The following is a 57,671-nucleotide window of genomic DNA, read 5'->3' as shown; positions in this document are numbered from 1 at the left end:
ATCGAGCAGGCGTTGCTCATCGCCTACCAACGGACCGAGGGTGCCCAGCCGCATGCCCGGGTCGAGCTTGACCGCGGCAGCGGCCACGTGACGGTCTGGGCGACCGAACTCGACTCCGAAGGCGGCACCGCCCGCGAATGGGATGACACTCCCACCGGATTCGGGCGAATCGCGGCCACGACAGCCAAGCAGGTGATCCTGCAGCGCCTGCGGGACGCCGAAGAAGACCACATGTTCGGCGAGTTCGCCGGGCGCGAGGGCGACATCGTTTCCGGCGTGATCCAGCAGGGCAAGGATCCCCGGCTGGTCTACGTGAGCCTGGGCAAGGTCGAAGGCATCCTGCCACCGCAGGAGCAGGTGCCCGGCGAGCGTTACAACCACGGCGACCGCATCAAGTGCTATGTCGTGTCTGTCCGCAAGGGTTTCCGCGGCCCACAGATCACGCTGTCGCGCACCCACCCCAATCTCGTCAAGAAGCTCTTCGCGCTCGAGGTTCCCGAGATCGCTGACGGCACCGTCGAGATCAGCGGGATCGCGCGCGAGGCCGGCCACCGCACCAAGGTCGCCGTCCGCTCACACAACCCGTCGGTCAACGCGAAGGGCGCGTGCATCGGCCCCGTCGGCGCGCGGGTCCGCAACGTGATGAACGAGCTGCACGGCGAGAAGATCGACATCGTCGACTGGTCCGAGGACCCGGCGGAGTACGTCAAGCAGGCCCTCTCGCCGGCGCGGGTCAGCCAGGTCGAGGTGGTCGACCTGGCGGCGAAGGCGGCCCGGGTCATCGTGCCCGACTACCAACTCTCCCTCGCGATCGGCCGGGAGGGTCAGAACGCCAGGTTGGCGGCCCGGCTGACCGGGTGGCGGATCGACATTCGGCCCGACACCGAGCAGCGGTCGGACGCCCCGCAGGCGCATCCTTCCGAAACCGGGCAGGGTTCTGGCGCTTCGGGCGCCGGCTCGACCGCGCCCTGAAGGCTGGAAGGGTCGCGGGGGAGCGGCACCTGAGCCGGGAATGACCGCTCCGACCTCGACGTTCCTCCCTATGTACGGTGTGTCAGGTCCGGCGTTCCGGGCAGTCAGTGCGTAAGCCTGGTCTTGCGTAGGAACAGATCCAGCGCCCGCTCAGTACGACTGTCTGGGTACACTCTCCCGAGGTGGGTCGTACAGGTCGGGAGCCAAAAACGCGTACGCACGTGGTGCGGACGTGTGTAGGTTGCCGGCATCGTGCGGCGAAGTCCGAACTACTCCGAGTTGTCCTCGCGCAGGACGGCGCGACGAAGTGGCTCGTTCCCGACGTCGCCGGCCACGCGCCGGGGCGCGGAGCGCATCTGCATCCGACGCTGGAGTGTCTGGGACTCGCCGAGCGGCGACGAGCGTTCTCGCGCGCGCTGCGGGCGGAGGGGCCGATCGACCTCGATAAGCTCCGCCGTCACGTCGAGGAGCGGGACGTGACCTCCACCGGCCAGGTCGCCGGCGCACACCCGGTTCTGGCAGACAACGCGTCATTGGGCACACCAGGTGCCCGAGCACAGGCAGTACCCGAGAAGGAAAGTGGGTCGAGCGGCTCATGAGCACTCGATGAGAACCGAGCAATGAGCACGCCTAGGAACTAGCGGCCTGGACCCACGAGGGGCCCGGGCCGGCAAAGGAGAGCAGTGGCTAAGGTCCGGGTCTACGAACTCGCCAAGGAGTTCGGCATCGAAAGCAAGGCCGTCATGGCCAGGCTTCAGGAGCTGGGCGAGTTCGTTCGCTCCGCGTCGTCGACGGTGGAAGCACCTGTCGTACGCAAGCTCAAGGAGTCTTTCGCGGCCGAGCTTTCTGGCGGCAAGGCCGACGGCAAGGCGTCGGCCAGGAAGGCCGCAAGAAACAAACCAGCTCCGCCGGCAGCACCGGAGGCGGCTCCCGTCGCGCCCGCGACGGTGGAGCCCACTCCACGCCCGGCGGCTCCGGTCGAAGGTGCGAAGCCCGCACCCCCGCGTCCGGCACCTCCGAAGCCCCCGGTCACCCCGCGCGTCGAGCCGACGCCCGAGGTGACTCAACCGCGCTTCGAGGCACCGCGCCCGGCGGCGGCGCGACCGAGCGACACCGGACGCGGTGGCGCACAGCGCCCCGGTCCAGGCCCACGGCCTGGACCGCCGGGTCAGCGACCCCCACGTCCAGGACAAGGCGGTCCCGGTCAGGCTCCCGGCGGTCGCCCGCAGCGGGCAGGTCAGGGAGGCGACGGGGCGCGTCCTCCTCGTCCCTCGGCACCACGCCCCGGCCAGTCTGGTCCGCGTCCGGGCAACAACCCCTTCACGTCGACGACCGGCATGCGTGGGCCCCGTTCCGACCGTCCGGGCCAGTCTGGTCCGCGTCGTGACGACGGTGGCTCCGGTGTGCCCGGAGCGCCGCGTCCCAATCCCGCGATGATGCCGCAGCGTCCAGAGAGCGGCGATCGTCCGGGCGGTCCGCGTCCCAACCCGGGCATGATGCCGTCCCGTCCCTCGCGCGGCGCCGGTCCCGGCGGCCCTGGCGGCCGCAGTGGCGGTCCCGGCGGCGGACGTGGTGGCCCCGGCGCCCGTACGGGCGGGCCCGGCGGTCGGACTGGAGCGCCTGGCGGCGGACGTGGTGGCCCCGGCGGCGGTCGCCCAGGCGGTGGCGGCGGTGGTCGCCCCGGTGGTGGCGGCGCGCCGACTGGCGCACCTCCCCGCGGCGGCTTCGGCGGTGGCGGCGGTGGCCGGCCCGGTGGAGCCCGGGGTCGCGGTGGTACGGCGGGTGCCTTCGGGCGTCCGGGTGGTCCCGCTCGCAGGGGCCGCAAGTCCAAGCGCCAGAAGCGCCAAGAGTTCGACAACATGCAGGCGCCGGCGATCGGTGGCGTGCGGGTCCCGCGCGGCGGGGGTCAGACGATCCAGCTGCGGCGCGGTGCCAGCCTCACCGACTTCGCCGAGAAGATCGGCGCGGACGCGGCGTCGCTGGTCCAGGTGATGTTCCACCTGGGCGAGATGGTGACCGCTACGCAGTCGGTCACCGACGAGACCCTGCAGTTGCTGGGCGCCGAGCTCGACTACGACATTCAGGTGGTCTCGCCTGAAGACGAAGACCGCGAGCTGCTCGAGTCCTTCTCGATCGAGTTCGGGGAAGACGAGGGCGAAGACGCCGAGCTGCTGCCGCGGCCGCCGGTCGTCTCGGTGATGGGCCACGTCGACCACGGAAAGACGAAGCTGCTCGACGCGATCCGCAACGCCGACGTGGTGGCCGGCGAGGCCGGCGGCATCACGCAGCACATCGGCGCGTACCAGGTGGCGACCGAAGTCGACGGTACCGAACGCAAGATCACCTTCATCGACACCCCGGGTCACGAGGCGTTCACCGCCATGCGTGCCCGTGGTGCGCGGTCGACCGACATCGCGGTGCTCGTGGTGGCGGCCGACGACGGTGTGATGCCGCAGACCATCGAGGCGCTCAACCACGCCAAGGCGGCAGGCGTACCCGTCGTGGTCGCGGTCAACAAGATCGACGTCCCCGACGCCGATCCGTCGAAGGTGCGCGGCCAGCTCACCGAGTACGGCCTGGTGCCCGAGGAGTACGGCGGCGACACCATGTTCGTCGACATCTCCGCGAAGGCCAGGATCAACATCGACGGGCTGCTCGAGGCGATCGTCCTCACCGCCGACGCCTCGCTCGACCTGCGGGCCAACCCCCACCAGGACGCGCAGGGGCTCGCGATCGAGGCACACCTCGACAAGGGCCGCGGTCCGGTGGTGACCGTGCTCGTACAGCGCGGCACGCTTCGGGTCGGCGACTCGATCATCGCCGGTCCGGCCTACGGTCGGGTGCGGGCGATGTTCGACGAGAACGGCCAGCAGCTCCACGAGGCACCGCCTGCGCGGCCGGTGCTCGCGCTCGGCCTGTCTGCCGTACCCCGTGCCGGTGACAACTTCATGGTGGTCGCCGACGACCGGATAGCGCGGCAGATCGCCGAGAAGCGGGAAGCGGTCGTGCGCAACGCGTCGTTCGCCCAGCGCACCAAGCGGGTCAGCCTCGACGACCTGTCGAAGCTGCTCGAGGAGCGCCAGGCCCTCAACCTCGTCATCAAGGGTGACGTGTCGGGTTCGGTCGAAGCCCTCGAAGACGCGCTCGCCAAGATCGACGTGGGCGAGGAGGTCGACCTCCGGATCCTGCACCGCGGTGTTGGTGCGGTGACCGAGAACGACGTCAACCTGGCCACCATCGACAACGCGATCATCATCGGGTTCAACGTCCGGCCCCAGGGCCGGTCGGTCGAGCGACTCGCCGAACGCGAAGGCGTGGAGATCCGTTACTACTCGGTCATCTACCAGGCCATCGAAGAGGTCGAGGCGGCCCTCAAGGGCATGCTCAAGCCCGAGTACGAAGAGGTCCAGCTCGGTACCGCCGAGGTGCGCGACGTCTTCCGTTCCAGCAAGTTCGGCAACATCGCCGGTTGCTTGGTCATGAGCGGAACGATCCGACGCAACTCCAAGGCCCGTCTGGTCCGCGACGGAACGGTCGTCCTCGACACCACCGACATCGCGTCGCTGCGACGGTTCAAGGACGACGCCACCGAGGTCCGCGAGGGCTTCGAGTGCGGTCTGACCTTGCACAACTTCAACGACGTGAAGGTCGGGGACGTCATCGAGACGTTCGAAATGAGGGAGAAGCCTCGCGCCTGACGGCTTAAGAGGTCGGTGTCGCAGGGATTCTTTCGTGGCGGACTGCTCGCAGGCTCGCTTGACGTCTCGCCACGTAAGAATCCCTGCGACACCTCCCGGCCGTCAGTCGGCGGATCGGGAGGTAAGGCGGGGCTTGGGCGGCTCGCCATATCAAGAATCCGTGCGGCACCTCCCGGCCGTCAGTCGGGAGGTCGGCGGGCACGAACGAGGAGTCAGGTGTTCACAGGAACGTTGCGCATCGACCTCCGGTTGGGTGACGTCCACTCCCTGAAGCAGAAGCGCTCCGTCGTACGTCCGATCGTCGCGGAGGTCCAACGCCGCTTCAGCGTGTCCGTCGCGGAGACGGATCACCACGACCTCTACCGTCGCGCCGAGATCGGTGTTGCGGTAGTAAGTGGGGATGGCCGGCAGTGTCGCGACGTCCTGGACTCGGTCGAGCGGCTGCTGGCGGACCGTCCGGAAGTTGAGGTCCTGGAGGTTCGCCGGCAGCTGTTCTCCGGCGACGACGACTAGGACCAGGCCGGTACGCGACCTGAAGCGGGGGCGGCCCCCGCGCCGGAACGCGGATACAGGCTGGCAGGGTTCACTGAAGGTGGGGGCGACGGCTGCTCGAGGCGGCGCCAGCACTCCAGGAGCTGACCGGGTTCAATCCGGACAAACCGGGAATTCTCTCCAGAGTTTCCGGGGAATCTCCGAGCCCGGGGCCAGTGCTGCGACATAACTCAACAGGAACGACTCGAAGGACGAAGAAGCAGTCCGCCGAGGAGAGGATGGCGATGAACCAGACGCGGGTGAACCAACTTGCCGATCGGATCCGCGTCATAGTCGCGGAGATGTTGGAACGCCGGGTCAAAGACCCGAGGCTGGGCTTTATCACCGTGACGGAGGCCCGCCTCACGGGCGATCTCCGGGACGCGACGGTGTTCTACACCGTCCTCGGTGACGACCAGGACCGCTCGGGCACGGCGGCTGCGTTGGAGAGTGCCAAGGGGCTCGTTCGGTCTGAGGTCGGGCGACTGTTGGGGCTTCGGCACACTCCAAGCCTGACGTTCGTTCCGGATGGTATACCCGAGAACGCCGCCCACATCGAGGATCTGCTGCGCAAGGCGCGCGATTCCGACGCGGACGTAGCACGCCAGGCATCCCAGGCAACCTATGCCGGAGACGTCGACCCGTACCGCACTCCGCAGGAGGAAGAGGACGAGGATTCGGCGTAGTTCGCACGACGCGGCACCAGGCGAAGGCTCAATCTCGGCGCGAGCCGGGCAGGATCGGGGAGACAGGACGGGCGCCTGCGATCCGCGGACGAGGAGTGAATGTGGCGGTCGATGGGATCGTCGTGGTGGACAAGCCCGCTGGCTGGACCTCTCACGACGTGGTGGGAAAGCTTCGGCGGCTTGCCCGAACCCGGCGGGTGGGACATGCGGGGACACTCGATCCGATGGCGACCGGGGTGCTCGTTCTCGGGATCGAGCGGGCCACGCGGTTACTTGGCCACCTGGCACTGACCGAAAAGACGTACGACGCGACGATCCGTCTTGGTGTGTCCACCACCACGGATGATGCCGCCGGTGAGGTGACCGGCAACACTCCCGCCGGCGACCTCGCCCGCGAGCAGATCGAGGCGGGCATCGCCGTGCTCACCGGTGAGATCCAGCAGGTCCCGTCGACGGTTTCGGCGGTGAAGGTCGGCGGCGAGCGGGCGTACCGCAAGGTGCTGAAGGGCCAGGAGGTCGAGTTGACGCCGCGGCGCGTGGTCGTCAACCGGTTCGATCTGCTGGACCTGCGGCGGGTCGCGGACGTCGTGGACCTCGACGTGGTGGTCGACTGCTCGAGCGGAACCTACGTCCGGGCGCTTGCCCGCGATCTCGGCGCCAGCCTAGGTGTTGGTGGGCATCTCACCGCATTGCGCCGGACCCGGGTCGGGCCGTACAGCCTTGACCAGGCGCACACCGTCGAGGAGCTGGAGCGGGCGTTCGCCGTCGTACCCATCGCCGACGTCGCGGCACAGACGTTCCCGAGGTACGACGTCGACGGGCCGACCGCCCGGCTGGTGGCCTACGGCCAGAAGCTACCCGGCGTGCATGTCGGAAGCGGCACGGTCGGGATATTCGCTCCGGACGGGACCTTCCTCGCGTTGTACGAGGACACGGACGAGGGCTCCAAGCCGGTCGCCGTCTTTTCCGGCTAGCCGTCTGGCGCCACCGGGCGAACCGTGGGCTGGCCTGACCCCGCAGTCGACGTTCCGCCCGATCTGGCACCCTTGACCGGAGCGGCCGGGACAGACCCTGTGGGCCGACATCGACCACATAACGGAGACGCGGATGCAACGCTGGCGAGACCTGTCCGAGGTACCGCGAGGTATCGGGCCTACGGTCGTCACGATCGGCGTCTTCGACGGCGTACACCGCGGACACCAGCGGGTCATCGGGCGCACGGTCGAGCTGGCCCGCGAGCGCGGAGCGCGCGCCGTGGTTGTGACCTTCGACCCGCACCCGGCGGCTGTCGTACGCCCGGACGCCGTGCCCCCGCTGCTCGCGACGCTCGACCGGCGGATCGAGCTGTTCGAGGAATATGCCGCGGACGCGGTGGTCGTCATCCCGTTCGACAAGGAGCGGTCCCGCGAGGCCGCCGAGGACTTCGTACGCGAGCTCGCCGACAGCCTCGCGCCGGTCGCGATCGTGGTCGGTGACGACTTCCGGTTCGGGTTCAAGGCTGCCGGGGATGTCGCGCTTCTGCGGCGGCTCGGCGCCGAGCTCGGCTTCCAGGTCGAGGGCCTGGCCCGCCAGGATGGCCCAGCCCGGGAGTCCTCGTCGACGGCGGTCCGGCAGCGCTTGGAGAACGGCGACGTCGCCGAGGCTCGCGCCCTGCTGGGACACACCTTCCGGGTCGACGGCGAGGTCGTCGAGGGGGCCCATCGCGGACGTGAGCTGGGCTTCCCCACCGCGAACGTCCCCGCGGCGGCCGGTATGGCGCTGACCGCCGACGGTGTGTACGCCGGTTGGCTGCGAGTCGTCGGGCCGGGCCGGCGGGAGCCCCGCCTGCCCGCCGCGATCTCGGTCGGGACCAACCCGCAGTTCGGGCAGGAGCCGCGCCGGGTCGAGTCGTACGTCCTGGATCGCGACGACCTGGAGCTTTATGGCCTCAACGTCGCGGTGGAGTTCGTCGACCGGGTACGCGGCCAGGAGCGGTTCGACTCCGTGGATGCGCTGGTCCACCAGATGCATGACGACGTCGAACGCGTGCGCGAGATCCTCGCCGCCGACGAGCAGGCCGGCTGACCCGGATCGCGTGCGGGACCCGACGCTCCGCGTCGCCGTACCAGATTTCGGACTTGACTGCCTCGGCTGGTAGCGTGGCGGTGCCGTACAGCGGCCGCGGATGAAGAGTGCCCAGGTGAACCCGCCCTGGCGCGCCGCGCAACGGATTCCCGGAAGGAGCATCGTGTCGCTCGACGCTGCGACCAAGAAGCAGATCATCACCGAGTACGCGACCAACGAGGGCGACACCGGTTCGCCCGAGGTCCAGGTCGCGCTGCTCTCGCATCGGATCAACCACCTGACCGAGCACCTCAAGACGCACAAGCATGACCACCACAGCCGTCGTGGACTGCTGCTCCTCGTCGGTCAGCGGCGCCGGCTGCTCAACTACGTCATGAAGAGCGACATCGCGCGCTACCGCTCGCTGATCGAGCGGCTCGGCCTGCGGCGATAACTTGACAGACTCCGAGGGCGGCGCCGAGACGGTGACCGCCCTCGGCACCAGAAGGACCGGAGCGGTCAGCGCGACACAGCAGGTCGCCGGTCCTCGGTAGTGGCGCCCGGGTTCCCCCGCAGGGATCGCACCCGAGAGCCTCGATCGAAGACCGGCACTCCGGCTCCGCCGTCGCGGACAAACGCTCCCTGATGTCACAAGGAGGGAGCCCTGTGGAGGGTCCCGGTATTCACGTAGCAGAAGCCATTATCGACAACGGTAGGTTCGGCACCCGCAAGATCAGGTTCGAGACCGGGCGTCTGGCCCGGCAGGCCGCGGGTTCGACCGTCGCCTATCTCGACGACGACACGATGGTGCTCTCGGCGACGAGCGCGAGCAAGCACGCCAAGGACCAGTTCGACTTCTTCCCGCTGACGGTCGACGTCGAGGAGCGCGGTTACGCCGCCGGCAAGATCCCCGGCTCGGTGTTCCGCCGTGAGGGACGCCCGAGCGAGGACGCGATCCTCACCTGCCGGCTGATCGACCGCCCGCTGCGCCCGTCCTTCGTCAAGGGCCTGCGCAACGAGGTCCAGGTCGTTGTCACGGTGCTGGCTCTCAACCCCGACGTTCAGTACGACGTCCTGGCGATCAACGCCGCGTCCGCGTCCACCCAGCTGGCTGGCCTGCCGTTCTCGGGGCCGATCGGCGGGGTGCGGGTCGCGCTGATCGAGGGCGAGTGGGTCGCGTTCCCCCGGGTCAGCGAGGCCGAGAACGCCGTGTTCGACATGGTGGTCGCGGGCCGCGTGCTCGAGGACGGCGACGTCGCGATCATGATGGTCGAGGCCGAGTCGACCGACCGCACCTGGCAGCTCGTCCAGGACGGCGTTCAGGCGCCGACGGAGGAGATCGTCGCGGCGGGTCTGGAGGCCTCGAAAGGCTTCATCAAGACGCTCTGCGAGGCTCAGGCGTCCCTGGCCGCGGTGGCCGCGAAGCCGACTGGGGAGTTCCCCGTCTTCCGCGACTACGAGGACGACGTGCTCGAGGCACTGACCGGTGCCGTGCGCAACGAGCTCGCCGAGGCGCTCACCATCGCGCAGAAGGCCGAGCGTGAGGCCCGCCTGGAGCAGGTCAAGGCGCTCGCTGTTGAGCGGATCGGCGCGGACTTCGAGGGCCGCGAGAAGGAGATCAGCGCGGCGTTCCGTTCCCTGACCAAGACGCTGGTCCGTGAGCGGGTCCTGCGGGACAACGTCCGCATCGACGGGCGCGGCCTCACCGACATCCGGCCGCTGACGGCTGAGATCAATGTCGTACCCCGCGTGCACGGTTCGGCGATCTTCGAACGCGGCGAGACGCAGATCCTCGGGATCACGACGCTCAACATGCTCGCGCTCGAACGCCGGATCGGTCTCACGCTGGCCGAGGACACGACCAAGCGCTACATGCACAACTACAACTTCCCGCCGTACTCCACCGGCGAGACCGGCCGGGTCGGGTCGCCGAAGCGGCGCGAGATCGGGCACGGCGCGCTCGCCGAGCGGGCGATCGCGCCGGTGCTGCCATCGCGCGAGGACTTCCCGTACGCCATCCGCCAGGTGTCGGAGGCGATCAGCTCCAACGGGTCCACCTCGATGGGCTCGGTGTGTGCGTCCTCGCTCGGCCTGATGAGCGCGGGCGTCCCGCTGAAGGCACCCGTCGCCGGTATCGCGATGGGCCTGATCAGCGACACGGTGGAGGGCAAGACGGAGTACGTCACGCTCACCGACATCCTCGGCGCCGAGGATGCGTTCGGCGACATGGACTTCAAGGTCGCCGGCACCAAGGAGTTCGTGACCGCGCTGCAGCTCGACACCAAGCTCGACGGCATCCCCGCGTCGGTGCTCGCGGCGGCGCTCCAGCAGGCACGGGAGGCGCGGTTCACCATCCTCGCAGTCATGGAGAAGGCCATCTCCGCTCCGGGCGAGATGTCGCCGTACGCTCCGCGGATCATCACCATGAAGATCCCGGTCGACAAGATCGGCGAGGTGATCGGGCCCAAGGGCAAGGTCATCAACCAGATCCAGGCCGACACCGGCGCCGAGATCACCATCGAGGACGACGGCACGATCTTCATCGGTGCGGCCGACGGTCCGGCAGCTGAGGCGGCCCGGGCCGTGGTGGCCGGGATCGCGACGCCGACGATGCCCGAGGTCGGGGAGCGTTACCTCGGCACCGTGGTCAAGACCACGAACTTCGGTGCGTTCGTCTCGCTCGTCCCCGGTCGTGACGGCCTGCTGCACATCTCCAAGCTGCGGTCGCTCGCCGGCGGCAAGCGGGTCGAGAACGTCGAGGACGTCGTGAAGGTCGGTGACAAGATCCAGGTGGAGATCGGTGAGATCGACGACCGCGGCAAGCTGTCGCTGGTCCCGGTCGTCGACGAATCCGAGAAGTCCGCGCAGAAGTGAGCCAACGGTCGGTGTCCGCCAGCCAGGCGCCCGGCACGACCCGCACCCTCCTCAAGGAGGGTGACGGCGGCGTCGCCCGCCGGACGGTCCTGCCGGGTGGCCTGCGTATCGTGACCGAGACGATGCCGCAGGTCAGGTCGGTCAGCTTCGGTCTCTGGGCCGGGGTCGGCTCCCGTCACGAAGCTCCGTCACTGGCGGGCACCAGCCACTATCTCGAGCATCTGCTGTTCAAGGGCACCCGCCGCCGGGACGCGCTGCAGATCTCCTCAGCTCTGGACGCGGTCGGCGGCGAGATGAACGCCTTCACGTCCAAGGAGTACACCTGCTACTACGCGCGGGTGCTCGACCAGGACCTCCCGCTCGCGGTCGACGTGGTGTGCGACATGGTCACCTCGTCGGTGCTCGCCGCCGCTGACATCGAGAGCGAGCGCGGGGTCATCCTCGAAGAGATCGCCATGCACGATGACGATCCCTCCGACGCCGTGCACGACCTTTTCGCCGAGCAGTTGTGGGGCGACTCCCCGCTCGGGCGGCCGATCCTCGGCACCGTCGACTCGATCACGTCACTTACTCGGCGGCAGATCCTCGGCTACTACCGCCGCCGCTACCGCCCGAGCAACATCGTCGTGGCGGTCACCGGCAACATCGACCACCGGACCGTCGTACGCCTGGTCAGCAAGGCGTTCCGGCAGGCGGGCCTGCTCGACGACGGCGACCCGAGTCCACCCATGCTGCCGCGGATCGGCGGGACCGGGCCGGTACCCGCCCTGGGCGCCGTCAGGGTGGCCCAGCGCACCACCGAGCAGGCGAACCTCGTCCTCGGCGTACCCGGCATCGCGCGCACAGACGACCGGAGATTCGTCCTCGGCGTCCTCAACGCGGCACTGGGTGGCGGCATGTCGAGCCGGCTCTTCCAGGAGGTGCGGGAGAAGCGCGGCCTGGCGTACGCCGTCTATTCGTTCGCGTCCAACTACGCCGACGCCGGCATGCTCGGGGTTTACGCGGGCTGCCTGCCGGCGAAGGTTCACGACGTGCTCGGCATCTGCCGGGACGAGCTGGCCAAGGTGGTCGACGCCGGCCTCACCGACGAAGAACTCGAACGCGGCAAGGGGCAGGTACGCGGCTCGCTGGTCCTCGGCCTGGAGGACACGGGCTCGCGGATGGGTCGGTTGGCGAAGGCCGAGCTGGTCTACGGCGAGCTGCTGAGCGTCGACGAGATCCTTGCCCGGATCGCGTCGGTGACGCTGGACGACGTGCGGGCGATCGCGAAGGAGCTGCTGGACGCGGTGCCCACGCTGGCCGTGGTAGGGCCGTTCGACGACCCCGACCGGTTCGCGTCCGCCGTCCGCTAGGTCCGCGACACGGGGACCCGCCAACGGGACACGAGAAGGGGTACGCCGGTGACGATCAAGGTGGCCGTGCTGGGTGCGCGGGGTCGGATGGGTGCCGAGGTGGCCCGGACCGTGCGGGCCACGGACGACCTCGACCTGGTGGCGGAGGTCGACCTACCAGACTCGCCTGACGTACTGGCCGAGGCGGGCGCGGAGGTGGTCGTCGACTTCACCCACCCTGACGCCGTGATGGGCAACCTGCGCTTCTGTATCGAGCACGGCATCCACGCGGTCGTGGGCACCACCGGCTTCACCGACGAGCGACTCGCTACCGTGCGCGAATGGCTCGCCGCGGCCCCCGGGGTGGGGGTCCTGATCGCCCCGAACTTCTCGATCGGCGCCGTTTTGATGATGCGGTTCGCTCAGGAGGCGGCGCGGCACTTCGAGTCCGTCGAGATCGTCGAGCTGCACCATCCCCGCAAGGCCGACGCCCCCTCGGGCACGGCCGCCCGGACCGCGGAGTTGATCGCGGCGGCCCGTAAGGACGCCGGCATGGGTGAGGTGCCGGACGCGACGACCCAGGAGGTCGACGGTGCGCGTGGAGCCACGATCGGCGGTGTCCACGTCCACAGCATCCGCCTCGCCGGTCTGGTCGCGCACCAGGAAGTGGTCTTCGGTGGGCACGACGAGACGTTGACGATCAGGCACGACTCGCTGGCGCGGACGTCGTTCATGCCGGGTGTCGTGCTGGGCGTCCGTAGGGTCGCTGCCAACCCCGGCTTGACGGTCGGGCTGGAGCACTTCCTCAGCGACTGAGCGCGTCCCGGGTCAGGTTGGCGCGCACGTCGCTTATCCGTACCAACGCGTACCTTCCTTCCCGCGCGACCAGATGGTCGCGGATCCCAGGACGCAGCCAGTCGGGGATCCGGTCGAGGTGGATCAGCACCAGGTCGTCGGGCCGGCCCTCGCGTACCGTCTGCGGGTTGACCTTCCCCGGGTGAAGGTCCCAGTAGTACGCGAGCCAGCGGACCGCGCCGAAGGAGATGCTCCACGCCCGCTCCTGGCCGGGTGCGGGTCCGTGCTCCGACACCAGCCGGCCGGCGTCGATCGGTCGGTGGGTGTACTCCTGCGCCATCGGTCCCGTGACGATGCCCGCGAACGCCACCGCGAGGGCGAGCCCGGCCACGCCCGCCAGGCCCGCGCCGACCGGGATCACTGGGCGGGGGAGCCGCGACCAGACCGCGTCCAGGAGTACCGCCATGCCGATGACGCCCGGGATGAGGACGGGATAGGGCCAGTAGTCGTGGATGTAGGACCCATTGGGCAGGGCGACGACCCAGCCGATCGCGAACGCCGCGGCGACGAAGGTGTAGAAGCGGGTCCGGCGATCGATCAGGCCAGCCAGCACGCCGACCGGCAGGAACAGGAGATACCACACCGGCAGGAGGTTGCGCAGCCACTGCCACTGCTGGGCGGCGAACTCCCGGGCGGTGAAGGTGCCGCCCTCGGTCCGGAACTCCGCCTGCTGGGACAGCTCACCGGCACCCGCGACACCGAACATGAACGCCAGGCTGCCCAGGACCCCCGCGACCATCGCCGCGCCGACCGCCACGGTGGCGCGGTCGATCCGGCGCCAGGTGGCCAGCAGCCAGAGCCCGAGTACGCCGGCCAGCGCGATCCCGAGCCACGAGGCGAGACAAGCCAGGAAACTCACCACGCAGGCGAGCCAGAGGAGCCAGGTGGGCGGATCGGTACGTCGGCGAAGATGCGCGATGACCGCGGACAGCGCGAGCAGCGGCCCGAGGTCGAACACGATCCGCGCGTAGAACCAGAAGAATCCGGTCGCGACCATGAGACCGAGCGCCAGCAGGATCGGTACCCAGCGAACGTCGAACGCGCGAAGCAGTGCCGCCGCCGCCGGAATGACCAGGAGGCCAAGCAGGTAAGGCGCCAGCCGCATCTGATACTCCCCGTCACCGGGGAGCAGGCCGAAGAGCGCGTCGAGGATCGTCGCCAGTGGCGGATGGTGGGCGTACGACGAACCAGCGTCCCCCGAGCCGGCGGGCAACTGCCCGACATACGGCGCCATGTCCGTGGCGAACTGCGAGCCGAGCAGCCCGTGTTCGTACAGATTGCGGATCTGGAGCGCGAACCGGGAGAACACCCGCCCCTCGTGGTTGTCACCGTAAGGTGCGTTGAGGAAGGGAAACCAGGTCGCTGCCACCGTCGCGGTGAGGGCGAGCACACCAAGCCACCCCCAGCGGTTCGACCGGGGACGTCCTGCGGCTGGGATCTGGGGCACGTCGACGGCGGTGGTCACCGCGTTCGCGGACATCGGCACACGCTAACAATGGCCGGCCGGGAGATTCGGTCCGGAACCCTCGAACTGATCTGGAACGTTGGGTGGCCGACAGATAGCGGGCCGTTGAACGCCTCGACGACGGTAGTGTCGAACGTCTCCGTCAGGCAGGGTGGAGACCCCCGGACTGGACAGAGGCCGCAGACCAGAAAGAGGCCGCCGTGGCGTGGACCGTGAAAGACAAGACCGTGCTGGTGACTGGTGCGACCAGCGGGATCGGTCTGGAGGCCAGCGTCGAGTTGGCCCGGCAGGGCGCGCGCGTCGTCCTCGTGGGGCGTGACCGCGGCCGGGCGGAGGCGGCCGTCGCGGCGGTGCGGGACCGGGCCGGCGCGGACGTGCCCGGCGCGTCGTACCTCCTCTGCGACTTCTCCTCACAGGCGTCCATCCGGGCGCTCGCGCGGGAGTTCGCGGCCGGCCATGACCGGCTCGATGTTCTCGTCAACAACGCCGGCGCCGTCAACAAGGTCCGCCGGCTCACCGAAGACGGCATCGAGATGACGTTCGCGGTCAACCATCTCGGCTACTTCCTGCTGACGAACCTGCTTCTCGACCTCCTGCTGGCGAGCGCGCCCGCGCGGGTGGTGACCGTGGCGTCGATCGGGCACCGCAGCGGCACTCTCGACTTCGACGATCTCGGCTACGAACGCGGCTACCAGATCATGCGGGCGTACGCGCGCTCGAAGCTTGCCAACGTGGTGTTCGCGAACGAACTCGCCCGCCGCCTCGACGGCACCGGCGTCACGTCCAACAGCCTGCATCCGGGTGCCGTCAACACCAACATCTGGTCGGGCGCTCCGACCTGGGCCAAGCCGGTGATCGGGCTGTTTCTCCGGCCGTTCTTCATCAGTCCGGAGAGGGGCGCGGAGCCGATCGTTCAGCTCGCGTCGAGCCCTGACCTTGACAGCGTGAGTGGCGCGTACTTCGAGAAGGGTGTTCCGGTCGCCCCGGCACAGCTTGCCCAGGACCCCGACCTCGCCGCGCGGCTGTGGAAGGTGAGCGCGGAGTTGGTCGGACTCGGATGAGGTGACGGCCGTCCGTCAGCGGCCGGTGGCGGCTCGTCAGTGGCGGGGTTTGTCAGGGGCGGGGGTTTGTCAGGGGCGGGTGCTCAGGCGGCGTTCCTCGTTGGCTTTCATCCGTTGCTGCCGCCGGACCCGCTCCGGAACGACGCCCTCGCGCCCCGCGGTGGGGGTGAACTCGTACCGCTCGACGCCGAGACCCCTCAGGACCGCCTTCTCCACAAGGGAAAAGTCGTCGGGGTTCTCGCGATCGAACCGCATCGGCTCAGCGAGGTGGACCGGCGGGTTCGTGATGAACCGCGGCAGCCGGAGGAGGTTCTGTGCCTTGGCGTGCAGCACGAACGGATGCAGGAGATAGACGTCGCCGACCTGGCCGGTTGCCTCGACGAACCGCTCGCACTGGCCGATCAGGTGGGAAATGTCGAACTCGCGGGGCAGTACGCCGCCGGGCCGATCCGCGAGGTAGCGCGTCACCGGGCCCACCGAGTCGGCCGCCACGAACGTCGCACCGCCTTGATGGCGTACGTCCGACCACAGCACGAGGGTGAGGAGTCCCTGCTCGGGCGAGTCGAGGAAGTGGCGGAAGAAGTCGCCGTCCTTGTGCCAGCCGGGTGCCTCGGGGGAGGCTGGCGTCCACGGCCGTTCGGTGCCCTCCCAGAGGTTGACGATGAACCCGTCGCCCCAGGTGTACGGCTGCTTGACGCGGTCCTCGCCACCAAGGAGGTCGCAGACGGCCCCCCACGCCTTCGGTGCGAAGTCCTTGACGTCAAGGTGCCGGTGGGTCGGCATGTGAATCGACGACTCGGCCCAGGTGGAGGGGTCGTCGGCGTCGTAGTCGAGGCGGGTCCAGAGCGTCTCGGTAAGGTCGGCGGCGGCCTCCCTGGAGAAGCAGTCGTGGATGACGACGAAGCCGTTCTCGAGAAAATCCTCTGCCTGCTGGTCGGTAAGAACCTGATAACCAGAACTCATGGTGTCCGTCTGTCCGTCCCGTGCGGATTGGTCGGCGCGGTGGGGGTGGGCCCAACGGGCGAAGCCCGTGGGGGCTGGATCCCACACTGTGGGGGTGGGCCCTACGGGCGAAGCCCGTGGGGGCTGGATCCCACACAGCTCTTTCAACCCTAGAAGTCGTGTTGCCGGGGTGGCAGGCGTTCGCCGGATGCGGCCTCCGCTTTGCCGGACGGCTGTCCATGGCTGGCCGTCGGGTCAGGCGATCAGGCGTACCACCGCCGCGGTGGCGGCCGCGAGCGCCACGACGACGATGAACGGCGCCCGCAGGATCAGCGCGACGATCGCGACTCCCACGCCGGCCAGCCGGGCGTCGACGACGAGGCGCTCACCGGTGCTCAGGGTCTGGACGGCGACGAGTGCGGCGAGCAGTGCGACGGGCAGGAGGGCGGCCGACCGGCGTACCGCCGGCCGTTCGAGAATCCGCTGCGGCACTGACAGTCCGGCCAGCTTCAGCAGATAGCAGCCGGCTGCGGTGAGGAGTACGGCGGCCCAGATCATCGTGCCTCCTCTGTGGCTGGTTCGGGCGTTCCGTTGGGAGTCTTGGCGGTACGCCGCAGGCCGACCGCGATCGCCACGGCGCCGGCGACGAGGACGGGTATGCCCGCGGGGACCAGCGGCACGAGCGCGACGGCGACCAGGGCCGCGCCGGCGCCGACCGCGCGGCTGCGCGTGTCGGTGAGCCGGGGCCAGAGCAGGGCGATGAAGGCTGCCGGTGCGGCGGCGTCGAGGCCGTAGGTGCCAGGATCACCGAGCGACTCACCGGCGACCGCTCCGATGAGGGTGCCGAGGTTCCACAGCGAGAAGAGCAGGATCGCGGTCGACCAGAACCCCACCCGGGCGAGTTCGGGGGTACGCCGGCCGACCGCCATCGCGGTGGTCTCGTCGATGACGAACTGGGCGCCGGCGAGGCGGCGAAGTCCGCGGAGGTTGAGCAGACTGGCCAGGCGTACGCCGTAGAAGGCGTTCCGCGTGCCGAGCAGGAGGGCGGCGAGTCCCGCCGACACGAGGGCGCCCCCGCCGCCGATGATGCCCACGAAGGCGAACTGCGACGCTCCGGTGAAGGCGAGCAGGGACAGCGCGCAGGTCTGGGCTACCGAGAGTCCGCTGGCGACCCCGATCGCTCCGAACGAGATGCCGTACGCACCGGTGGCGACGGCGATCGCCGCGGCGTCGCGGACAATGGTTTGCCGGGTATCGGGGGGATACTGCTCGCTTTTGGGGGGATACTGCTCGGTCTTGGGGGCAGGCATTCCTCGGACATTAGCTGACGGCTTTCGTACGGCCGGATGGCGCGGTTTGCGAGGGTCTTGAGCCGCGCGCAGCGCGCTCTCCGCGGCGCGCGGCAGTCCGGGGCTTGATGGACGCCCACTCGTGGGCGCCCCGTGTTTGCGTCAGCGACGAGGTGGGTTGTGCGGGCGAACGCCGCGCTCAAAGACGACGGCGCGACCTGCGTGGGCTGGTGCCAGTTCGGTCCGACCGACGAATTGCCGCGTATCAAGCACCGGCGGGCCCATCTCGACGGTCTCGGCGCCCTTCCGGATTGGCGGATCACGTGCTTCTTCGTCGGCCGGGGGTACTGCCGCCGAGGGATCGCCTCCGCTGCGCTCGAGGGTGCTCTGCACGAAATCGCGCGGCTCGGGGAGGGACCATGGACAGCTATCCGGAAGGTGTGGAAGGCCGGTCGACGTCTGCTTCGTTCCTTCATAACGGCACGGTGCGGATGTTCGAGGTAAGGGGTTCGAGCGCACCTGTCGCCTCGGTAAACATCACTGGGTGGTCACCAAAGTCGTGTCCTGAGAAGCACCGCTCAACCTTCGCGTGCTCAGGGACCTGCGCCAGCGGATTCCGGACGGCGGCGCGGTGCTGGACCTGACGCTCTCATCATTTCCGCTGGCGAGCAGCCGACGCTGCTGCGAAGGATCGCTGGCTGGCTGCGACCGGGAGGCTGGTTCGTGGCCACCACCGGGCACGGTGCGTGGACCGGCGTCGAGGAGGACTGGCTCGGTGGCGGCGCCCCGATGTGGTGGAGTCACGCGGATGCTGTGGGCGCGACGCCCGTAAGGGCCAGCGTGACCGCGCTCGAGCGCGTGGAATTAGCGCCCTGCGATGGGACACGCTGGAATGTGCGTATGGTGACGCAGGTGTCGACCGTCGGCTTAGGTGCGGATCGGTCGTTGATTGATATCGATCCACGGCGGCGGGATATATTCGGGTCTGCCGTTTGGTCCCATGCGGACTTGCCAGTCGCTGTTGTGGATGAGGTTGTGGTGCGCTCCACACAACAGCACGCCGTTGTTGAGGTCGGTTCGGCCTCCGTCGACCCAATGGGTNATGTGGTGGGCATCGCACCATTTGGCGGGGCGGTCACATGAGGGGAAGTTGCATTCCATCCCGTCGCGGATGCCTAGGGCGTGGCGTTGGGCGGCGGTGAAGAAGCGGGTCGTACGGCCGAGGTCGAGTACTTGGCCTTTGCCGTCGAGTACGGCGGGGATGACATCAGCGTCGCAGGCCAGGAGTCTCGCTGCCTCAGCGGAGATTTGCTCCCCGCTGTCCAATGTCGCGTAGCCGATCCCGGTGACGAGTTGGGCCAGCGTCATGGTGATGATGATCTGCGGCTTCGTCCCACCACGCGTGGGTGCCTCTCCCGCGGCAAGAGCCAGATCAAGCATCTCCACGAACGCGTCGCCCAGCCGCCTCGATGCGGTGCGGGTGTCGGGTCCGTTCGCGTCCGTCTTCCGTGGTCTGGCCAGCGGGTCGAGGAGTGCTTTGAGGCGTGCCATCTCATCAACGGGCAGTTGAATGCGGGCACTGTGAAGTCCGGGCCCTGCTTGGGAGAACGTGATCGACCGCTTCTGCTCGGCCCGCTTACGTTCCCGTTCCAACTGCTCACCCAGCCGCCGCTCAGCATCCTCCGGATCGATCGTCTCGTACAGGTGGATCCCTAACTGCCGAAGCTCTTTCGGATCGTGCTGGGTCGCCAACTCCAGCAGACGCGCTTCGCCTTCACGTTTCTGGTCGTCGCTGATGTCCTTGGGGAGCAGGTTGATCGACTCGCGGATGATCTTGGCGTGCAGCGCCGAGATCCTGCCCGCGGCGAGTGCCTCCCCGGTGGCCTGGAGGTTGGTCTCCAACGCCTCGGCCAGCTTCACATCCGCGCCGACAGCGCCGGGATGAAGGTGCAGCTTGTGCCGCAACCATGCAGCGGTCGAGGTCGCCCCCGCCTGGGAGGCGAGCTCTCGCGTATCAGCATCATGGATGAGCCGCAGCCTCAAAGCCTCAGCCATAGCGACGATCTGGTGCACCTGCTCCAGCCCGTCAGCAGAGTCGGCGTCCGTACACGACCAGAAAGAGGATTCCAACGCCTGAGCAAGCCCGTCCTGGACCATATCCAGCAACCCACGCAACGGCAGCGTGGGCGGGGCGCCGGTCGTGACATCCATAACCGAAACACTATCGGCGACCACCGACACAACCCCGCCCGAAAGAGCCCATTCGCAGGGCCTTAGGAATGTAATTTTGTGTTTCCTTGAATATCTCTAGGTAAGCGAACCATTGGCTCAGCGAATGAACCGAAGAGCAATCGCATCGGAGTGGTCCGAACCATCCCGCCTGTCGTCATCGACGATGAGTTTCTTGAGGCTCAGGTATCGGGACACGCGGATTTCCTTGCCGTCTTCGAATTCGGGTAGCTCGGCCTTCTCGCTGCGGATGTAGGCGGTGCCTGGGTCGGGGATGATGCGTAGCGGTGGTCCGACGTAGTCATCCGCGCTCCCGCCGGCTCACTACTCATAGGTGAACGCGGCCAGAAGCATCTCTTCGAGCAGTACTCCGCTGGCGAGGTTCGTCGTGAATCCTATTTCTCGCTGGCGGAACCCGAAGTCACCCAGCGGGCATTTGATGGCCGCTTTCAATGGCGTCACCACGGGGTCATAGTAACGGCGTCCGGGCTAGTCGTCGGTCAGGGAGCAGTGCAGGCGGATCTCCTTCACCCGGATGGCGCCGTCGCCGTGAAGGTCGAGCTCACGGTGTGCGCCGTCCGGCTCCCATCCGGTCTCGGTGAGGAAGCCGCGGAGTACGTCGTCGGCACTGAACAACCAGGTGACCGCCCGGGTGAATCCATCGGCGGCGAGCGTGTCGACGCAGGCCTGGAGGAGTCGGGAGCCGTGGCCCTTCCGGGTGTGGTCCGGGTCGATGTGGAACGCCGTGATCGCGCCGTCGGACACCGCGTCGGCGTCGGGGTCATCGGCTGGGCCGGTGGAGGCGAACCCGATGACGGTGCCGTGCTCGAGCGCGACGAGTACGCGGTGCCGGGCGTCGGGCGGTCGGGCCAGCGATCGGCGCCACTGCTCGGCGAACGCCGACTCGTCGATGGACTCCAGGACCGGAGCCGGCAGGAGGTCGGCGTACGCCTGACGCCACGCGCGCACCTGCACGCGTGCCACTTCCGGCGCGTCCGCTGCCCACGCTATCCGGACGTTCGCGTCGGCCGTCTGCTCGCTCATGCCCACCATCCTGTCAGGCAGTCCCGCCAGCGTATGCCGGCGGCCGGCCGACGCGACAGTTGCTACTCCTTCGGCCCACCTGTGCGCTGCCGGGCCCGGTATGCGCGGGTCTTCTGCCGGTTGCCGCAGACGCCCATCGAGCACCAGTGGCGGGAGCGGTTCTTCGACGTGTCATAGAACGCCCACCGGCACTCGTCGGCGTGGCAGAGCTTGAGGCGCGCCCAGGAGCCGTCCGCCTGGGCGGCCGTCACCGCGACGAGCAGCCGCGCCAGCGCCGCCTCGACGCCATCACCGAGCGGGGCCAGGGCGGGCCGCGGCCCACCGAAGCTGACCCGCAGGGGAAGGGCCGCGGCCAGCCGGTCGAGGTCGGGGAGGGGAGCGGCGACCCCGTCGTGGTGGTGCGCCATCGCCTGGCGCAGGCCGGCGCGGAGCGCCCGGGCGCGGGTCAGATCGCCCTCGGCGGCCTGGTGGTCGCCGTCGAGGAGGCCGTAGTGGCGCAGCCATTGGGCGAGGTCTGAGGATTCGGGCAGGGCCTCGACGTTCTGTACGACGTCCACGGTGTTGGCGAAGTCGCGCAGAAGTTCAGCGGCGGACCACGCCCGCGCGCCCTCCGGCTCGGTCGCCTGTGGCGTACCTGTCGTTCCTGCCATCCCGGTCATCCGACCCTTCCTCTCGACCCGACACCACCATAGCTCGAACACCGGTTGACACCCGTCCGACACCGTCATAACCTGTTTGCTGGTGTCGAACCCTTCGAAGAGATCAAAGAGGAGATCGAGATGCATCCAGCTCTGATCGAGGCGCTCGCTCGGGAGTGGGTCGACCGGGCGGTGGCGGAGGCGAAGGCCCGGAGCAAACCGTCCGATCCAGGCCGTCGAGGTAGGAACGCGTACTCCGCCGATAAAGCGCGCGCGGCTGTTAGCCTGAGGCATGGTCGCCAGATCTGGGACCGCGCCACCGACCAGAGCCGACTCGGCGTCCGACCAGGAACGCCAGTTCGAGGCTCTGCTGGCCGCTGACGAGCGGATCGAGCCACGCGACCAGTTCCCCGAGGGCTACCGCAGGACGTTGATCCGGCAGATCGCCCAGCACGCGCACTCCGAGATCATCGGCATGCAGCCCGAAGGCAACTGGATCACCAGAGCGCCGAGCCTGCGACGCAAGGCGATCCTCATCGCGAAGGTGCAGGACGAGGCCGGTCACGGCCTGTATCTGTACGCCGCGGCCGAGACGCTCGGCGTGAGCCGCGCCGAACTCCTCGACCAGCTCCACACCGGCGCACAGAAGTACTCCTCGATCTTCAACTATCCGACCCTGACCTGGGCCGACATCGGCGCCATCGGCTGGCTCGTCGACGGTGCCGCGATCACCAACCAGGTCCCGTTGTGCCGGTGTTCGTACGGCCCGTACGCCCGGGCGATGGTGCGGATCTGTAAGGAGGAGTCGTTCCACCAGCGGCAGGGATTCGACCTGCTGCTCACCCTGTCACGAGGCACCCCGGAGCAGCACGCCATGGCGCAAGACGCGGTTGACAGGTGGTGGTATCCAAGCCTGGCGATGTTCGGGCCGCCCGACGCGCGGTCGACCCATGGTGAGGAGTCGGCCGCCTGGGGAATCAAGCGGTTCTCCAACGACGAGCTGCGGCAACGTTTCGTTGACATGACTGTCCCGCAGTCGGAGGTGCTCGGCCTGCGCATTCCCGACCCGCACCTGCGCTGGAATCCTGACCGCGGACACTACGACTTCACCCAACCCGACTACGACGAACTGTTCCGCGTTATCAAGGGCGACGGTCCCTGCAACCAGCAACGCATGGAGCATCGCGTCCGCGCACACGAGGAAGGCGCCTGGGTACGCGAAGCGGCGCTCGCGTACGCCGCCAAGCACAGCAGGGAAGTCTCGACGAATCCCACGACGGAATCCCCGGGGTGAGCCTCGTGAACGCCGTGAACGCCGTACCCCCCGAGCCGGACTGGCCCCTCTGGGAGGTCTTCGTCCGGGCACGACGCGGCCTGTCGCATGTACATGCGGGCAGCCTCCACGCGCCCGACGCGACGATGGCGCTGCGCAACGCTCGCGACCTCTACACTCGCCGGCAGGAGGGCGTGTCGATCTGGGTCGTTGCGGCGACGGCGATCACCGCGTCAAGTCCCGACGAGAAGGACCCGTTCTTCGACCCGGCTGCGGACAAGCCCTATCGCCATCCGACGTTCTACGACGTCCCGAAGGAGGCGCCACATCTGTGAATTCGTCCTTCGGTGCCGTGGTGGAGCCGCCGACCGCGGTGTACGCGGTGCGGTTGGGAGATGACGCGCTCATTCTCGCCCAGCGACTGGGCGAATGGATCAGCCGCGCGCCTCAGCTGGAGGAGGACGTCGCGCTGGCGAACCTCGCACTCGACCTGCTGGGCCAGGCCAGGATGCTGCTGACGTACGCCGGTGAACTCGAAGGCTTCGGCCGCACCGAGGACGACCTGGCCTATCTGCGCGACGAGCGTGCCTACACCAACGTCCACCTGGTCGAACAGCAAAACGGCGATTTCGCGGAGACGATGGCGCGACTCCTCGCGTTCTCGACGTACCAACTACTCCTTTACGAGGGCCTGGCGCGGTCCACCGACGAGACGCTGGCCGCGATCGCCGCCAAGGCGGTCAAGGAGGTGGCCTACCACCGCGATCACGCCACCCAGTGGGTGGTGCGCCTCGGTGATGGCACGCCAGAAAGCCATGCCCGGATGCAAGCCGGCCTTGACAGGGTGTGGCCCTTCACTGCCGAGCTTTTCGAGACCGATCCGCTCGAGAAATCCTTGACGGAGCAGGGAATAGCGGTCGACCGCACGGTGATCCGTCAAGCCTGGCAGGAGTACGTCAGCGGCGTGGTCGCTGAGGCGACCCTCGACCAGCCCACCGAATCCAAGCCCACCGAAACCAGGTCCGCAGCCCGCGGGGGACGGCAGGGCATCCATTCGGAGGCGATGGGATATCTCCTGGCCGAGCTCCAGCATCTGGTGCGTTCCCACCCGGGAGCGACGTGGTGACCGGTCAGCTGACCGCCGAGGCGGCCTACGACGCGGCGGCCCGGGTCGTCGATCCGGAGCTGCCGGTGCTCACCATCGCCGAGCTCGGCATCCTGCGTGGCGTACGCGTCGACGACAGCGGGTGCGTCGAGGTCGACCTCACCCCCACATATTCCGGATGCCCTGCCCTGGAAGCGATCCGCGAGGACGTCAAGGACGCCTTGCGTGTGGTCGGAGCTGGCGACGTCTCGATCCGTACCATCCTCGCGCCTGCGTGGAGCACCGACTGGATTTCCGCAGTGGGGCAGCGCAAACTGGCGGAGGCGGGCATCGCCCCGCCGCACCCACGTGGCGAAGGCCCTGTGTCCGTAGGGATCTCGGTCCGCTGTCCCCGATGTGGCTCGCCGGACACGCAGGAGCTGAGCAGGTTCGGACCTACCTCGTGCACCGCGCTCCGCACCTGCGCCGCCTGCGGTGAGCCGTTCGAGCACGTGAAGGCGTTGTGATGAACGCCGATCCGCCCGGCACCCGACCGGCCCGGCACGCGGTCTTCCATCCCCTGCGGGTCGAGCGACTGGAAAAGCTGACCGACGACGCCGTGGCCGTGACCTTCGAGGTGCCGGACGAACTCACGGAGAGCTATGCGTTCCTGCCCGGCCAGCATGTGACCGTCCGGACTGAAGCGGCCGGCGACGACCTCCGGCGCAACTACTCCATCTGCACGCCCTGGTCGGACAGCGGATCAGAGACGTTCCGGATCGGTGTGAAACGCGTCGTGGGTGGCGGCTTCTCCGCGTACGCCCTCGAACGCATGCGGGTCGGCGATGTGGTCGAGGTGATGACGCCGACCGGGAGGTTCTCCGTCATACCAGACCAACGCCACTCCCGCCATCTGTGCTGCGTTGCGGCCGGCAGCGGGATCACACCGATCCTGTCCATCATCGCGAGCGTGTTGGCAGTCGAGCCGCACAGCACAATCACCTTGTTGTACGGCAATCGCACCACCCGGTCGATCATGTTTCTGGAGGAGTTGGCCGATCTCAAGGACCGCTACCCAGGCCGCTTCCACCTGGTCCACGTCCTGTCCCGGGAGGAGCCTGACGTGGAGCTGTTGGGCGGCCGGATCGACGGCCCGAAGCTGCAACTCTTCCTTGACACCCTGCTTCCGCCGGTCGACGAGTGGTATCTGTGCGGGCCCATGCTGATGGTCGACGAACTCCGCAAGGTCCTTCGTGGCCAGGGAGTTCCGCGCGAACGCCTGCACAGCGAGCTGTTCCACGTCGGGCCGTCGGCACCGCTTGTCGAGGGCGGCCGCCAGGATGGTGCCGCGACCGCGAGCGCGGCCGCCGCGCAGGCCGACCAGGCGGCGGCCTGTGAGGTGACCGCGATCATGGACGGCCGGCGTTCGACGTTCCGGCTCGCACGCCACGGTGCGCCGGTCCTCGAGGGCGTGCTGGCGGTGCGCGGCGACGCGCCGTTCGCCTGCCGGGGTGGCGTGTGCGGCACCTGCCGGGCGAAGGTGATCGAGGGCGCGGCCGTCATGGACCACTGTTATGCGCTCGAACCCGACGAGGTCGCCCGCGGATACATCCTTACCTGCCAGGCCCATCCGTCCGGTGACCGCCTGGTGATCGACTACGACGCCTGAGGGATCGACGACGACGCATAGAGGTCGCGCGATACGCCGGCTACGGTGGGCGGATGGGCTACGACGTGAGCAGGGTCCGCGCGAGCTATCCCGCACTCGCGGACGGGTATGCCTACCTCGACGGCGCGGCCGGCACGCAGGTGCCGCAACCCGTCATTGACGCCATCGGGGACGCCTATCGCGGCGGGATCGGCAACGTCGGCGGGACGTTCCCGGCCAGCCGACGCTCGGACGGCATCGTCGCCGAATGCCGGCGGGCCGTCGCGGACCTGGTGGGTGGCGCACCCGAAGGTGTCGTCCTCGGCGCCAACATGACGACCCTCACCTACCGGCTGGCGTACACGCTGGCCGGGCAGTGGGGGCCCGGTGACGAGGTGGTCGTGTCGCGCGTCGACCACGACGCGAACGTCAGGCCCTGGATCCAGGTCGCGGAGCGGGCGGGCGCAACCGTCCGGTGGGCCGAGGTGGATCCCGCGACTGGTGAACTCCCGGTCGAGCAGTACGACAACCTCATCGGTCCCCGCACCCGGCTGGTCGCCGTCACCGCGGCGAGCAACATCCTCGGAACCCGCCCGGACGTACCCGCCATCACCGCCCGGGCGCATGCGGTCGGAGCGCTGGCATACGTCGACGGTGTGCATGCGACGCCGCACGGCCCGGTCGATGTCGCGGAGCTTGGTGCCGACTTCTATGCCACCAGTGCGTACAAATGGTCCGGGCCGCACGTCGGAGCGGTGATCGCCGATCCGCTCGCGCTGGAGGCCCTGACGCCCGACAAGCTTCGGCCCGCGCCTGACGACGTGCCGGTGCGCTTCGAGACTGGGACCGCGCCGTTCGCCGACCTCGCGGGAGTCGTCGCGGCAGTGGAGCACCTGGCCGGTCTCGACTCCGCCGCGTCTGGCTCCCGCCGGGCGCGGATCCTCACCTCGATGGCGACGGTCGACGCCTACGAGCAGGAGTTGTTCGCCGAACTCCTCGCCGGACTTGACGCTATCGGCCCGGTGACGACGTACGGCAAGGCCAGTCGGCGTACCGCCACCGCCTACTTCACCGTCGCCGGCCACCCGCCGCGGCAGGTGGCCGAGCACCTCGCGTCCCGCCGGGTCAACGTATGGAGTGGGCACAGCTACGCGTGGGAGCTGACCGGCGCGCTGGGCCTGCGGGACGCCGGCGGCGCCGTGCGGGCGGGCCTGGTCCACTACAACGACCGCTCCGACGTCGAGCGTGTGGTGACCGCCGTCGCCGACCTCGCCGGCTGACGGTTTGGGCGACCTTCTGGTAACTCCAGCCGTAGATCGTGATCATGCTTGGGCTGGGCCCGGCGGTAGTGGTGGCTTGCTCGGGATCGGGCCTGGTGGCGGCGCCGCCAGTGGGGCCAGCGCCAGCTAGTTGATCCTGCATCGGGAAGAACTCAGCCCTCGCATCCGTTCCACGCAAGTAGCGAACCTACGGACTGCTGGACAGAAGGGTGAGGCCGTGTCGGTGGCGTTCAACGAGGAGACACGCAAGCTTCTGGACGGGAGGAACTTCGCCACCGTCGCGACGCTGAACCGGGACGGCGGTCCACAGACCTCGGTGGTCTGGATAGCAAGGGACGGAGACACGGTGCTGTTCTCCACCACAGCCGGTCGACAGAAGGCCCGAAACCTTACCCGGGACCCACGGGTCAGCCTCACCGTCTACGACACCGAGAACCCGTACCACTCCGTGGACATCCGCGGCACCGTCGAACTGATCGAGGACCGGGAGAAGTCGCTTCCGCGCAAGCTCTCGCAGAAGTACCTCGGCGAGGACCCGCCCGCCGAGTCGGACGATGTCCTCCGGCTAGTCGTCCGGGTGATTCCGCAGAGGATCTCCGGCTTCTCTGTCTGAGGCCAGCAACTTCCTGTGCCGGAACAGGTTCGGGACAGGTGCTGGTGGCGCTGGTTCGCAGGTGATCACGATCTACGGCTGGAGTACTAGGGTCGCCGGCCTTCGAGGCCCTCGGGGAGGTACGACACACCGCCGTCGCGCTCGAGCTGTGCCTGGAGTTTGGCGATGGTGCGGCGGGTGGGGAGGAGTTCGTACGCGAGGAGGGGTAGGCCGAGGACCAGCGCCAGGAGATAGGGCCACCGGCTCAACGTCACGAAGGACAGCACGAGTCCGATCATCGGCACGGTCTCGACGATCGCGAAGCGCAGCATCGTGCGGGCCCGCCAGGCGTTCACCGCGGTCCCCTGGGCCTCTTCCCGCGGCGTGCCCGCCGGAATCGCCGGCACCGCGAAGCCGACCGACTCCGCGAGCACGAAGGCGGCGAGCGCGAGCACGAGGATGGCGACGGGTGCCCAGAGCGCGGGCTCGGCCCACCCGCTGATCGCGAACCACACCGGCACCGCCATCAGGACCGGTGCCATCAGCAAGGTGTAGAGCATCGGCTTCAGCGCCGCCAGCGGCGTGGGCACCTGTGCGCGGGAGGACGGGACTGGATCGGCCATGGCGCACAACCGTACCGTGACCCGGCGCCCGGGTGGGCCGGCCTGTCGGTGGCCCGGTCTACGCTGGCGCAAGCGGGAACGGCAAGGAGCAGGAGGCGTGTGATGGCCGAAGAGACTGGACCTTCGCAGGGGCAAGGGGACCCCACCGGAGCGGGTGTCGAGGGAGCGCACGAAGCGGTCGAGTTCCGGAGCGACGTCACCGTCGAGCTGGTCCGGTCCACCGCGCGCGATGCCGACGTGCTGTTCGCGGCGCGGGTGTCCACCAAGGGCGAGCAGTCTCTCGAGGACGTCGAAGGCGATGCCGAGCGGTCCAAGGGCCTGATCAACTACCTGATGCGCAGCCGCCACGGTTCGCCGTTCGAGCACAACTCCATGACCTTCTACGTCCAGGCTCCGATCTTCGTCTTCCGTGAGCTGATGCGGCACCGGATGGCCTCCTACAACGAGGAGTCCGGGCGCTATCGCGAGCTGCGCCCGGTGTTCTATGTGCCAGGGCCTGACCGCAAGCTCGTCCAGGAAGGCAAGCCCGGGCACTATCAGTTCGTTCCGGGCTCACCTGACCAGCACAAGCTGGTGGAGGAGGAGACCCGCCAGGTCTGCGCGGAGGCCTACGCCGCTTACCAACGCATGCTCGACAGCGGGATCGCGCGTGAGGTGGCCCGCATCGTCCTGCCGGTCACGATCTACTCCTCGGCCTACGTCACCGTCAACGCGCGGTCGCTGATGAACTTCCTGTCGCTGCGGATCGGCAGCGAGGAGTCGACGTTCCCGTCCTATCCGCAACGCGAGATCGAGATGGTGGCGGAGAAGATGGAAGCCGCCTGGGCGCGCCTGATGCCGATCAGCCACGCCGCGTTCGAACGCAACGGTCGCGTCGGTCCCTGACCCCGGAGAGCTGACCACAGCGGACTTGTCCGGAGGATCGGCTCCGATCTGAGCGGGAGATCTCCGGACAAGTCCACCGAGCCGCAGATTTGGGCGCGGTTCGGCGTGGGTCAGACGTCGAGCGCAGAGTCGCGGCGGCGTTGTTCGACGTTCACCCGTACGCCGTCGACGAACCGCTCCGCTCGGATCGGCCCCACCTGCTGGCCGTCGCGGAGCCGTACGGTGACCGAATCCGCCGCGGCCTCGCGGGCGCCGACCACTCCGACGTACGGCACCTTCCGCAGCCTGGCCGCCCTGATCCGCGCGCCGAGACTCTCGTCCCGATCGTCCACCTCGACCCGCAGCCCGGCGCCCTCCAGCCGCCGGGCGACCGCCCAGGCCGCACCCGCCTGCTCCTCCGCGACGGGAAGGACCAGGACCTGCAGGGGTGCCAGCCAGGGTGGCAGCGCCCCGGCATACGCCTCCAGGAGGTACGCCACCATGCGTTCCATCGAGGCAAGCACACTCCGGTGCACCATGACCGGGCGGCGCCGGGTGCCATCCGGTGCGGCGTACTCCAGGTCGAACCTCTCGGGCTGGAAGAGGTCCACCTGCACGGTCGACAGGGTGAACTCCCGGCCCTGCGCGTCATAGACCTGGATGTCGATCTTCGGGCCGTAGAACGCCGCCTCGCCGGGCTGCTCGCGGTACGCCACGCCGTGCCGCTCCAGCGCCTGACGTAGCACCACCTCGGCCTGCTGCCACATCTCCTCGCTGCCGGCGTACGACTTACCGGCCTCGGCCGGTCCGCGCAGGGAGAGGCTGTGGTAAGCCGCGCTGATACCGAGGACGTCGTACGCCTCGTCGATCATGCGCAGGACACCAACGACCTCATCCGCCGCCTGGTCCAGCGGGCAGAAGATGTGCGCGTCGTTGAGGATCATGCCGCGGACGCGGGTCAGTCCACCCACGACTCCCGAGCGCTCCATCCGGAACTGCGGGCCGAACTCGCCGATTCGCAGTGGTAGCTCCCGGTGGCTCCGTAGCCGGGACCGGAAGACGAGCGCGTGGTGCGGGCACAGGACTGGCCGCAGGAGCAGCTCGTCACCCGGACGGTTGTCCTGGCCGGGCCGGCGTGGCGCGGCGTCATCCTCGGCGCCGTTCTCGGCGCTGTCCTCGGCGGGGTCCGCGTGCCCCAGCCGCATGGGCGGGAACATGTCGGGCCCGAAGTGCTGCCAGTGTCCGGATCGCTCGTAGAGCTCCCGCTTGGCGACCGGAGGGGTACGCACGTGCCGGTACCCGGCCCGGCGTTCGGCTTCGACGACGTACCTCTCGAGCTCGGCCACGATCGCGGCGCCGTCGGGAAGCCAGAGCGGGAAGCCCGCCCCGACGAGTTCGTCGCTGGTGAAGATCCCGAGGTCGCGGCCGAGCCGGCGGTGGTCGACGGCGGGGGCGCCCGGCTGGTCTGCGGCAGCGGAGCTCCCGGCAGGACTTACGCCGGGCTCGTCGCTGCGTGGATCGTGGAGATACATGGGGTTTGCTCCTTCGGTGGTGGTGAGGGAGCGACCCCACGAGGCGACGGCCCGGGATCACTCCCGGGGCCGTCCGCGTGGCCGTTATCGATGGGTCATCGACATGACGAGGCCGCCGCGTCGCCGGAAGCGACGTGCGGCGTCGTCGTGCTGAATGACCGAAGAGAGGCGGCCAGCGCAGGTTTCACGAGTCCGACCATACCGCGTGGTTCCGCCGGGCCGGCAGATCTTTCGCGGCCGGGCCGTCCAGACCGGCAAGCTTCCAGCGAGGTGCCGCCTTCGCCCGGATGGCCAGGCGCGACGTACCGCGGCGGCCGCCGATGCGCGGGGGAAAACCGGTAGCGTGAGGTTCCATGGCTCCCAGCTCAACGCACACTCCGCCCGCGCCGTTCGGGCGCATTCTCACCGCGATGGTCACACCCTTCACGGCCAGCGGTGATCTCGATCTCGACGCCGCGCAGCGGCTCGCCAGCCTGCTCGTCGACGCCGGCAACGACGGTCTCGTCGTGAGCGGTACGACCGGGGAGTCCCCGACGACGACAGACGCCGAGAAGGACGCCCTCCTGCGGGCGGTCCTGGAGGCGGTAGGGGACCGCGCCGTGGTCGTCGCCGGCGCCGGCACCAACGACACGCGGCACGCGATCGAGCTGTCCCAACACGCGGAGAAGGCGGGGGCCCACGGCCTTCTGGTCGTGACGCCGTACTACAACAAGCCGCCGCAGGCGGGCCTTCTCGCGCATTTCCGCGCGGTCGCTGACTCCACTGGTCTGCCCGTGATGTTGTACGACATTCCGGGACGTACCGGCATGCCGATCGCCACCGAGACCCTGATCCAGCTCGCCGAGCACGACCGGATCGTCGCGGTGAAGGATGCGAAGGGTGACATCGCCGGCACCACGGAGGTCCTCGCCCGCACCAACCTCGCCTACTACAGCGGCGCCGACGAGTGGAACCTCGCATTGTTCGCGCTCGGAGCGGTGGGCGCCGTGAGCGTGGTGAGCCATGTGGCGAGCAAGGACTACGCCGCGATGGTGCGGGCCGTCGATGCCGGTGACCTTGCGACCGCCCGGGCGATCGACCGGCGCCTGGTGCCGGCGTACCAAGCGATAATGACGCGAAGCCAGGGTGCGATCATGGCCAAGGCCGCACTGGAGCTGCTGGGCGTCATACCGTCGCGAGCGGTGCGGCTCCCGCTCGTACCCGCGACCGACGAGCAGATAACCCAACTCGAGGCTGACTTGCAGGAGGCCGGACTGACCTCATGAGCCACCCCCATCCTGAACTCGGACCCCCTCCCGCCCTCCCACCCGGCGCGCTCCGGGTCATTCCGCTCGGCGGCCTCGGTGAGATCGGCCGCAACATGACGGTGTTCGAGCACGAGGGTCGACTGCTGATCGTCGACTGTGGCGTGCTCTTCCCGGAGGACCGGCATCCTGGCGTCGACCTGATCCTTCCCGACTTCGAGCCGATTCGTGACCGGCTCGACGAGGTCGAGGCGATCGTCCTCACCCACGGTCACGAGGACCACATCGGCGCCGTCCCCTATCTCCTGCGCGAGCGACCAGACATTCCCGTCGTGGGTTCGCAGCTCACGCTCGCGTTGGTCGAGAGCAAGCTCCGCGAGCACCGGCTGAAGGACGTTCCGCGACACGTCGTTCGCGAACGCCAGCGGGTGCAGTTCGGGCCGTTCGACCTGGAGTTCGTGGCGGTCAACCACTCGATCCCCGACGCGCTCGCGGTGGCGATCCGTACGGCCGCCGGGCTCGTGCTCCACACCGGCGACTTCAAGATGGACCAGCTGCCGCTGGACCGCCGGCTGACCGACCTGCGGGCGTTCTCTCGGCTCGGTGAGGAAGGCGTCGACCTCTTCCTCGTCGACTCCACGAACGCCGAGATGCCGGGCTTCACCATCTCCGAACGCGACATCACGCCCGTCCTGGACCGGATCTTCGCCAGTGCCGAACGCCGGATCATCGTGGCCTGCTTCGCGTCGCACATACACCGGGTCCAGCAGGTCATGGACGCGGCGGTGGACCATGGCCGCAAGGTCGCCTACGTCGGCCGGTCGATGGTGCGCAACATGGGCGTCGCGGGGGAGCTCGGCTTCCTCAGAGTGCCGCCCAACACCCTGGTCGACGTGCGAGAGCTCGACAACTACGCGCCACACGAGGTGGTGCTGATCTCGACGGGTTCGCAGGGTGAGCCGCTGTCGGCGCTGTCGCGGATCGCCGGGCGCGACCACCCGCAGATCCGGATCGAGACGGGTGACACGGTCGTCCTCGCGTCGTCGCTCATCCCCGGTAACGAGAACGCCGTCTTCCGGGTCATGAACGGCCTGAGCCGGTGGGGTGCCGACGTCATCCACAAGGGCAACGCGCTCGTGCACGTGTCCGGGCACGCCTCGGCTGGGGAGTTGCTGTACGCCTACAACATCGTCAAGCCGCGCAACGTGCTTCCGGTCCACGGCGAGATCCGGCACATGCGCGCCAACGCCGACCTGGCGGTCGCGACCGGTGTGCGGCGGGACCGGGTGGTGGTGGCCGAGGACGGCGTGGTCGTCGACCTGGTGGATGGTGTCGCGCGGATCACCGGGAAGGTCGAGTGCGGTTATGTGTATGTCGACGGCTCGACCGTGGGTGACATCACCGAAGTCTCGTTGAAGGACCGGCGGATCCTCGGTGAGGAAGGCTTCATCTCGGTGATCGTGGTGGTCGACTCGGTGACGGGCAAGGTCACCGGGGGCCCGGAGATCAAGGCGCGCGGGTTCGCCGAGGACGATTCGGTCTTCGATCCGGTCCGCCCGCTGATCGAGGAGGCGCTCACTCGGGCCGGCCGTGAGGGCGTCGACGACATCTACCAACTGCAGCAGCTGATCCGGCGTACCGTCGGTCGCTGGGTGAGCGACTCTCACCGGCGCCGCCCGATGATCATCCCGGTCGTCGTCGAGATCTGAGCTGGATCTCTCGCGACGGCGGGCGCGGTCAGGCAACGACCGCGTCCGCCGTCGCGTCGTTTCGCCGGCGAAACGGGGTGATCGGCGCGCCCTAGGCGGGCCTACCCAAGCTTGCGGAGCTGCTCGGCAGCGCACTCAGCGGTCAGCGGAAGGTACTTTCCGTCCTGCTGGACGGCTTCTTGGCCCTCGCGGCTGACGACGTACCTGAGAAACTCCCTGAGCCTCGGCTCGATCGGCTTGCCCGGCTCGCCAGCGAGGTAGTAATAGACATCGCGCGTCAGCGGATACGTGCGGTCCTGAACGGTGCCGAGATTGATCGGAACGAAGGGACCCTCGTCGGTTGCCGAGACCGCCACAGGCTTGGTCTGGGGAGTCACATCGTGCACGCTACCGTAGGCGATCCCGCAGGGGTCGTCACTCAGGTCGGCCATGAACTGCTCGGCAGCGAGGACGAGACCACTCCCATCGGGTTTCGCTTCGTTGGCGTACTCGATGAGCTGCTCGTTCCACTTGTCTCCGCCGTTCAGGACCTTCCGTGCGAACTCGTCGGGGAAATGGAACTTCAAGTTGTATCCATACACGTGGATGGGCCTTTGCTCCCACTCACCGCCGAGCCCGAGCTGCCCCCAGGTTCGGATATTCTCCTCGGCTCCGCGAGCGACCGACGTGTCCCACATCAGGCCGTTCCAGCCACCGGTCCGCTCGGCTCCGAAGATGCCATCCAACTGCCTGAACGTGAGCTTCGAGATCGGATTGCTCTGGTGAACCATCACGGCGAGGGCGTAGGTCCAACCAGTAACGTCAAGCGACCCTGTGGCGAAGGTGATCTCCAAGGGCGCGGCGTTGAGTTCACGTTGGTACGCGGTGAGCTCGTCCCAGGTCAGTCGGCGGCCCATCGGAGCCAGATCCGCCATGCCCGTATACAGAGCCGGGAGGGCTAGGACCGAGCTCTTCAGGTCATCGTCGAACCTCACGTCCGGGTGGTGCCGCCGAAATCCCTCTTCCCATCGGTCGACCAATCCGCTGTCGGCGATGTAGTTGACACCGCGCTGACGAATCGTGCCGGATACGACCTGCTCCGGCTGGTATTCGGGGAGGCCACTGAGATCGAACCTCCTGGTGTAGTAGGCCTTCCTCGCTCGCTCCGCTTTCCATCTCTCTCGCGCCTGCTGGAGGGCGAGCGAGTCCGCGGTCGTGCTCGTGCCGTGCGGACCTGTCTCCGCCGAGCGGTCAGCGGCTGACGTCGTAGGAGAGTCCATTGTTCCTCCCGCGCGGTCACTGCCAAGGCAGGTGGCTTTCGAGCCTACGAAGCTGCTTGGCGGCTTCATCGCTGGTCAGGGGTAGATACTTCGCGTCGTGCTCCTGGATCGCTTCCTGGCCATGGCGGCTGAGGATGTATCGCAGGAACTCAGCGGCGTCCGGGTCCACCAGTGCACGCTCTCTGTCGGGCTGGAAGCTCATGTAGTAGTAGATGTCTCTGAACAATGGATAGGTGCGGTTCTGGACGTTCTCCAGCGTGAGGTCGACGTAGGGTCCGCTCGACTCACGTGCGAGGGGAAGCGGCTTGATGTGTGGGTTCAGATACCGAATACAGGAGTAGGTGATGCCGTAGGGATCATCAGCGAGCGCGTCGACCATCTGCTCGCCGGCCACGGTCATCGTGCCGTCCGCCTTGGCGCCGAACGTGTTCGCGAAGGTGATGAGTCGCTCGTTCCACTTCTGTGATCCCTTGAGGACCTTCTTGTCGAACTCGTCGGGGAAGTGGAAACTCAGGTTGTAGCCATAGACGTTGATTTCCTTGTCTTTCCATCGGCCCGTGAGTCCGAGTTGGCCCCAGGTTCGGATGTTCAGGTCGGAGCCTCGGGCCACGCTGGTGTCCCAGGCCAGGCCTTTCCAGCCGCCGCTGCGTTCGGCGCCGAAGATGCCGTCGAGTTGGTCGAGCGTGAGGCGAGAGATGGGATTGGCGCTGTTGACGAAGATTCCGAATGCGAACGACCAACCACTGACATCGAACGACCCTGTGCAGACAACGACCTCGAGCGGGGTAAGACCGACTCCACCGGCGGCGGCTTGTTGCCGCTCCGCGCCTTTGAGCTCGGTCCAGAGCGCGGGGCGTCCCATCGGAGCGAGGTCGGCCTGCCCCGCGATCAGTCCTGGAAAGGCGACCGCGGAGCTGGTCAGATTGTCCTGGAAGGTCGCGCCCGGATGGTACTCCCGAAATCCCCGCTCCCAGACCTCCATAAGTCCGGTCGTGCGGAAATATTCGAGTCCCCATTGCCTGATCACCGAGTGGACGCTCCGGCGTGGTTGGTATGAGGGTATGGCGCTGAGATCGAACGTCCTGGTGTAAGACCGCTGGCGCGACCGCCCCGCGATTCCGATCGCCCGGGCCTCGGCGAGGCCCACGGGATCGACCGGCCGCGATTGTCCAGGAAACGCCAGTGGACCTGCCATCGTGCATCCCTCCTTGCCGCCTGATCCGGGTTCGCTACGCGACCGACATGTCGCTCTTGATGATGTACTCGTTGTTCCAGTCGGGTTCGAAGTGTGCCAATCGGCCTCGTCGCCTGACCATGACAATGGGCGTGAAGAGCAGGAACACGTTGGACACGTCGTGTCGTTGGGTCTCCTGGATCTGGAGGGACAGGCGCTGGCGTGCCCCGGGATCCGTTTCTACGCGAAGGTCACCAAGGAGCTGCTCCACCTCCGGATTGAAGTAGCCGCCCTGGTTGGACCGGCCGCCCTTTCCGAGCATGGCGCGCAGCAGGAAATAGGAATCTCCGGTGACAAGAGAATTGATGGACCGCATGGAGGCAGAGAAGTCACCGTCCTTGGTCTGCTGGACGATGTTGGGCACTTCCTGCACGGTCACGTCGTAACCCACTGGGCCGAGCTGGCTCGCAACAGCCTGCGCCAGTCTGGTCATCTCGCGTCGCTGCGGGAACGAGTAGAGGGTGCAGGCGAGTCGTTCCGTGCCCTTGTGGCGTAAGCCGTTCCGGTCACGCACCCAACCTGCCTGGTCCAGCAGCCGCTCGGCGCGTTCGACATCACCGGACTGGATCGGTGCTACTCCGACTCCGGCGTAGGGCGGAAAGACGCTGGTTGCGACAGCGCCATGCCCGGCAAGCGCCGCCTCGAGAAGGCTCACCCGATCCAGGGCGAGCGAGGTCGCTTCGCGGACGTCACGGTCATCGAACGGTGGGCGGGTGTGGTTGAACTGAATGAAATGGAGCTTCTTGGAAGGAATCGATGTGATCTCGTAGCCGTCGCCGAACCGCGACAGTGCCTCTGGCGGCAGCCCATAGGCAAGGTCCACCTCGTCGTCCTCGAGTGCGCGGATCCGTGCGGCGGTATCGCTGATCACCTGGACAATGATCCGCTCGATAGGCGGGCATCCCGACCAATGGAGCGGGAAAGCCTCCAGCTCCAGAACCTTCCCGGGCTGATAGTCGACTGGCCGGTAGGGCCCCGTCATCACCGCACCATCAGACTTATGGACCACAAACTGGTGGTAGGCGAGTGCGTTGGGAAAGTTGCCCGTGGGCTCAGGTGTCCTGAACTCCAGCGTCGTGCGATTGACAACCCGGATACAGGTCTCGTTGCTGATAAGCGAATCGACGTCGGCCTGCACCGTCCAGTTCTTCTGGAACGACTGGGCGACCGCCTCCGCGGTCACGGGTGATCCGTCCCAGAATTCCGCGTTGTCTCGCAACCGGACCTGCCACGTCAACAGATCGAGGTTTCGGATGCTCTTCGCCAACCAGGCTACGAGCTTGCCGTCGTGAGACACTCGGGTGAGTGTCTCACCCAGGCCCCACACGATCACTTCATAAGCCTTGTGGGTTGCGTTGGCGGAGATGGTCAGATCGTCGCCCATGGCAATCCGTAGCTGCCCACTGACGCCACTCATGAGACGGAGAGTTCGGTCGAGATGAAGTACTGCGTGAACGGGCTCGGATTGGGGCCCTTGAGCTTTCCCCTTCTGGCAGCGGTGATCAAAGGCGCGACCAGGAGGTAGACGTTAGGAACCCCGTCGCGAACTTCCTCCTGGATCTGACCGGACAGCTCCTGCCGGCGGATGGCGTCCCGTTCCTGTTTGAGGTCACTGAGAAGCCGCTCGACCTCCGGGTTGAAATAGCCTCCGGTGTTTTCGCGGCCGGCCTGGCTCAGGGTGATGGCGAGGAGGAAATAGGGGTCGCCCGAGATGAGTGTGTTGATCGAACGCATGGCGGCGTCGAAGTCACGGCCCGCGGTGCGGACTCCGATGTTCGGGACCTGCTCGACGGTGATGTCGTAGCCAACCCGCCGGAGTTGGTCGCGGATGGAGTGGGCGAGACGCGTCATCTCGGCACGCTGTGGAAACGAGTAGAGCGTGAACCCCAGCCGCTGGGAGCCCTTGTAACGGACGCCGTCAGCCCCGGGCAACCACCCGGCCTGGTCGAGTAGCTTCGCGGCCCGCTGGACGTCCGTTGACTGGACCGCGACCGATTCGACGCCGGCGTTATCTGGAAAGAAGGCGTACGCCGCTTCGCCGTACCCTCCCATCACGTCGTCCAGAAGTGCCTGGCGGTCGATCGCCAACGACGCCGCCTCGCGCACGCACCGGTCGTCGAGCGGTGGTCGGCTGAGATTGAACTGAAGGTAATGAATTCGGTTGGTGATGGAGGACTGAACGTCCACATCGTCTCCGAGCTGGGACAACACGTCGGGCTGAAGCCCGTAGAGAAGATCGACTTCGCCGGCCTTCAGAGCGTTGATTCGAACGCCTGGATCATCTTCGTACGTCACTGTGATGCGTTTGATGCGCGGCGGTCCCTGCCAGTGCTGGCGGAAGGGTTCGAGGACCAGGCGTTGGTCAATCTCGAATTCGACCGGTCGATAGGCTCCGGTCATCACCAGTCCGTCACCCTTGTGCACGATCAGCTGGTGGTAGGCCAGGGCGTACGGAACGCCGCCGGTGGGTTCCGGTGTCGTGAAGTCGAGCGTTGTTTCGTCCACGACTCTTACCTGTGTCTGTTTGCTGAGCATGAAGTCGGTGGCTATCTGCGTCGACCAGTTGCGCCGGAAGGACGCCGCGACATCCTCGGCGGTGACTCGGCTGCCGTCCCAGAACCTCGCGTTGTCGCGGAGGGTTACCCGCCAGGTGAGCGGGTCCAGGGCGGTTATGTCCTTGGCCAGCCACGGCTTGATGGTTCCCTGTGGGGTCACGAGCGTCAGCGTTTCGCCGAGCCCCCACAGCAAGGCTTCGACCGGCTTTCTGGTCGCGTCGGTGGCGACTGTGAGGTGCGCGTCCGGACCGAAGGCGATTCGTAGCTCGCCGGCAGTTGTCATTGGTCTGGCCTCCTCGTTGCTGGCGGGAACGTCACTGTCAGAAGACGAGCGTTCGGCATGACACCTGATGGCATTCGCGGGCAGCGTCGCCTAGTTTCGGGCGGGTGCGGGTCGAAGCCTGGCTAGAACGATCTCGGAGTTGTCCGCGTTGGGAAGCGGGACGGCGTACGGATCTGATTCGCTGGGAAAGCCGGTGACCTTGTCGGTACGCCACAAGCTGACGCCGGCGCTGAAGAACATCGGGATGACTGGAACGTCCTCGACCATGAGGCGTTGGAGCTCTGCGAGAGCCTGCTTTTCGCCTGCGCTGTCGGGTGGGCTCGAGGCGTATAACCTGAGCGATTGTCCGGCGGCTGGATTCTTGTAGCGTTCGTAGTTGCGCTCGACCTTCTTGCCGGCGGGGAGAAGCAGCTTCTGATTGAAGATCCGATCGAAGAGGTCGTAGACCGAGAGCGTGCCGCCCAATGGGCGCATGGTGAGATCAAAGTTGCCCAATCCGGTGTCGGTGCGCCACGCGACCTGGGCCTTGGCCCTGACCTTGATCTCGATTCCAGCGGCCCGCAGTTGCTGAGTCATCACCTGGGCCGCCCGGACGAGATCAGCGTAGGGGTTGGTGGTGGGTAGCATGAGTTCAAAGCTCAGTGGCTTTCCGCGCGGGCTTCGGAAGATCCCGTTCGGTCCTCTTCTGTAGCCGGCGACCTCGAGCACCCGCGCGGCCTCGGCCGGGTCGCCTGGCCCGTATCTCAGCTCCCGGTACTCCGGTGCGAGTACGTCACTACGCGTTTCGATGTCCAGTCCGGTTGGCGACTGAACTGGTTCGTTCTGACGACTCAACCCGATTTCGGTGACCTTCTGCCGATCAAGCGCGAGACTGATCGCCTTGCGTACCACCGGCTGGTCCAGCGGATATCTGGTCAGGTTGGGCATGAGTACGATGACCGCTGGGCTTGGCTTTGTGACCGAATAGCCGATCCCGGAAGGGTCATGCTTCGCAATGGGCCTCGGGTCGATGCTCGAAGGCCCGATCCAATCCAGATCGCCGGCCCGCAGGCCCGCGACCATACTGCTGGTCGATTCGAAGGAGATGTACTGCACGGTCTTCATGACAGGCTGATTCTTCTGCCAGTAGTGCGGATTCCGCTCCAGCGTGATGACCTGAGGCGTGAAGGTCTTCAGTCGGTAAGGTCCGCTGCCGACGGGGTTCGCGTTGGTGAAGGTGACTGGATCGCTGACCTTCTCCCACAGGTGTTTGGGCACGATGGGCACCCGCCACCACATGATCTGGAACGCCGGCTCGGTGAATCTGAGCACGGCTGTGTGTGATCCGGCGGTGCCGGTGCCGGCGAGCGGAAATCCCTGAGTGTTGAGCGCCGGAAACCTTCGGAGTAGATCGTAGGTGAAGGCGACATCCTCACTGGTCAGCTGCTTTCCGTCGGACCATCGAACGTTCGAGCGAACGTTGATCGTCAACGTCTTCCCATCCTGGCCCCAGTTGAACGACTGAGCCAACCATGGACGGTTCTTGCCGTTGGCGAAGTCGTCCTGAAGGAGTGGTTGGAAAATCGAGGAACCGGCATAACCATTGGCGTTGCCGTATCCCTGTATGAGTGGATTGAAGGCGTGGGTGAACGGACCTGAGGCGACGGCGGCCACCTTGACGGTGCGCTCCGTCGGATCGGAGGCTCCCGCGCCTTTGGAGGTGCATGCGGGGGCGGTGAGGAGTGCCCCCGCCGCCACAAGGTAGGCAAGTCTGCGAATTCTCCCGGCCACGATCTCCTCCCTCCATGGTCCAGACTCCGGCGTCCGATCGATACCCCGCTTCAAAGGGTGACTGGGTCATGGACGTGGAGCGCTGGCATCCCATGCGTCGCAGGACGGTGTGTGCCCACGACGGCTGGTGGGCGGGCGTCTGCGCTAATGCTCTGACTGAGCCGAGTCCAGGCTGGTGGTGGAGAACGGGCCGGACTCGCTCGTGGTGTTGGCCCGGACAGTGGGGAAGCGCCCGGGGCGAGCGCGGTAACAGTCGTTAGTATGGAAAAGTAGGGTACGTTACTACGGATGTCAAACATGTTGCGCGCGGACTTCGGTGCTGCCGCAGCGGACCACCCGAGAGTCGGCCGGAGCCATCGGGTGCGGCTGGCCGGCCCGCGATCCGTCGACCTGAATGGCTACTCGCCGGCGAGGGGTTGCCTCACGAACTGGACTGCTATCTACAGGCGAGGTTGTCGACCGCTGCCAGCAGGGTGCGGCGTTCGCTGTCGGGAAGGGCGGGTGCGTACGGATCCAGGGCCACCCCCGCGGGGAGAATGCCTTGCCAGGCGGCGATCCAGGCCATGCGCTGGACGTATCCCTCCATGGGTTCCCGGAACGTCAGGCGGGCCAGGGCGTCCAGCCGGTCCGATGCCGCCACGAACGCCGCGGCGTCGCCGCTGGTCCAGGCGTCCAGAACCGCCACCGACCAGTCGGGGAGTGCCGCCGCGATGCCGAGCAGTGCCGCCTGGGACCCCCACATCAGGGATGGGCCGTACATCCGGTCCTCGCCGGTGAACACCAGTGCGTCCGGCGCCGCAGTCCGCGCAGTGTCAAGGAGGTCCTGACACCTCATCGCGTCGTCGAGCAGGGCGAGCTTGACGCCGCAGACCCACGGGAGGCTGAGCACCTCAGCCAGTGTCGCCGCGTCGTACTGGCAGCCACTCGCCCGTTCGTACAACACGAACGCGACCAGCGGCAGGCCCACCTTCTCGCCGAGAATCCTGTGCAGCGTGACGACCGTGTCGCGGGAGGCACCCGGCACCGGACAGACCAGCAGTGCCTGTGCCCCCGCTTCCCGCAGGCGGGTCGCGAGCGGCAGCGCGCTGGCGGGTGGCGCGCCCGCGGGCAGGGCGAGGCCGGCCACGACGGGAAGCTCCGAGGCAGTGCCGAACTCCCGGACCAGCCAGGTGAGGTCGTCGGCGCCCAGACGCCCACCCCTGCCGGTGTGGGCGCCGACGGCGATCGCGGTGCTCCCGCCCTGCCTCAGCGCGGCGGCGTAGCCGGCGACGGCCGAACGGGCGATGGTGCCGTCGGGATGGAACGGCGTAAGGGCAGCGGCGACGAGGCGCCCGCGCAGGTGATCGCGCAGCCGGTCGACGGCGGAGGGAGTCGCGTTGGTGGGGATCCCGCTACTCGGCATAACCCCTGAGTCTGCCGCGTCCGTGGGGCGAGGTGGGTTATCGCCCTGTTTCCAGCAGGGGGCGGCCGCGCCCGGCAGTGTCGGCCCGCGAGAGCCGCTCCTGAACGGCGACTGGTTCCGGCCAAGGCCGTAACGTATCCGTATGGAAAGACACGAACGCGGGGGAGCGGACAGGGTCGGTCGTGCCCTGACCTTCGGGGTCGTCGGCCCGGCGGACCTGGTGCCGCGGGTCGCCGATGTCGTGGACGCTACGCCGCAGCTCCGCGCGGTGCGGTTGCCCTACCGCCAGGAGCAGGAGACCGTACGCATCCTGCGGGAACGCGCCGACGACGTCGACGCGTGGCTTTTCACCGGCGTGGTCCCGCACGCGATTGCCGACGCCGAGCAGGCGACCAGCCTGCCCGCGGGCCACGTGTCGTACAGCGGACTGACGCTGCTCGCCGCGCTCTTCCGCCTTGCCCGCGAAGGCACCGACCTCACCCGGATCAGCATCGACACGCTCGACCCGGCCGAGGTGAGCGAGACCCTCGCGGAGGCCGGCATTGCCCAGAGTGCGGCTTTCACGATGGTCTACGAGCCGTCCGTGCGGTCTCGCGATGTGGTGGCGTTCCACCACGACGCGCGGGAGCGGCAGGACGCGACGGTCGCGATCACCTGTCTCCGGTCGGCGTACGACGTCCTCCGCAAGCAGATGCCGGTGGTCCGGCTCGCGCCGTCCCTGCGCGACATCCGGAGCGCCGTCGACGCACTCGCTCTGCGCACCCGAAACCGCCACCATTCCGACGCCCAGGTGGCGCTGGGCTTCATCGAACTCGAGAACGCCGATCCGAACCTCGAACACGACCTGGGGGAGCTGGGTGGTGCCGTGGCGAGGATCGACGCCGAACGCTACCTACTCGTCACGACGCGGGGTCCGCTGGAACGCGTGACCGACGAGTTCCGGTCCGCGCCGTTCATCGAGCGCCTCGCGGCCCGGCACCGCGTGGTGCAGGTCGGGCTCGGCATCGGGCGGTCCGCCGGCGAGGCCGCGGCCAACGCGTCACGCGCACTGGCCCGTGCCCGGGCGCAGGGCGACGTTGCGGCCGTCCTGTCGGCACCACATGATGCCGACATCGTGCTCGCCAAGGGCGGCTCGGCGAGGAGCGGGCCCACCGATCTCGGCCGGCTCGCCCAGCGGCTCGGGATGAGTCGGGGCACCCTGCTGTCGCTGCGGCAGTTCGTGGAGAGCGCTGAGGAGCAGCGCGTGACGGCGACTGAGCTGGCGCAGGCGTTCTCGATCCAGGAGCGCAGCGCACGCCGGTTGCTGAAACGGCTCGAACGCGCCGGTGCGGCCGTACCCATCGGCACCCTGAACGCCGGCCAGATGGGCCGGCCACCGGTCATCTACCGCGTCGACCTCTGAGCTCCACAGGCGCGGGTGTTCAGCCCATCCGGTCGAGCATGGCGACGGTCACCTCGTGCTCGAGCGGATGCCCAGCCGCGAACCGCTCGATCTCGGCCACGATCAGCTCACCGGCCCGCCACCGTGCGTCGAGTGTGCCGCCGGCCTGATGCGGGACCAGTAGGACGTTTGGCAGGGAACGGAACGGATGGTCGACCGGGAGCGGCTCCTCGTCGTACACGTCGAGTGCGGCGTCGATGCGCCCCGACACCAGCTCGGCGAGCAGCGCGGCCTCGTCGACCAGCCAGGACCGTGCGGTGTTGACGAGCAGTGCCTCGTCGGGAAGGAGCGCGAGCTCCCTCGCTCCCAGCAGGTGCCGGGTCTCGGGCAGGACCGGTGCGTGCAGCGCCACCACCGTGGACCCGCGGAGCAACTCGTCCAGTCCGGACCGGCGTACGCCGAGGTCCGCGGCCTCGTCCTCGCGGAGATACGGGTCGAAGACCACGACCTCGGCACCCAGCGCGCGGACCATCTGGATGTACGCCCGGCCGGTACGCGACGCTCCGACTACTCCGACGACACTCGCGGCGAGCTCCCGGCGAGGCGGCGCCGCCTGCGCCTGGGCCCATGGTGTGCCGGTCCGCATCGCGTGGTCGAAGCGGTGGATCCGGTGGAGTAGGGCCAACGTATGGGCGAGCGACGCCTCTGCGACCGCCGCCGCCATCGCCTGACCGGCCTGGGTCACCCGGACGCCGCGCGCCCAGGACGCCTCTGTCACGTACGGCTTGACGGTCGCGCCGAGGTGGGCGAGCAGGCGTAGGCGGGGCGCCGCGGCGAGGAGGTCGGAAGACAGCGGCGGGTTGCCCCAGGCCGTGACGAGGACGTCGGCCTCCGCGGCGAGCGCACTGACCACGGCCGGATCGCGGTGGTCGCCGTCGATGGTGGCTACCGCGAAACCGTCCGTGAGCCGGGACCAGGTGGTCGCGGGGAAGAAGACCTCCCGCAGCGCGACCGGGACGGCGACCGCGACGCGCGTACCCATGCGTTCCTCCTCCTCGGCCGGCCGCCCCTCACCGTAGCCAGCTGTCCAGATGTTCTGCCACGAACGCGTCGTCGGTGAGTTCGGGATAGGCCTGGCAGACTCGTGCGATCTCCTCCGCCTGCCCGGGCGAGAGGCCCTCGTCCGGGTCAAGGCACCAGGTGCCCGCCAACAGGCCTTGCCTCCGGAGCACCTCGTGCACGCCCGCGATGCAGCCCGCGAACCCACCCACCGCGTCGAAGACGGCCGCGTTTGCCTCGGTCAGTGGTGCGCTCTCGGCAAGCAGGGCCCGAAGCTCGGCGTCGTCCCCGGCCCAGGCCTGACGGGCGCGTTCGAGAAGGCGGACGGCCTGGCGGGTCCAGACCGCCCACTGGCCAAGGAGCCCGCCGACGATCCGGCGCTGGACGACCCGTTCACCGACGTCGACGGTGTAGGGGGTGAGTAAATCGGTGACGATCGTGTCGTCGTTACCGGTGTAGAGCGCGACTTCGCTCCCGCGGTCGGCCTCAGCGATGCCGCGGACCGCCTCCAGAGTGCGGTAGCGGTCGAAGGGCGCGATCTTGGCGGCGACGACGCATGGCAGGTCGGCGAGTTCACGCCAGAACCTCCGGGTGAGGTGCCGCCCGCCGACCGCCTCCTGCAGGTAGAACCCGACCACCGGCAGCACCTCACCGACCGCCTTGGCCCGCAGGAGAAGGTCCTGCTCGTCAAGGTCTCTCGAACTGGCCGGACCGAGGAGGACGGCGTGGTAGCCGAGCGCCGCGGCGAGTTCGGCCTCCCGGACGGCTTGTTGGACGTCGCCGACCGCACCCGCGATCCGCAGGAACGGCTGGTTTCCGGCGGCTTCGTCGATGGTCTCCCGGGCGAGGTCCAGCACGGGTTCGAAGAGTCCCGCAGAGCGGATCGCGAACTGCGTCGTGTGGACGCCGACCGCGACGCCGCCCGCTCCGGCCGCGACGTAGTAGCGGGTGAGCGCGCGCTGCCGGCGTTCGTCGAGTCGCCGGTCGGCGGTGAGTGCGAGCGGGTGGGCCGGAATGGCGCAGCCGTCGGCCAGCAGGCGGGCCGGGCCCGGAGGCAGTTCCTGCGCCATCAGAACCGCCCGTCCCGGCGCTGGAACTTCGTCGGTTTGTTCCAGAGCGTGCCGCCGCGTCGCAGCCAGTCGGCCTGCGCCTCGACGAGGACGCGCACCGACAGGTCGGGATAGCCGAACAGTGCGTGGCAGCGGCTCGCGTCGGACAGCAGCGCGGTCGGTGCCTCCTCACCGGTGTACGACGGTGAGGTGTCGAGGAGGTGCCCGAAGAGTTCGGCGAGCCGGCGTACCGACAGAGTCTCGGGTCCGGTGAGGTTGAGGGTGAGCGTGGGGCTCGACGCGTGCAGGAGCGACCGCAGCGTGACCTCGTTGGCGTACGCCTGCCAGACGACGTTGACGTGCCCGGTCGTGACGTCGACCGGCTCGCCGTCCTGGACCGTGCGGGCGATGTCGGCGAGGACGCCGTACCTCATGTCGACGGCGTAGTTGAGGCGCAGCAGCGCGACCCGGGTGCCGCGTTCGAGGCTGGCATACTCGAAGGCCCGCTCACGTCCGAGGCACGACATGGCGTACTCGCCGACGGGATCGGGTGGGTCGGTCTCAGTGCAGCCTCCGGTCGAGACCGGCACCAGGGGATAGACGTTGCCGGTCGAGAACGCCGCGATCCGCGCGTCGGCGTACCTCCGCGCGATCGCCGCCGGAAGGAACGCGTTGACAGCCCAGGTCTGCGCGGGCTGGCTCGCCGACCCGAACTTCGCGCCCACCATGGAGACGACGTTCCCCGCGTCGGGTAGGCGGCTGAGGTCGGCGTCGGGGGACAGGTCGAAGGTCACCGTCTCGACGCCGCGGCCGCGGAGGCGCTTCTCGACCTCGTGGTCGGTCCAGCGCGAGACGGCGATCACCCGGACGTCGGAGCGGCCGGCCGCGTCCAACCCGCGCCGGGCCAGGTGGCACAGGCTGGGCCCCATCTTGCCGCCGGCCCCCAGCACGACGAGGTCCCCCTCGAGCGCGGCCAGGTCGGCGACCAGTCGTGATGACGGCTCGGCGAGCCGTTGCTCCAGGTCCTCCTCGGACTCGAACACCCTCGTCTCCTTCTCGTCGCGGCCCAGACCGCCACCGCGCTGCTGACGTCCGCGCCTGACTAACGGTCGAGACCGTATCTGTCGGAAGGTCCGGCCGTCAACGCCCGTCCCGCGGCCTTGACGAACGCCATTGACACGAACCAAGCGCCGGTCCTACGGTCAGGACCGTAATTCCCCCCGGCTTGGCGTGACACCTGGCTCGCAAAACCTTTGAGGGGCATCCCATGACGTCTTCAGGCAACGCCGTATCCGCGTTCTCCACCGGGTACCGCACCACCCGCCGCGACCTCCTGCGTGGCACGAGCTTCCTTGCCCTCGCCGCCGGTGCTTCCGCGCTGACCGGCTGCTCACTGTTCGAAGAAAGCTCCGACGTCGGATCGACCGGCGAGAAGGGCAAGGGCAAGCCCGCGCAGGTGATGCGCATGGGCTTCCCGAACTTCCCGGTGATCGACCCGCAGGTCATCACCAACGGCATGTGGCTCGCCCTGCGCGGCGTCTTCGAAGGTCTCATCGCGCAGAATCCCAAGGGCAGCGACGTCGTGCCGGCGGTGGCGGAGAAGTGGACGGTGTCGCCGGACGGCCTGACCTACACCTTCTCGCTGCGTACGAACGCCAAGTGGTCGAACGGCGACCCGGTGGTGGCCTCGGACTTCGAACGCACGTTGAAGCGGTTGTTCACGCCCAGCCAGGCCTCGGCCGGCGGGACCACGATGGGGGCCAACTCCTACCAGGCGGCGACCGGCATCAAGGGAGCCGTGGAGTTCCTCGGTGGCACACTCACCGACTGGTCCCAGGTCGGCGTCAAGGCGACCGGCGACCACGAGCTGCAGTTCACGCTGGCGAACCCCAACCCCGGCTTCCTGCTCGGACTCACCCACCCCTCGATGCTGCCCCTCCACATGGACTCCGTGGAGGGCAAGCCGAAGGAGTGGCAGAACGCCGGCACGCTGGTGTCCAACGGGCCGTTCAAGGTCTCGAAGTGGACCCAGAACTCCGCGATGTCCCTGACGCCCAACGAGCACTACTGGGACAAGGGGAAGGTCTTCCTCAGCCGGATCGACATCGAGCTGCAGGAGTCGGTGGCCACGGGCACCGCGACCGTGCCGTACGAGAACGACGAGGTCGACATCGTCGCGATCGTCGACGCCGACGCGATCAGGTTCCAGAAGGATCCGACGCTGTCGAAGCAGGTGCGGTCGGTTCCGACATACTCCATCGCCTACCTCGCCAAGCTCCGCAGCAGCAACCCCGCACTCGACGACGTGCGGGTACGCAAGGCGCTCTCGCTGGCCGCCGGTCGGGCCGACCTCGCCGAGATCGGTCCCGGACTGCGGCCCGGCACCAGCCTGGTCGTCGACGACGTGCCCGGCTGGGACGAGAGTCTGGCGCTGAAGGAGGACGTAGCCGAGGCGAAGCGGCTCCTCGCCGAGGCGGGCTTCCCCGACGGCAAGGGACTCCCGACCGTGCGGATCCTGGCCGGTGTCCAGTCACCCCTGATCGACGGGCTCATCGACGCCTGGAAGAAGAACCTCGGCATCCAGGCCAAGGCCGACATCGTGGAGGCCGGGGTCTATGTCGAGCGGCGCTGGCAGGTCCAGGCGGGCGACTACATCGGTTACTACTTCGGGACGTTCGCGGGCCTGCACACCTGGCCGGTCATGGTCGGCGTGCTCTGGTCGCCGCTGGACGTACAGAAGCTCGGCCTGCCCGCCAACATCTGGAAGCAGTACCAGCAGACGGAGACCAACACCAAGCTCAAACCAGCCGAGCGCACCAAGCAGCTGGAGGACCTGCTCAGCAAGAACGCCACACCTCAGACGCGTCAGCTCGCCGAGCTGGTCGAGAAGGCGTCCGCCACCCGGGACGAGCAGGAGCAGCTCGCGCTCTTCAAGCAGGCCGCCAAGCTGCGTGACGAGCAGTTCCTGTACGTTCCGCTGACGTGGGGCGACGCGATGTTCGCGGTCCGCCCGACGGTGAAGGGCCTCAACCTTCGTGCCGCCCCTGAGTTCTTCTACTTCAAGGGCATCAGCATCGAGAAGGGTGCGGCATGAGTGAGCGAAGCGAGCGAATCGTTCAACACAGCGCTTGGGGGGCCTCATGCGCGCCCGGAGCGAAGCGAGGACGCGCATGAGCGACTTGCGGGTTGGGCTGGTCGGAGTCAACACCTCGCACGCGGGAGCATATGCCCGGCTGCTCAACGAGCGTGGTGTCGTCGAGGGTGCGCGGGTCGCCTGGGTGTGGGGCGGTGAGCTCCGCTCCGACCAGCCCGATGCTGCGACGCTGGCCGAGAGGTACGACATCCCGCACGTGGCCACCGAGCCGACGGAGCGGTTGAGCGAGACCGACCTGGTGCTCGTCGTCGACGACACCGGGGGAGGGGCCCACCACGTCCCGCTCGCCCGGCCCTTCGTGGACGCGGGCATCCCGGCGTTCCTCGACAAGCCGATGGCGGTGGACCTCGCGGAGGCGAAGGAGCTGTTCGCGCTGGCGGCGAAGCGGAGCACCCCGGTGACCAGCTCGTCGGCGCTGAGGTTCGCGGTCGAGCTCGACGCCGAACGCGAGCGGCTCGCCGCGCTCGGCGCGCTGTCGTCGGTGGTCAGTGTGGGGCCAGGTGAGTGGTACTACTACGGCGTCCACGCCGTCGAGCAGTTGTACGCCGTCGCCGGGGCCGGAGTCGAGTGGGTCCAGCGCTTCACCTGGCCCGACCGCGACGTGGCGGTCCTGTCGTACGCCGATGGTGGTCCGAGCGCTGTCGTGCAGACGTTGCGCGACGCGTCGTACGCGTTCCACATCACCGCGTACGGCAAGGAGGACCTCCACGCCGTCCGGATCGCCGACTTCGACGGGTTCTACACCGGCCAGGTGCGGGCCGCGGCGGAGATGGCGCGCACGGGCACGCCGCCGATCGCCCCGGAGGAGACGCTCGAACTCCTCGCGGTGCTGCGGGCCGGCGTGCTCTCCGCCGAGCGTGACGGCGCCCGGGTGCGCGTGGCCGACGTACTCGACGGGGCCTGAGCACGGTGGGCACCGGGTTCCTCGGCTACCTCGCCAGGCGCGTGGGGCGCGTGGTGCTGTCGTTGGTCGCGGTCTCGCTCATCACGTTCACCCTGCTGCAGCTGGCGCCGGGCAACTTCGCCGACATCCAGCGGATCAGCAGCGGGGCGACGACGATCGGGTCGGCGGGCACGGAGGACGTGGTCAACGCGTTCGAGTCGAGGTACGGCGCCGACGTCCCGCAGTGGAAGCAGTACCTCATCTTCATGAAGGGCGCGGTGACCTGGGACTTCGGTCCGTCGTACAAGTACCCGACGCTGGACGTCCAGGAGATCATCGCCACGGCGTTCCCGATCTCGGCGACGCTCGCGCTGCTCTCAGTCATCCTGGCGCTGCTGATCGCGTTGCCGATCGGCGTCTTCGCCGCGCTGCGGCAGAACTCCCCGGCTGACCACGGGATGATGTTCCTGGTCACGCTGGGGCACGCGTTGCCGGGATTCCTCAGCGCGGCGTTCCTGGTCCTGCTGTTCACCGCGACCCTCCACCTGCTGCCGTCGAGTGGGTGGCAGGGCCCACAGAACCTCCTGATGCCGGTGCTGGCGCTGGCCATCGGTCCGGCCGCGGTCCTCGCGCGGTATGTGCGGTCGAGCATGCTCGAGACCCTGCGGGAGGAGTACGTCACGGCGGCGTTCGCCAAAGGTGGACCGCGGCGCACCGTCATCATCCGGCACGCGCTGCGTAACTCACTCATCCCGCTGGTCACTGTGGTCGGCCCGTTGCTGGCAAGCCTGATGACGGGCACCGTCTTCATCGAGGCGCTGTTCCGCATTCCCGGTCTCGGGTTGTACTTCGCGACGGCCGCGGCCAGCCGGGACATGCCGCTGCTGATGGGCAGCACGCTCTTCTTCGCGGTGATCCTGATGGTCACCAACCTGCTGGTCGATCTGGTGTACGGCGTTCTCGACCCGAGGATCCGCGCGGATGGCGGGGGCGGGCCGCGGCGGGCGGGGACCGGATCAGGCAAGGACAGTGCGGGCCGGAACGGCAAGGACAAGGACAGGGGGTGGGTACGATCGCGACGTCGGAAACTCTCGCCACCGATCTCGGCGCAGGAAGTCCAGTAGCCGACGCACCCCGGCCGCGCGGCCAGTGGGCCCGGGCCTGGGATCGATTCCGCTCCAACCGGCTCGCGTTCGTGAGCCTGATCTTCTGTGGCCTGCTCGTGCTTCTGGCGCTAGCCGCGCCGTGGGTCGCTACGCATCACTACGCCGAGACCGACTACAACGCACGCCTCACGCCGATTGGTACGCCGGGGCATCTGCTCGGCACCGACCTGCTGGGTCGCGACGTCGCCAGCCGGCTGATCTACGGCCTGCGAACGGCGTTGTTCGTGGCGTTCGGCGCGGAGCTGACCGCGCTCGTGCTCGCGTTGCTCATCGGGCTGGTCGCGGGCTACCGCGGCGGCCGGATCGAGCAGGTGTTGATGGGCTTCACCGACGTGATGTACGCGTTCCCGAGCTATCTCTTCGCGGTCGTACTGGTCACGGTGCTCGGGCGCAGTCTCTTCGCCCTGATCCTCGCCATCGGCATCGCGTCGTGGGTGACGCAGGCCCGGCTGGTGCGCGCGCAGGTGCTTGCCCTGAAACAACGTGACTATGTCGAGGCCGCCCGCGCGATGGGGGCGCGTGGCCCGACGATCGCTGTCAAGTACATCTTGCCGAACGCCATCGGGCCCATCCTGGTGACGACCAGCTTCGCCATCCCGGCCGCGATCGCCGCGGAGGCGGGCCTCGCGCTACTGGGGCTCGGTGTCCAGCCACCCACGCCGTCGTGGGGAGCGATGATCACCGACGGTATGAAGTACCTCCTGGCGGCGCCGCACATGATGGTGTTCCCGGCGGTGCTCTTCGCGCTCACGCTGCTGGCGTTCACCTGGGTGGGCGACGGACTGCGGGACGCCTTCGACGCGAGTGGTGAGCAACGATGACGGGTCCCCTGCTGTCGGTGCGCGACCTGCGCACACACTTCGTCCGTGGCAAGGAGACCTTGCGCGCGGTGCAGGGAGTCAGCTTCGACGTCGAGCCGGGCCGCGCGCTCGCGATTGTGGGGGAGAGCGGGAGTGGCAAGACCGTCACCGCGCGAAGTCTGCTGAGACTGCTGCCGCGGACGGCGCGGATCGCCAATGGGCAGGCGATCCTGCGGGTTCCCAAGCGGGCTGGAGCGTCCGGGGGCCACCGGCGAGGTTCCGGGTCGGCCTCTGACGCGCACCGGGAGGTCGATCTGCTGGCGCTGCCCGAACGCGAGTTACGCCGGGTGCGTGGCCGCGAGGTTGGCATGGTGTTCCAGAACGCCATGGAGGCGATGAATCCCACGCTGACCCTCGAACGCCAGCTCACCGAACACCTACTGTGGCACGGGATCTGCGGCAAGACCGAGGCGCGCGAGCGGGCGGTGCGCGCCCTGGGCGACGTCGGGATTCCCGAGCCGGAACGCCGGATCCGTACGTACCCCTTCCAGCTGTCGGGTGGCATGCGCCAGCGGGCGATGATCGCGATGGCGATGCTGACCGAGCCGGCTCTGCTGATCGCCGACGAACCAACGACGGCGGTGGACGTGACGGTGCAGCGGCAGATCCTCGACCTGCTGGTCGAGGTCAAGAATCGCGGAACCGGCATCGTGATGATCACCCACGATCTCGGTGTGGCCCGCTACTTCTGCGACGACGTGGTGGTGATGTACGCCGGCCGGGTGGTGGAGCGGGCACCGACGACCGCGTTGCTCGACGAGCCTCAACACCCTTATTCCGTTGGCCTGCTGGGCTCCAGCGTCGAGCTCGGCGATAGGGCGCGGCCGTTGCTGCCGATCCCCGGTAGCCCGCCCGACCTGGCGAGGCTGCCGTCGGGATGCGCCTTCCATCCACGGTGCGGGCGAGCCGAACTCCCGCGCTGCCAGACCGACCAGGATCTGGTGACGCTGACCGACGGCAGGGAAACGGCCTGTTGGAAGGCGGTGGCAGATGCCTGACGCCGGTGAGGTGCTGGTCCGTGCGGAAAGCGTCAGTAAGGTCTTCTCGAGTCGCGCTGGTGACGTGCGCGCGGTCGACGAGCTGAGTTTTGAGATCATGCGTGGCGAGACGCTCGGCCTGGTGGGCGAGAGCGGCAGCGGCAAGTCGACGGTGGCCCGGCTGGTGATGGGGTTGCAGCCGCCGACGGAGGGCAGGGTTCTCTTCGACGGCGCCGATCTCGCGTCCGTGCGGGGCCGGGAGATGCGCGCGCTGCGGCGCCGGATGCAGATGGTCTTCCAGAACCCCTACGGCTCCCTGCTTCCGCACTACACCGCGGCCGCCAACGTCGCCGAACCCCTGCGCCTGCACAAGATCGGCGACCAGGATTCCCGGCGCAAGGAGGCCTTGCGGCTGCTGGACATGGTGGGGGTCAACCCCCGCTTCGCCGACCTGTATCCGAGGCAGTTCTCCGGCGGCCAGCAGCAGCGGATCGCGATCGCGCGGGCGCTGGCGCTCAACCCCGACCTGCTGGTGTGTGACGAGCCGACGTCCGCGCTCGACGTGTCGATCCAGGCGCAGATCCTCAAGCTGCTGGTCGACCTGCGCGAAAGCCTCGGCCTGACCTGCCTGTTCATCTCTCACAACCTCGCGGTGGTCGAGCGCCTCGCCACCAGGGTCGCGGTGATGAACCACGGCCAGCTGGTGGAGCTGGCGCCGGCCGAGCAGCTTTTCCACACGCCCCAGCACTCGTACACGCAAACACTCCTCGCGGCCGTTCTCCCCGTACGCGGTGCGAAGGCCGCGACGCTCGTCGACGCACCACCGGTGCCTGAGGAGGAAGTCACGTGAGTTCGACCAGCCCGATCGTGGTGGTGCTTGACCAGGAGATCGTGGCGGCCGCGCACGCTGCCGGCGAGAACGCCTGGTGGCTCTACTGCACGGAGGTCCTCGACCACCTGCGCCTGCCGTACACCGTGATCGGACCGGAGGAGGCGGCCGGCCGGCTGGCCACCGGCGACGTGGTGGCGGTGTACCCCCACGAGGGCCGGCTGGTGACGAGTGCCGGCGAGACAGCATTTGACCCGGGTATCTGGCAGCGGATCGTCGAGATCCAGCAGGGAGTTCCGGTCGAGAAGGACGGCACCCCCGCACCCGACGGCTCCAGCCCGGTCGACGACGGCCTGCTCAAGTGCGATGACGGGATCACCCTGTCGTACGTCACCGACCGGGCGGTGCCACCCGGCGAGGCCACCGTCGAGGGCGAGTTTCCCCACGTGTATCCGCCAGAGGCGGCGCCGCCGATGTTCCATCAGGCGATGGCCGACCGGCTGAGACTGGACTTCCTGGCCCTGGTCTTCGATGCCGCCGCCGGTGTCAACCTGGTCTTGCCGTGGCTGCACTACTGGCCGGCCGGCGTACCCGCGGTCGCCCACATGTCGCACGACTCCGACGGCAACGTTTCCGAGCAGGCGGCCAGTGGGCTCGACGTCTTCGACCAGGCGGGCGTCAAGGTCACCTGGTGCCACTGTTTCCCGGGCGGGTACACCCCGGAAATCGTCGCGGAGATCGCCGCGCGTGGGCACGAGCAGGCGTTGCACTACAACGCGATGGGCGACGCCGACATCGCCTCCTGGGGTTGGCCGCAGCTGCGGGCGCAGTACGCGTGGGCCCAGGCGCTCACCGGCCGGGACGGCATCGTCTCGAACAAGAACCACTACACCCGCTGGGAGGGTTGGGACGAGTTCTTCCTGTGGTGCGAGCGGATCGGGATCCAGATCGACCAGTCGCGCGGGCCGAGCAAGCAGGGCAACGTCGGATTTCCGTTCGGCTCGTGCCATCTGTGGTTCCCGATCGCAGGGGCCGCCGAGCTTAACCGGCGGATCGATGTGCTCGAGCTTCCGCTGCACACGCAGGACCTCGCCTGGGCCAGCCACATTTCGATCCGGGACGTCATTCTCGACGAGGTCCTCGCTCTCCACGGTGTCGCGCACTTCCTGTTCCATTCCGCCCACCTGCACACCAAGCCCGACGTCGCGGAGGCCTGCCGCCAGGTGGCGGCCGAGGCGCGGCGCCGGGGCATGCCGTGGTGGACCAGTGAGCAGCTCAACAGCTGGGAACGCGGTCGGCGCGGTGTTCAACTCGCCGTTTCGTCCGCCGATGGGGAGCTCCGGGTCGAGATCACCGCGGAGCAGGCGGTGAAGGGGGCCGGAGTGTTGCTTGCGGTGCCAGGGCTTGCCGAGAACGCTGCGTTCGTTGTGGTGTCTGGTGCCGCCAGGGCGAGCGTCGTGACCCGGCACGGACGCCTGCTGCTTGAGCTCGCCGCTGACCTTCCGGCGGGTACGTCGTCATTCACCGTGCGGCCAACCGGCTAGCGGTCCACGCCGGGCGGGCTCGCGGGGGTGAGCCGCCGCCCGGCGATGGACGGGTGGCCTCGGTCGGCTCTCAGGGAAAGAGGGTGTGTACCAATGTCTCACCAGTCCGAACCATCCAGCGGTCCGTTCCTGCCGGCCGCTGCCGCTCGCCCCGCCGGTGGCGGGGGCCGGAGCCGGCGCGGGTTCCTCCGTCAGGCTGGCCTTGCCGCGCTGGTCGCCGGTGGCGGTGGCGTGCTCGGTGGGGGACTTGTCAACGTCGCCTTGCCTGGCGTGGCCCGCGCGGCGGCGTACGACTACACGGCCCGGGCGACTTTCGACGCCTTCGACCGCGCGTTCCACGACAGTGGTGTCTCCGGGCAGCCGGACGAACCCAACGAGCACGGCGGTCTTGCGTGGGGTCAGTCCTATGCGCTGCTCGGGTTCGTCCGGATGTACGAGGCGTACCGCGACACCTACTACCTCGATCGGATCATCCACAACGTCGACCTGATGCTCGCGACCCGCGACAGCGTCCGTGGCGTCGCCGACTACAGCGGCCGGTCACAGCCGGCGTGGCGGGCGATGCATCCTTACACGGTTGGTGTCGCGCGGCTCACTGACGGCGCGGGGCAGCCGGTGCTCGAGGTCCGCAGCGCCCTGGCCTACGCCGACCTGGCGACTGCCACGGTGCGGGCCGGCAGCGGCGACGGGCGCTTCACGCTGGAGGTCAGGAACCGCAACTACGCACGGGTCGATACGTTCACCGACGTCACGATGGATCCGGCGAGCCCTGACTACGTGGTCAGGCGGATCTATGCGGCCTATCCGTCGACGACAATGGTCACGGCACGAGACCTGCGCACCGATCCTTCGGCGGCGGGCATGCCGGCCCAGGGGGTTGTCGCGCTCGAGTCCCAGCCGGTGATCTTCGCGGTGCACACGGGCATGATCACCTATCCGCTGGCCGCTTTCGTGCGGCTGGTCTATGGCGATCCGCAGCTGCGGAAGACGCCGCGTTACAAGGCGAAGGCCGACGAGTACCTCGCTGCCGTGGTCGATGCGGTCGCCGTTCACGACCCGGAGTGGCGGCAGGGTGAGGGTGGCGCCGGGGCCGGCGTCGGCGCCGGCGTCGGCGCCGGCTATTTCCAGTGGCCCAAGGGCATGCCGGTGCCCTATGACGGCACCGCCCAGCCGATCAACCAGAGTGTGGCCCTGGGATGCACGTATGCGGAGCTCGCGAAGGCAACCGGCAGTGCGGCGTACCGCGAGCGGGTGCTTGGGTTGGCGACGATGTACGCCGCGCAACTGGAGGTTGACGGGGGCGGCGCCTACATCTGGCCGTACTGGCCGAAGTTCAGTCAGGTCTATCTGGGCTATGCCAAGACGGGGGATCCGGCGACCGATATCTCCGCGTACACCCCGGCGTATGGTCGGCCTGGTGCGGGTAACCGGCAGTACGAAGACCTGAGCCATGGCGCCATCGACGTCGAGTTCGCCGTGCTCGCTTTCCGTTACGGCATGGCCTTCCGCGGTGTTGACCTGGTGAGGTTCGCGCGGACGTACACCCGCAATCTCGCCACCACCGACGGCGACATCGCGACGAGCTTCGTCCGGGTCGACGGCACGGGTGGACTCGCACCATCCGGGCAGTACCTTCAGGCGCCGCGTTGGATGCAGGCCGCACCATGGGGTGAGCGGGTGTTTGACCACGCCCGGGCGATCTATGACGATCGTGATGTCCAGCCGGGCTTCGGGTCCGGGCTGCTCAGCGTTGCCTACCTCAACTGGTACGCCCGCCGGTCGTGAACGGCGCCCGCCGACGGGAAGGGACGGTCGGGACTGGCCTGGCAGGAAGGTCCGGTCGGCGGGAAGGGGCCGGTCGGCGGAAATCGGTGTGGTCGATCGCCGACCCACCCACCCACCCACCCAGTCAGGAGCCAGCAGCTTGATGGGAAGACAGAAGGCGGGCTGCGGGTGCCGACCTGAAATCGATCGGATATGCCGGCAGGTCCGCGGGCCGGCCCTTCTCTGCAAGGGCTCTCAGGCCTGCCGGCGTGTTGTGTTGTCCCGCATCTTCTCCGCGCCGTATAGAACGGCGAGGATCTGGGTAGCTGGGTTCTGTGTCATCGATGCAGGTCGGGCCATGGGGTGAGCGGGTGTTCGACCATTCCCGGGCGATCTATGACGACCATGATGTCCAGCAGGGCTTCGGGTCAGCGCTGCTCTGTAGTGCCTACCTCAACTGGTGGGCCCGCCGGTCGTGAACGGCGCCCACCGGCGGAAGGGGACGGTCGGCGGGAAAACTGAAGGCGGGCTGCGGGTGCCGACCTGAAATCGCTCGGATATGCCGGCAGGCTCGATAGCCCTTCCTTTCAAGGGCTCTCGAGCCTGCTGTCTTGTTTGCTTGTGGCTTCCCCGTGCGCCGGTTAGAACGGCGGCGGATCCGGATCGGCGGGTTCCACGGGATCGGTAAGTCGTGGTGGGGTGACCTCGTACTGCCGTCCGTGTGGGTCGGTGTAGGTGAGGTGGCCTGGGCTGGTTTGTTCGACTTTCCAGTCGCCTTCGGTTTTCACGCGGTGGTGGCGTCGGCAGAGTGGTGCCATGTTCGCGACGGAGGTTTCGCCGCCTTGGGCGTAGGGTTTGGTGTGGTCGAGGTCGCAGCTGATTGCTGGGCGTCTGCAGAGCATCCAGGTGCAGCGTTGGTTGAGTGACTGCACGAACTCTGCCGGGAGTCCGCGGAGGAAGCGTTTCGCCAGTGGATGCAGGCTCAGCAGCTGCCC

The 57,671-nt window shown here is 68.2% G+C and carries 52 protein-coding genes (1 of these 52 running past the window's edge); 32 read left to right on the top strand and 20 right to left on the bottom strand.

The window, feature by feature from the left end; genetic code table 11:
- The 11 genes from nusA to dapB all read left to right on the top strand — a co-directional run.
- Positions 1-972, top strand: the 3' portion of a protein-coding gene (gene nusA, locus B141_RS0113075) for a transcription termination factor NusA (protein WP_020575620.1). The gene continues 75 nt to the left of window position 1, outside the view; only the last 972 of its 1,047 coding nucleotides appear in the window; the start codon falls outside the window, past its left edge; it ends in the stop codon at positions 970-972.
- Positions 973-1,154: 182 nt separating this feature from the next.
- Positions 1,155-1,571, top strand: a complete 417-nt coding sequence (locus tag B141_RS47380) for a YlxR family protein (protein ID WP_084678266.1) — start codon at positions 1,155-1,157, stop codon at positions 1,569-1,571.
- 84 nt (positions 1,572-1,655) lie between these two features.
- Positions 1,656-4,670, top strand: coding sequence for a translation initiation factor IF-2 (gene infB / locus B141_RS47375; protein WP_084678265.1), 3,015 nt, complete (start codon positions 1,656-1,658; stop codon positions 4,668-4,670).
- Between the two features lie 216 nt (positions 4,671-4,886).
- Positions 4,887-5,183: a DUF503 domain-containing protein gene (locus tag B141_RS0113060; protein ID WP_020575617.1), complete on the top strand. Its 297-nt coding sequence runs from the start codon at positions 4,887-4,889 to the stop codon at positions 5,181-5,183.
- Positions 5,184-5,440: 257 nt separating this feature from the next.
- A complete protein-coding gene (gene rbfA, locus B141_RS0113055; protein ID WP_020575616.1) occupies positions 5,441-5,887 on the top strand; it encodes a 30S ribosome-binding factor RbfA in 447 nt (148 codons plus the stop codon).
- Between the two features lie 101 nt (positions 5,888-5,988).
- Positions 5,989-6,861 carry a tRNA pseudouridine(55) synthase TruB gene (truB, locus tag B141_RS0113050; RefSeq protein WP_020575615.1) on the top strand — a complete coding sequence of 291 codons (873 nt, stop codon included), beginning with the start codon at positions 5,989-5,991 and terminating at the stop codon, positions 6,859-6,861.
- A gap of 133 nt (positions 6,862-6,994) precedes the next feature.
- Positions 6,995-7,951 (top strand): bifunctional riboflavin kinase/FAD synthetase, encoded by a 957-nt coding sequence (locus B141_RS0113045; RefSeq protein WP_020575614.1) that lies wholly within the window; start codon positions 6,995-6,997, stop codon positions 7,949-7,951.
- 163 nt (positions 7,952-8,114) lie between these two features.
- A complete protein-coding gene (rpsO, locus tag B141_RS0113040; RefSeq protein ID WP_020575613.1) occupies positions 8,115-8,384 on the top strand; it encodes a 30S ribosomal protein S15 in 270 nt (89 codons plus the stop codon).
- A gap of 191 nt (positions 8,385-8,575) precedes the next feature.
- Positions 8,576-10,804 carry a polyribonucleotide nucleotidyltransferase gene (locus B141_RS0113035; RefSeq protein WP_051114058.1) on the top strand — a complete coding sequence of 743 codons (2,229 nt, stop codon included), beginning with the start codon at positions 8,576-8,578 and terminating at the stop codon, positions 10,802-10,804.
- Positions 10,801-12,156: a M16 family metallopeptidase gene (locus B141_RS0113030; protein WP_020575611.1), complete on the top strand. Its 1,356-nt coding sequence runs from the start codon at positions 10,801-10,803 to the stop codon at positions 12,154-12,156. Before B141_RS0113035 ends, B141_RS0113030 begins: the two co-directional genes overlap by 4 nt.
- Positions 12,157-12,204: 48 nt before the next feature.
- Entirely contained in the window at positions 12,205-12,951 is a 747-nt protein-coding gene (gene dapB / locus B141_RS0113025) for a 4-hydroxy-tetrahydrodipicolinate reductase (protein ID WP_020575610.1), read from the top strand.
- On the opposite strand, the gene B141_RS0113020 is transcribed toward dapB, so the two are convergent.
- Positions 12,941-14,470, bottom strand: a complete 1,530-nt coding sequence (locus B141_RS0113020) for an ArnT family glycosyltransferase (protein WP_020575609.1) — start codon at positions 14,468-14,470, stop codon at positions 12,941-12,943. The genes dapB and B141_RS0113020 overlap by 11 nt on opposite strands.
- 185 nt (positions 14,471-14,655) lie before the next feature.
- Here B141_RS0113020 and B141_RS0113015 point away from each other — a divergent pair, with 185 nt between their 5' ends.
- A complete protein-coding gene (locus B141_RS0113015) occupies positions 14,656-15,516 on the top strand; it encodes an SDR family oxidoreductase (RefSeq protein WP_020575608.1) in 861 nt (286 codons plus the stop codon).
- Between the two features lie 69 nt (positions 15,517-15,585).
- On the opposite strand, the gene B141_RS0113010 is transcribed toward B141_RS0113015, so the two are convergent.
- The 7 genes from B141_RS0113010 to B141_RS0112970 all read right to left on the bottom strand — a co-directional run bounded on the left by B141_RS0113010 (position 15,586) and on the right by B141_RS0112970 (position 21,670).
- Positions 15,586-16,479, bottom strand: a complete 894-nt coding sequence (locus B141_RS0113010; RefSeq protein WP_020575607.1) for a phytanoyl-CoA dioxygenase family protein — start codon at positions 16,477-16,479, stop codon at positions 15,586-15,588.
- Between the two features lie 234 nt (positions 16,480-16,713).
- On the bottom strand, positions 16,714-17,016 hold the full coding sequence (locus B141_RS0113005; protein WP_020575606.1) for an AzlD domain-containing protein: 303 nt from the start codon (positions 17,014-17,016) through the stop codon (positions 16,714-16,716).
- Positions 17,013-17,768, bottom strand: coding sequence for an AzlC family ABC transporter permease (locus B141_RS0113000; protein ID WP_020575605.1), 756 nt, complete (start codon positions 17,766-17,768; stop codon positions 17,013-17,015). The genes B141_RS0113005 and B141_RS0113000 overlap by 4 nt, the downstream gene beginning before the upstream one ends.
- 906 nt (positions 17,769-18,674) lie before the next feature.
- Positions 18,675-19,904, bottom strand: coding sequence for an HNH endonuclease signature motif containing protein (locus B141_RS45560; RefSeq protein WP_169512931.1), 1,230 nt, complete (start codon positions 19,902-19,904; stop codon positions 18,675-18,677).
- A gap of 396 nt (positions 19,905-20,300) precedes the next feature.
- Positions 20,301-20,441 (bottom strand): hypothetical protein, encoded by a 141-nt coding sequence (locus B141_RS49230; protein WP_020575602.1) that lies wholly within the window; start codon positions 20,439-20,441, stop codon positions 20,301-20,303.
- Positions 20,442-20,465: 24 nt separating this feature from the next.
- Positions 20,466-21,020 (bottom strand): GNAT family N-acetyltransferase, encoded by a 555-nt coding sequence (locus tag B141_RS0112975; RefSeq protein ID WP_020575601.1) that lies wholly within the window; start codon positions 21,018-21,020, stop codon positions 20,466-20,468.
- 62 nt (positions 21,021-21,082) lie between these two features.
- Entirely contained in the window at positions 21,083-21,670 is a 588-nt protein-coding gene (locus tag B141_RS0112970) for a CGNR zinc finger domain-containing protein (protein ID WP_051114060.1), read from the bottom strand.
- A gap of 280 nt (positions 21,671-21,950) precedes the next feature.
- Here B141_RS0112970 and paaA point away from each other — a divergent pair, with 280 nt between their 5' ends.
- The 7 genes from paaA (at position 21,951) to B141_RS0112935 (ending at position 27,556) form a co-directional block, all read left to right on the top strand.
- Positions 21,951-22,952: a 1,2-phenylacetyl-CoA epoxidase subunit PaaA gene (gene paaA, locus B141_RS0112965; protein WP_020575599.1), complete on the top strand. Its 1,002-nt coding sequence runs from the start codon at positions 21,951-21,953 to the stop codon at positions 22,950-22,952.
- Positions 22,953-22,957: 5 nt separating this feature from the next.
- Positions 22,958-23,266, top strand: coding sequence for a 1,2-phenylacetyl-CoA epoxidase subunit PaaB (paaB, locus tag B141_RS0112960; protein ID WP_474775219.1), 309 nt, complete (start codon positions 22,958-22,960; stop codon positions 23,264-23,266).
- Positions 23,263-24,057 carry a 1,2-phenylacetyl-CoA epoxidase subunit PaaC gene (gene paaC, locus B141_RS0112955; RefSeq protein ID WP_020575597.1) on the top strand — a complete coding sequence of 265 codons (795 nt, stop codon included), beginning with the start codon at positions 23,263-23,265 and terminating at the stop codon, positions 24,055-24,057. The genes paaB and paaC overlap by 4 nt, the downstream gene beginning before the upstream one ends.
- Complete coding sequence (paaD, locus tag B141_RS0112950; protein WP_085944447.1) at positions 24,054-24,542, top strand: 1,2-phenylacetyl-CoA epoxidase subunit PaaD; 489 nt, start codon at positions 24,054-24,056, stop codon at positions 24,540-24,542. The genes paaC and paaD overlap by 4 nt, the downstream gene beginning before the upstream one ends.
- Entirely contained in the window at positions 24,542-25,684 is a 1,143-nt protein-coding gene (paaE, locus tag B141_RS0112945) for a 1,2-phenylacetyl-CoA epoxidase subunit PaaE (RefSeq protein ID WP_020575595.1), read from the top strand. The genes paaD and paaE overlap by 1 nt, the downstream gene beginning before the upstream one ends.
- A 53-nt stretch (positions 25,685-25,737) precedes the next feature.
- Positions 25,738-26,943, top strand: a complete 1,206-nt coding sequence (locus B141_RS0112940; RefSeq protein WP_020575594.1) for a cysteine desulfurase-like protein — start codon at positions 25,738-25,740, stop codon at positions 26,941-26,943.
- 217 nt (positions 26,944-27,160) lie between these two features.
- Positions 27,161-27,556: a PPOX class F420-dependent oxidoreductase gene (locus tag B141_RS0112935; protein ID WP_020575593.1), complete on the top strand. Its 396-nt coding sequence runs from the start codon at positions 27,161-27,163 to the stop codon at positions 27,554-27,556.
- An 86-nt stretch (positions 27,557-27,642) separates the two neighbouring features.
- Here the strand turns inward: B141_RS0112935 and B141_RS0112930 are convergent, their stop codons facing one another.
- On the bottom strand, positions 27,643-28,158 hold the full coding sequence (locus B141_RS0112930) for a hypothetical protein (protein WP_020575592.1): 516 nt from the start codon (positions 28,156-28,158) through the stop codon (positions 27,643-27,645).
- Positions 28,159-28,260: 102 nt separating this feature from the next.
- Between B141_RS0112930 and thyX the strand changes: the two genes are divergently transcribed.
- Complete coding sequence (gene thyX / locus B141_RS0112925) at positions 28,261-29,043, top strand: FAD-dependent thymidylate synthase (protein ID WP_020575591.1); 783 nt, start codon at positions 28,261-28,263, stop codon at positions 29,041-29,043.
- A gap of 110 nt (positions 29,044-29,153) precedes the next feature.
- Here thyX and thrS read toward each other — a convergent pair whose 3' ends face one another.
- Positions 29,154-30,554: a threonine--tRNA ligase gene (gene thrS, locus B141_RS0112920; RefSeq protein ID WP_020575590.1), complete on the bottom strand. Its 1,401-nt coding sequence runs from the start codon at positions 30,552-30,554 to the stop codon at positions 29,154-29,156.
- Between the two features lie 353 nt (positions 30,555-30,907).
- Between thrS and dapA the strand changes: the two genes are divergently transcribed.
- Complete coding sequence (gene dapA / locus B141_RS0112915; RefSeq protein ID WP_020575589.1) at positions 30,908-31,819, top strand: 4-hydroxy-tetrahydrodipicolinate synthase; 912 nt, start codon at positions 30,908-30,910, stop codon at positions 31,817-31,819.
- A complete protein-coding gene (locus B141_RS0112910) occupies positions 31,816-33,507 on the top strand; it encodes a ribonuclease J (protein ID WP_020575588.1) in 1,692 nt (563 codons plus the stop codon). The genes dapA and B141_RS0112910 overlap by 4 nt, the downstream gene beginning before the upstream one ends.
- A gap of 101 nt (positions 33,508-33,608) precedes the next feature.
- Here B141_RS0112910 and B141_RS0112905 read toward each other — a convergent pair whose 3' ends face one another.
- From B141_RS0112905 to B141_RS0112880, 6 genes are all read right to left on the bottom strand, one after another.
- Positions 33,609-34,766: a PstS family phosphate ABC transporter substrate-binding protein gene (locus tag B141_RS0112905; RefSeq protein ID WP_020575587.1), complete on the bottom strand. Its 1,158-nt coding sequence runs from the start codon at positions 34,764-34,766 to the stop codon at positions 33,609-33,611.
- Positions 34,767-34,782: 16 nt separating this feature from the next.
- Positions 34,783-35,961 carry a PstS family phosphate ABC transporter substrate-binding protein gene (locus B141_RS0112900; protein ID WP_020575586.1) on the bottom strand — a complete coding sequence of 393 codons (1,179 nt, stop codon included), beginning with the start codon at positions 35,959-35,961 and terminating at the stop codon, positions 34,783-34,785.
- Between the two features lie 34 nt (positions 35,962-35,995).
- Complete coding sequence (locus B141_RS0112895; protein ID WP_157180987.1) at positions 35,996-37,417, bottom strand: ABC transporter substrate-binding protein; 1,422 nt, start codon at positions 37,415-37,417, stop codon at positions 35,996-35,998.
- Positions 37,414-38,838: an ABC transporter substrate-binding protein gene (locus tag B141_RS0112890; protein WP_020575584.1), complete on the bottom strand. Its 1,425-nt coding sequence runs from the start codon at positions 38,836-38,838 to the stop codon at positions 37,414-37,416. Before B141_RS0112890 ends, B141_RS0112895 begins: the two co-directional genes overlap by 4 nt.
- A gap of 90 nt (positions 38,839-38,928) precedes the next feature.
- The gene (locus B141_RS0112885) at positions 38,929-40,608 is read right to left on the bottom strand and encodes an ABC transporter substrate-binding protein (RefSeq protein WP_157180986.1); all 1,680 of its coding nucleotides are present in this window, start codon (positions 40,606-40,608) and stop codon (positions 38,929-38,931) included.
- Positions 40,609-41,044: 436 nt separating this feature from the next.
- On the bottom strand, positions 41,045-42,010 hold the full coding sequence (locus B141_RS0112880) for a dihydrodipicolinate synthase family protein (protein ID WP_020575582.1): 966 nt from the start codon (positions 42,008-42,010) through the stop codon (positions 41,045-41,047).
- Positions 42,011-42,152: 142 nt separating this feature from the next.
- Between B141_RS0112880 and B141_RS0112875 the strand changes: the two genes are divergently transcribed.
- Positions 42,153-43,412: an HTH domain-containing protein gene (locus tag B141_RS0112875; protein ID WP_020575581.1), complete on the top strand. Its 1,260-nt coding sequence runs from the start codon at positions 42,153-42,155 to the stop codon at positions 43,410-43,412.
- A 19-nt stretch (positions 43,413-43,431) separates the two neighbouring features.
- On the opposite strand, the gene B141_RS0112870 is transcribed toward B141_RS0112875, so the two are convergent.
- From B141_RS0112870 to B141_RS0112860, 3 genes are read right to left on the bottom strand one after another with little or no spacing between them, the layout of a single operon-like run.
- On the bottom strand, positions 43,432-44,433 hold the full coding sequence (locus B141_RS0112870) for a hydroxyacid dehydrogenase (RefSeq protein ID WP_020575580.1): 1,002 nt from the start codon (positions 44,431-44,433) through the stop codon (positions 43,432-43,434).
- A gap of 28 nt (positions 44,434-44,461) precedes the next feature.
- Positions 44,462-45,520, bottom strand: a complete 1,059-nt coding sequence (locus tag B141_RS0112865) for a dihydrodipicolinate synthase family protein (RefSeq protein ID WP_020575579.1) — start codon at positions 45,518-45,520, stop codon at positions 44,462-44,464.
- Positions 45,520-46,542 (bottom strand): NAD-dependent epimerase/dehydratase family protein, encoded by a 1,023-nt coding sequence (locus B141_RS0112860; RefSeq protein ID WP_020575578.1) that lies wholly within the window; start codon positions 46,540-46,542, stop codon positions 45,520-45,522. The genes B141_RS0112865 and B141_RS0112860 overlap by 1 nt, the downstream gene beginning before the upstream one ends.
- A 224-nt stretch (positions 46,543-46,766) precedes the next feature.
- On the opposite strand from B141_RS0112860, the gene B141_RS0112855 reads away from it, so the two are divergent.
- The 9 genes from B141_RS0112855 to B141_RS52245 all read left to right on the top strand — a co-directional run bounded on the left by B141_RS0112855 (position 46,767) and on the right by B141_RS52245 (position 57,155).
- Positions 46,767-48,593 carry a peptide ABC transporter substrate-binding protein gene (locus B141_RS0112855; protein ID WP_020575577.1) on the top strand — a complete coding sequence of 609 codons (1,827 nt, stop codon included), beginning with the start codon at positions 46,767-46,769 and terminating at the stop codon, positions 48,591-48,593.
- Between the two features lie 76 nt (positions 48,594-48,669).
- Entirely contained in the window at positions 48,670-49,557 is an 888-nt protein-coding gene (locus B141_RS0112850) for a Gfo/Idh/MocA family protein (RefSeq protein WP_020575576.1), read from the top strand.
- Positions 49,558-49,562: 5 nt separating this feature from the next.
- Complete coding sequence (locus B141_RS0112845; protein WP_020575575.1) at positions 49,563-50,660, top strand: ABC transporter permease; 1,098 nt, start codon at positions 49,563-49,565, stop codon at positions 50,658-50,660.
- On the top strand, positions 50,600-51,523 hold the full coding sequence (locus tag B141_RS0112840) for an ABC transporter permease (protein ID WP_020575574.1): 924 nt from the start codon (positions 50,600-50,602) through the stop codon (positions 51,521-51,523). The genes B141_RS0112845 and B141_RS0112840 overlap by 61 nt, the downstream gene beginning before the upstream one ends.
- Positions 51,520-52,560, top strand: a complete 1,041-nt coding sequence (locus B141_RS0112835) for an ABC transporter ATP-binding protein (protein ID WP_020575573.1) — start codon at positions 51,520-51,522, stop codon at positions 52,558-52,560. Before B141_RS0112840 ends, B141_RS0112835 begins: the two co-directional genes overlap by 4 nt.
- Positions 52,553-53,389, top strand: coding sequence for an ATP-binding cassette domain-containing protein (locus tag B141_RS0112830; RefSeq protein WP_020575572.1), 837 nt, complete (start codon positions 52,553-52,555; stop codon positions 53,387-53,389). The genes B141_RS0112835 and B141_RS0112830 overlap by 8 nt, the downstream gene beginning before the upstream one ends.
- Entirely contained in the window at positions 53,386-54,912 is a 1,527-nt protein-coding gene (locus tag B141_RS40360) for a polysaccharide deacetylase family protein (protein WP_020575571.1), read from the top strand. Before B141_RS0112830 ends, B141_RS40360 begins: the two co-directional genes overlap by 4 nt.
- A 93-nt stretch (positions 54,913-55,005) precedes the next feature.
- Positions 55,006-56,697: a hypothetical protein gene (locus tag B141_RS0112820; protein ID WP_020575570.1), complete on the top strand. Its 1,692-nt coding sequence runs from the start codon at positions 55,006-55,008 to the stop codon at positions 56,695-56,697.
- Positions 56,698-57,020: 323 nt separating this feature from the next.
- A complete protein-coding gene (locus B141_RS52245; RefSeq protein WP_020575569.1) occupies positions 57,021-57,155 on the top strand; it encodes a hypothetical protein in 135 nt (44 codons plus the stop codon).
- 162 nt (positions 57,156-57,317) lie between these two features.
- Here B141_RS52245 and B141_RS0112810 read toward each other — a convergent pair.
- Positions 57,318-57,671 (bottom strand): HNH endonuclease (locus B141_RS0112810; RefSeq protein ID WP_020575568.1); only part of this gene is annotated, 354 nt, incomplete at its 5' end.

Origin of the sequence: Actinopolymorpha alba DSM 45243 (assembly GCF_000373925.1) — a bacterium.
In the GTDB taxonomy this organism is placed as follows: Bacteria; Actinomycetota; Actinomycetes; order Propionibacteriales; family Actinopolymorphaceae; genus Actinopolymorpha; species Actinopolymorpha alba.
The sequence above is the reverse complement of the archived record's forward strand: the minus strand, read 5'-3'. Positions and strand labels throughout refer to the sequence as shown.

Bases quoted from the DNA above. Each gene is read 5' to 3' on its own strand.
- rbfA (WP_020575616.1), top strand. From the start codon at position 5,441: ATGGCGATGAACCAGACGCGGGTGAACCAACTTGCCGATCGGATCCGC.
- B141_RS0113045 (WP_020575614.1), top strand. From the start codon at position 6,995: ATGCAACGCTGGCGAGACCTGTCCGAGGTACCGCGAGGTATCGGGCCT.
- B141_RS0113035 (WP_051114058.1), top strand. From the start codon at position 8,576: ATGTCACAAGGAGGGAGCCCTGTGGAGGGTCCCGGTATTCACGTAGCA.
- B141_RS0113020 (WP_020575609.1), bottom strand. From the start codon at position 14,470: ATGTCCGCGAACGCGGTGACCACCGCCGTCGACGTGCCCCAGATCCCA.
- B141_RS0113010 (WP_020575607.1), bottom strand. From the start codon at position 16,479: ATGAGTTCTGGTTATCAGGTTCTTACCGACCAGCAGGCAGAGGATTTT.
- B141_RS0113005 (WP_020575606.1), bottom strand. From the start codon at position 17,016: ATGATCTGGGCCGCCGTACTCCTCACCGCAGCCGGCTGCTATCTGCTG.
- B141_RS0113000 (WP_020575605.1), bottom strand. From the start codon at position 17,768: ATGCCTGCCCCCAAGACCGAGCAGTATCCCCCCAAAAGCGAGCAGTAT.
- B141_RS0112975 (WP_020575601.1), bottom strand. From the start codon at position 21,020: ATGAGCGAGCAGACGGCCGACGCGAACGTCCGGATAGCGTGGGCAGCG.
- B141_RS0112970 (WP_051114060.1), bottom strand. From the start codon at position 21,670: ATGGCAGGAACGACAGGTACGCCACAGGCGACCGAGCCGGAGGGCGCG.
- paaA (WP_020575599.1), top strand. From the start codon at position 21,951: ATGGTCGCCAGATCTGGGACCGCGCCACCGACCAGAGCCGACTCGGCG.
- paaE (WP_020575595.1), top strand. From the start codon at position 24,542: ATGAACGCCGATCCGCCCGGCACCCGACCGGCCCGGCACGCGGTCTTC.
- B141_RS0112940 (WP_020575594.1), top strand. From the start codon at position 25,738: ATGGGCTACGACGTGAGCAGGGTCCGCGCGAGCTATCCCGCACTCGCG.
- B141_RS0112930 (WP_020575592.1), bottom strand. From the start codon at position 28,158: ATGGCCGATCCAGTCCCGTCCTCCCGCGCACAGGTGCCCACGCCGCTG.
- thyX (WP_020575591.1), top strand. From the start codon at position 28,261: ATGGCCGAAGAGACTGGACCTTCGCAGGGGCAAGGGGACCCCACCGGA.
- thrS (WP_020575590.1), bottom strand. From the start codon at position 30,554: ATGTATCTCCACGATCCACGCAGCGACGAGCCCGGCGTAAGTCCTGCC.
- dapA (WP_020575589.1), top strand. From the start codon at position 30,908: ATGGCTCCCAGCTCAACGCACACTCCGCCCGCGCCGTTCGGGCGCATT.
- B141_RS0112910 (WP_020575588.1), top strand. From the start codon at position 31,816: ATGAGCCACCCCCATCCTGAACTCGGACCCCCTCCCGCCCTCCCACCC.
- B141_RS0112905 (WP_020575587.1), bottom strand. From the start codon at position 34,766: ATGGACTCTCCTACGACGTCAGCCGCTGACCGCTCGGCGGAGACAGGT.
- B141_RS0112900 (WP_020575586.1), bottom strand. From the start codon at position 35,961: ATGGCAGGTCCACTGGCGTTTCCTGGACAATCGCGGCCGGTCGATCCC.
- B141_RS0112895 (WP_157180987.1), bottom strand. From the start codon at position 37,417: ATGAGTGGCGTCAGTGGGCAGCTACGGATTGCCATGGGCGACGATCTG.
- B141_RS0112890 (WP_020575584.1), bottom strand. From the start codon at position 38,838: ATGACAACTGCCGGCGAGCTACGAATCGCCTTCGGTCCGGACGCGCAC.
- B141_RS0112880 (WP_020575582.1), bottom strand. From the start codon at position 42,010: ATGCCGAGTAGCGGGATCCCCACCAACGCGACTCCCTCCGCCGTCGAC.
- B141_RS0112875 (WP_020575581.1), top strand. From the start codon at position 42,153: ATGGAAAGACACGAACGCGGGGGAGCGGACAGGGTCGGTCGTGCCCTG.
- B141_RS0112870 (WP_020575580.1), bottom strand. From the start codon at position 44,433: ATGGGTACGCGCGTCGCGGTCGCCGTCCCGGTCGCGCTGCGGGAGGTC.
- B141_RS0112865 (WP_020575579.1), bottom strand. From the start codon at position 45,520: ATGGCGCAGGAACTGCCTCCGGGCCCGGCCCGCCTGCTGGCCGACGGC.
- B141_RS0112855 (WP_020575577.1), top strand. From the start codon at position 46,767: ATGACGTCTTCAGGCAACGCCGTATCCGCGTTCTCCACCGGGTACCGC.
- B141_RS0112850 (WP_020575576.1), top strand. From the start codon at position 48,670: ATGAGCGACTTGCGGGTTGGGCTGGTCGGAGTCAACACCTCGCACGCG.
- B141_RS0112835 (WP_020575573.1), top strand. From the start codon at position 51,520: ATGACGGGTCCCCTGCTGTCGGTGCGCGACCTGCGCACACACTTCGTC.
- B141_RS0112830 (WP_020575572.1), top strand. From the start codon at position 52,553: ATGCCTGACGCCGGTGAGGTGCTGGTCCGTGCGGAAAGCGTCAGTAAG.
- B141_RS0112820 (WP_020575570.1), top strand. From the start codon at position 55,006: ATGTCTCACCAGTCCGAACCATCCAGCGGTCCGTTCCTGCCGGCCGCT.
- B141_RS52245 (WP_020575569.1), top strand. From the start codon at position 57,021: ATGCAGGTCGGGCCATGGGGTGAGCGGGTGTTCGACCATTCCCGGGCG.